This is a genomic window from Frigoribacterium sp. 9N (assembly GCF_902506305.1).
GTDB lineage: Bacteria > Actinomycetota > Actinomycetes > Actinomycetales > Microbacteriaceae > Frigoribacterium.
On record NZ_LR733392.1, the window covers coordinates 1296151 to 1351739 of the forward strand.

The following is a 55589-nucleotide window of genomic DNA, read 5'->3' on the forward strand; positions in this document are numbered from 1 at the left end:
ATGCTGCCGGTGTGGCTGAACAACGCCGGTGAAGCAGCCGACATGCCGTTGGCCGAGGCCGCCCGGCATCCCAAGGTCCGCGCCGAGGTCCAACGAGCAGTCGACGGTGCGAACGCCGCCGTGTCGCGCGCCGAGTCGATCCGCAAGTTCGAGATCCTGCCGGTCGAGTTCACCGAGGCCGGCGGGCATCTCACGCCCAAGATGAGCGTCAAGCGTGCCGTCGTCCTGAACGACTTCGCCCAGCAGATCGCCGACATCTACACCGCCCACCCCGACACCGAGTCGGTGCGCACGGTCACCGCACGGGGACGGTGATCAGGCGCGCCACCAGTCGGCGGCGCGGATCTCTCGCATGGCCTCGCGCTTCGTCTCGGGTTCGAGGGTGAGCACGTAGAGCGTGCCGTCGAGGTGGTCCGTCTCGTGCTGGAGGGCCTGGGCCATGAGTCCGGTGCCCTCGAGCACGACCTCCTGGCCGTCGAGGTCGACCCCTTCGACACGGGCGTACTCGTAGCGGGGGGTGGGGAACCAGAACCCCGGCACGGAGAGGCACCCCTCGTCGACGAGGGTCCTCTCTCCGGACACCTCGACGACGACGGGGTTGAGGACGTATCCGACCTCACCGTCGACGTTGTAGCTGAAGGCTCGGAGCGACACGCCGATCTGGGCGGCCGCGACCCCGGCTCGTCCCGGCTCGCGAACGGTGTCGAGGAGGTCCTCGACCAGGGACGCGAGCCGAGGATCGCCGACCGTCACGGGGTCGGACGCCGATCGAAGGACGGGATCGCCGAACAGGCGGATGGGTCTCACGCTCACGGCGCGCCTCCTGGGGTGGGTCGGGGTGTGGTGCGGACGACGGGTCGCGACACCGTGACGACGACGGGTGGGCTGGTGCTGTCGCTTCGCAGAAGTCGACGCACGCCGCATCGACGTGGCTGTTGGGTGATTCAACAGTAGTGAAGGTATCGTCTGTGTCGTGCATGTACTCAGCGTCAGCTCTCTCAAAGGGGGCGTCGGCAAGACGACGGTGACGCTCGGACTCACGTCGGCCGCCTTCGCCAAAGGTCTCAGGACCCTCGTCGTCGACCTCGATCCCCAGTCCGACGTCTCGACCGGCCTCGACATCACGGTCTCGGGCCACCTCAACGTCGCGGACGTCCTCGCGTCGCCCAAAGAGAAGACGGTCCGGGCGGCGATCGCCCCCAGCGGGTGGACCAAGGGCCGCCAGGGCAAGGTCGACGTCATGATCGGCAGCCCCTCGGCCATCAACTTCGACGGTCCGCACCCGTCGATCCGAGACATCTGGAAGCTCGAAGAGGCCCTCGCCAACGTCGAGGCCGACTACGACCTCGTCCTGATCGACTGCGCCCCGTCGCTCAACGCCCTCACGCGCACGGCCTGGGCCGCATCCGACCGCGTGACGGTCGTCACCGAACCGGGTCTGTTCAGCGTGGCCGCCGCCGACCGGGCCCTCCGGGCGATCGAGGAGATCCGTCGAGGCCTGTCACCGCGCCTCCAGCCCCTCGGCATCATCGTCAACCGGGCCCGGGTGCAGTCCCTCGAGCACCAGTTCCGCATCAAGGAGCTGCGTGACATGTTCGGCCCCCTCGTCCTGTCACCCCAGCTGCCCGAGCGTACGTCGCTGCAACAGGCACAGGGTGCCGCCAAGCCGCTGCACGCCTGGCCCGGTGAGAGCGCCCAGGAGATGGCCCGCAACTTCGACCAGCTCCTCGAACGCATCATGCGGACGGCCAAGATCGGCGACTACGCCGAGCCTGCCGCCCGCTGACCTCCGGTCCCAGCTGCACACGACGAAGGCCCCGCACGATCTCGTGCGGGGCCTTCGTCGTGCTCGACCGCCACTCGCGGTCGAGGTGTGGTCAGCTGGCTCGGGTGCCGCGTCGCGCCGCGAGCTCGTCGGAGGGATCCGCGGCGGGGGTGCTGTCGATCTCGACGAGACTCGACTCGACCTCGCGGAGGACCTTGCCCACGGCGATGCCGAACACGCCCTGACCGCGGCTGACGAGGTCGATGACCTCGTCGTCCGACGTGCACAGGTAGACGCTCGCACCGTCGCTCATCAGGGTCGTCTGGGCGAGGTCGTTCACCCCGGCCTCACGGAGCTGGTTGACGGCCGTGCGGATCTGCTGGAGCGAGATGCCCGTGTCGAGGAGGCGCTTGACGAGTTTGAGGACGAGGATGTCGCGGAAACCGTAGAGACGTTGCGAACCGGAGCCGGCCGCGCCGCGGATGGTCGGCTCGACGAGTTCGGTGCGGGCCCAGTAGTCGAGCTGGCGGTAGCTGATGCCGGCGGCCTTGGCCGCGACGGTACCGCGGTAGCCGCTGTCCGCGTCGTGTTCGGGCAGGCCGTCGGTGAAGAGCAGACCCAGCTCGTAGCGGGATTCCTCGGAGGAACCTGACTCACTCATGCTGTTGCCTTCCACGTTCTACTTCCGGAGCTCAACGTTCAACATCGGGTTGATGGTTGTACAGGACTCACGGTACCCACAACGGGGAGCTGCCTGGGCGACATTCGCATCGACGGGTCGGCGTGTCGAGGATATTCGCCCGGAGGGCAGACGTCTAGGCGTCGAGTCGCCCGAGAGCCGACCGGACGAGCCCCGACCGGACGACGTCGACCTGCGCCGCGAGCTCACGGGAGAGCTCGGCGACCCGCGCCCGGGAGGCCGCGTCGTGCTTCCGGGCGAGTGGCGCGAGGGCCGTCTCGATGAGGCCGAGTTCGCGGTCGACCGAGGCCCGGACCGTCCGGAGGTGACGAGGCTCGATGCCCGACCTGCCCAGCTCGACCAGGGCCGACAACACCGAGATCGACTCGTCGCCGTAGTGCCCCGCCGACGGGAGGAGAGACGCCGAGACGGCCTCGTCGAGCAGGGCGGGCGTGGCGCCGGTCTCGCGGAGCAACTCGTCGCGACCGAGTCGCCGACCGTGGGTCAGGATCGAGACGGGCGCCGCCCCGGACGGGAGGGACGCAGGCCGGCCCGCGTCGAGGTCGGCGAGGTGTTGCCTGATGACCTTGAGCGGCAGGTAGTGGTCGCGCTGCAGACCGAGGATGAAGCGGAGCCGCTCGACGTCCGCCGGGGAGAACTTGCGGTAGCCGGACGGGGTGCGCACCGGGGTGACCAACTCGCGCTCTTCGAGGAAGCGCAGCTTGCTGTTCGACAGGTCGGGGAACTCGGGCTTGAGCCGTGAGAGGACCTGCCCGATCGTCAGCAGGTCGGACGGCCCGGTCTGCGACGACCGGGCGGCGGCGGTGCGGGGCACGACTACTTGATCGCCAGGTTCGCGAGGTCGACCCGCGATGCGTAGAACGTGAGGCGGAACTTGCCGACCTGGACCTCGGCTCCGTCGGAGAGCCGGGCCTCGTCGATGCGGACGCCGTCGAAGTAGGTACCGTTCAGCGACCCGAGATCGCGCACGCTGAAGGTGCTGCCCTCGCGACGGAACTCGGCGTGCTTGCGGCTGACCGTGACGTCGTCGAGGAAGATGCCGGCCTCGGGGTGACGTCCGGCGACCGTGACGTCCGAGTCGAGGAGGAACCGGGCGCCGATGTTGGGACCACGACGGACCACGAGCAGCGCGGAGCCCGAAGGCAGTGCGGCGACGGCGTCACGCTCGTCGGTGGACACGCCGCTCTCGAGAGCGGCCAGTTGCGCCTGGAACTCTTCGTTGAAGCTGAGGGTCGTGTCGACCTCGCGAGGGGCGCCGGGAGCGCGGTCCTGCTCGCCGGGTGCCGGGTTGGCGGGCTCTGCCATCGTGGACCTCCTTTGGCGTCCCAGCGTATCGGAACTCCGACCCTCGTCGGGAACCGATTTCGGGGACCGACCCGCGCGGATCGCGGTGCACGCGATGGTGAGGCGATCTCGGCTCCGTTCACCGCGCCTCCTCATGGGACTCCCCACCGCCTCACGGTCCGGTCATAGGGATCTCTTGGGGTCACGCCGTTCCATGGACCCCACGTCACCACCACCGCCACAGGAGGCACACCATGAACGACCGAGACGGCGACAACACGACCGGCACCCCGGACGACGCCACGCCCGTGACGCCCTCCCCGTCGACCGCCCCGCCTGCCGGCGAGGGCGTCGAGCAGCCCGCCGAGGCCCACACGCTCCCCCACGTCACCGGCGCGTCGGACGCACGCTACGTGTCGGCGGCTCCCACCTGGATGGCCCGCGACGACGCCCACCAGGTCTACGACGCGGCGGCCGGCGCGTCGACGGTGCGGAGTGGCGACGGCGCGGACGGCACGGTGCCCCCGGCCTTCGGCGGCGCCCCGAGACCGCGCCGCTCGAAGAAGTGGCTCGCCCTCACCGGCGCGGCCGCCGCCGTCGTCATCGTCGCGGGTGCGGCGGGCGGCGGCGCCTACGCCGCCGGTCGCTCCGCCGGCACCGCGGCGGCCCAGGCCGCGAGCGAACGCCAGGCGCTCGAGCTGCTCCCCCAGCTCACGCGGCCGGGAGGTGGATCGAGCGACCCGGCATCGCCCTTCGGGGGTTCGAGCCCCCAGGACGGGTCGTCGCAGGACGGTTCGCCGCAGGGCACCTCGACCCAGACCAGCGCCACCGCGGCCACCGCCGAGGAGACGGCCGGCGTCGTGACCATCGTGTCGACGCTGAACTACGACGCCTCGTACAAATCCGCCGGCACGGGCATGATCCTGACCTCCGGAGGGCTCATCCTGACGAACAACCACGTCGTGCAGGGCGCGACCAGCATCCAGGTGACCGTCGAGTCGACCGGTACGACCTACACGGCCGACGTCGTCGGCACGGATGCCACGAACGACGTGGCCGTGCTGAAGCTGCAGGACGCGACGGGCCTCACCCCGGTGAGCTTCGACGCGTCCGGCGACGTCGCCACGGGGGATGTCGTCCACTCGACGGGCAACGCCGAGGGCACGGGCGACCTCGTCACCGCCCAGGGCACCGTCCTCGCCACGGACCAGTCGATCACGGTGCAGAGCGAGTCCGGATCGGGGACCGAGTCGCTGTCCGGTCTCATCGAGGTCGATGCGGACGTGGTGTCGGGCGACTCCGGCGGTCCCCTCCGCGACGGCGACGGCGACGTCGTCGGCATCGTGACGGCCGCCTCGCAGGGATCGTCGACGGTGACCGGCTACGCCATCCCGATCGACCACGCCCTGGCCATCGCCAAGCAGATCCAGTCGGGCACGGGGAGCTCGACCGTGCAGATCGGCCTGCCCGCCTTCCTCGGCGCGCAGATCTCGAGCACGGCGACCGGCACCGCGGGCGGCGTCACGATCGCCGGCACGATCGAGGGCAGCGCGGCGGCGTCGGCCGGCCTGGTCGCCGGGGACGTGATCACCGCGATCGACGGCACGGCCGTGGCGGACGCGTCCGCACTCACCGCCGCGATCCAGGCGCACGACTCGGGTGACCAGGTCCCGGTCACCTGGACCGACACGACGGGTGCGTCCCACACCGCGACCGTCACGTTGGGCGACGGCCCCGCCGCCTGACCCGGGACCGGACGCGAACGGCCCGCTCCACCGACCGGTGGAGCGGGCCGTTCGTCCGTGTCAGTCGAGGCCGACCGCGCGGCGGAGGGCGCCCGGACGCACGAGGGTGGCCCCGAGGGCTTGGACCCGGTCGGCGAGGCCCCGGTCGGCGGTGACGACGACGACGCGCGGCGGCACGCCGGACACGTCCCGCAGGTCGTGCACGCGGGCCACGATCGCCGAGTCGCCGTCGGCCTCGGCCTCGGCCCGGACGACGGTCAGGCCGGGGAACGATCCACCGACGGCACGGGCCTCGCCCTCGACGACGGCCGTCACGTCCGGCCACCGCCAGGTGGGCGCCCCGGGAGGCTCGCCGGTGGAGCCGTCCGCGAACGCCGCGGCGTCCGTCGGCGAGTCGTCGGCGTCCGGCCGACCCGTCGCCGCGGGGGTCCCGCCGCCACCGGGTGCGACGAGCGCCTCGGCCACTCCGTCCCGGGCACCCCGCGAGAGGGACTCCAGGAATCGGGTCGTGGCTCCGACCCGATCGCGCCACCACCCGTCGGGACGGGAGCCGAGGACGTTCGCGACGTCGACGACGACGTGCACCCGGCCCCCGAGTTCGGACCGGAGCCTCGGCCACGACGCGGCGAATCCGGGATGGAGCGGGAGGTCGGACACCTCGTCGACGGGCACCCAGCTCAGGGCGATGCTCTCGGCGTCCGAGACGACGGGCTCGAACGGGCGCACGGCCCGGGCCACGACGGTCGTGTACGACCAGAAGCCGAGGTCGAGCTCGGCGGCGAACAGCAGGCGCAGCGCGTCGGCCGGCACCGCCGCCTCTTCGCCGCTCTCGCGCAGAGCGCCCTGTACCGCGCTCTCGTCGTGGTGGCGGGCTCCGCCGGGGAGCCCCCAGGTGCCACCGAAGTGGCTCCAGTCGGCCCGGTGCTGCAACAGCACCCGGTCGTCCGGGTCGACGACGAGCAGGCCCGCGGCACCGGCACGGCCCCAGAACCGACGCCCGTCGGGGGCCTCGACCCAGCCGTCCGCGGGCTCGTGCGTGTTCACACGGTCGAGCTTGCCACAGGGACGAGGAGGCGGTGGCCGCGTCGTGCGCAGGACGTCACGTCGACCGGTCGACCCGGTGGCGGGCGACCAAACCGATGGGTGCGGCAGTTCCGAAGGCACACCTGGGGCTGGCCCGGAACCCGATGTCGGGCCAGCCCTCCCCCGGGTCCGGCACCGCGCCTCCCCGGCTCGCGCGTCGGACCGGGCGATCAGGGCTGCTGGACGGAGAAGACGTTGCCCGCCGGGTCGGTGAACCAGGCGATGTCGGGGCCCAGGTCGACGCTGCGCCCCCGCATGACGCCCCGCTCGTCGGAGTACCCGCCGAGGTGGAGCGGTTCGAGGCCCCGCTCGGCCAGCGCGTCGAGGGCGGCGTCGAGGTCGTCGACGACGAGGTTGAGGACGGTGTACGACGCGGGGGCGTGGTCGGGCTTGCCGTACACGAACACCCACGCCGCGCCTCCCGGGAGGCGGAGCCGGAACATCTGACCGTCGACGAGGACCTCGATCTCGAGGCCGAGGACGTCGCGGTAGAAGGACGTGGCGGCCGCCACGTCGTCGACGCTGAACCCGGAGTAGCCGGACCGAGGACGGAACACGGGTGGCCCCTCTCTGACGCGGGACGACCGACGGACGCCGGCGTCTCGCCCCCAGCGTGGACCCTGCCGGGCCCGGGCGCCAGCCCCGGTCAGACGAACCGGATGGCCTGCTGCAGCCGGGCCCGGACCTCGAAGACGTCCGAGATGCTCGTGCGGTCGCCGAGCTCGGGACCGTGACGCAGGACCTGCGGCAGCAACGAGCGACGCACGACCCAGGTGCCCCCGGCACGACGCCCGACCTTCTCGAGGGCGGGCCCGAAGTCGTCGTCGGGCACCACGATCAACTGGGCCGTGAACGACACGCGGGTCTCCCGTCGCACGGCGCGGGCCTGACGCGTGAGGTCGCGGACGGGCTCCTCGTCGGCAGGGATGCCCCGGCCGACGAGCTCGCCGCGCGACACCTGCACCTCGCTGCCCCAGTCGGAGGACTGGATGGCGAAGAGGCCCGACGGCCCCAGCACGACGTGGTCGAGCTTGCCCTCGACACCCGCGTCGACGTCGCTCCAGATGGTGAAGCCGATGCCGAGGTCGGTGACGGCCGCGACGGTGGCCTCTTCGGCCATCGCGTCGGCGAGCACGTGACGAATCTCGGGAGGCGCGCTCCGGACGAGGCGCTCGTCGTACGGATCGTCGAGCGGGACTCCCCGACCGACCCACTCGCGCATCAGGCCGAGGTACCGCTCGCGGTTCGCACCACCGGGGTGGCCGTGCACCCGGGCCTTGGGCTTCGAATCGGTGCGAGCCGGCTCCCGGGGCGGCGGTGACCAGCCGGGGGCACTCGACCCCGCGGACCGCGCGCTGCCCGAGGGGGCGGTGCTCCGGGACGCCGACCCCTGGTCGTAGGAGGCGCGGGCCTCGGGCGTGCCCACCTGCTGCCACGCGTGCTGCACGTCGCGGAACGCCTGCGCGGTGCCGCCGAGGTCGGGGTGGGTCTGGCGGGCCAGCCGTCGATAGGCGCGACGGAGGTCGTCGGTCGACGCCGTCGACGGCACGCCGAGCACCTCGTAGGGCGTGGCGGAGGCGGGGCTGGGCGTCACGACGGCGACTTTACCGAACGCGCGCTGGACGTCCGGTCGACGGCCGCCGGGACCGTGTGGGCCCTGTGCTTCACCGCGACGGGGCGGCCGAGGGCTTGACGCTCGACGCCCGCCGCGCCGACCGGGCGACCCGCCACGCCCGCCACCGGAGACGGGCGCGGCCGACGAGTCGACGCACCCACAGGGTGATGCGATGGGCGGCCGGGAACTCCGTGCCCAGCACGGCGACCCCGAGGAAGACGACGAGCCAACCGGGACCGGGCAGCGGGACCAGGATGAGGCCGACGACGACGATCAGGGCTCCGAGCACCCCGACGCCGATCTTGTAGAGCAACCGGAGCCGAGGGTGCGCGTCGAGCCTCAGGCGCATCCTCGCGTGACCGTCGCGCAGGGCACGGCGCCGAGCACCGCGGTGCGGACCGGCCCCGCGACGCTCGTCGAGGGGCACACCGTCCGGGCTCTCGGGCTGCTCGTCCATGACGGCGACGTTAGGGGGCGTTCCTGTGAGCAGCACGGCCCGGGAGGGGGTAGCCAGGGAACATGGATTACACACACCTCGGACGCACAGGGTTGTCCGTCTCCCGGGCCGTCCTCGGCACGATGAACTTCGGGCCCCAGACCACGGAAGACGACTCCCACGCGATCATGGACCGGGCCCACGAGCTCGGCGTCAACTTCTTCGACACGGCCAACGTCTACGGCTGGGAGAAGGGCGAAGGCATCACCGAGCAGATCATCGGTCGGTGGTTCGCCCGTGGGGGCGGGCGACGGGAGAAGACCGTCCTCGCCACGAAGCTGTACGGCGACATGGGCGACTGGCCCAACGACGGCAAGCTCAGCGCCCTCAACATCCGTCGGGCGCTCGACGCGAGCCTGACGCGTCTGCAGACCGACCACATCGACCTCTACCAGTTCCACCACGTCGATCGCGAGACGCCGTGGGACGAGATCTGGCAGGCGATGGAGGTCGCGGTCCAGCAGGGCAAGGTCCTCTACGCCGGCAGCAGCAACTTCGCCGGCTGGCACATCGCGCAGGCCCAGGAAGCCGCCAAGGCGCGTCACTTCAGCGGCCTCGTGAGCGAACAGTCGATCTACAACCTGATCGTGCGGGACGTCGAGCGCGAGACCCTGCCCGCCGCCCGTCACTACGGTCTCGGGGTGATCCCGTGGTCGCCGCTCAACGGCGGTCTGCTCGGCGGCGTCATCGAGAAGACCGAAGAGGGCTCACGACGACTCGAGGGGCGGAGCGCGGAGTACGTCGCCGAACACCGCGACCAGCTCGAGGCCTACGAGGCGTTCGCCCGCGAGTTGGGCCACGCGCCCGGCGAGGTCGCCCTCGCCTGGCTGCTGCACCAGCCGGGCGTCACCGGGCCGATCACGGGCCCACGGACCATGGCGCAACTGGAGTCGGCGGTCGCCGCCGTCGACGTCGAGCTGGACGAGGCCGCGCTGGCGCGGCTGGACGAGATCTTCCCCGGGCACGAGACGTCGCCCGAGGACTACGCGTGGTGAACCGGAGGACGACATGAAGACCAGGACAATCGGAGACGTGACAGTCAGTGCGATCGGCCTGGGCGGCATGCCCCTGTCGATCGAGGGCCGACCCGACGAGAAGCAGGGCATCGCGACCATCCACGCCGCACTCGAGCAGGGCATCACCCTGATCGACACGGCCGACGCCTACCACCAGGCGGGAAAGGACGAGGTCGGGCACAACGAGTTGCTCATCGCCAAGGCGCTGAAGAGCTACCACGCCGACACCGACCAGGTGCTCGTCGCCACGAAGGGTGGACACCTCCGCCCCGAGGCGGGGGCGTGGGCGCAGAACGGCGACCCGGCCTACCTCAAGGAGGCCGCCAAGGCCTCGGCGAAACGGCTGGGCGTCGAGACGATCGGGCTGTACCAGTTCCACCGACCGGACCCGGCGGTGCCCTATGCCGACTCGATCGGCGCCCTGGTGGAGCTGCTCGACGAGGGCGTCATCCGCATGGCGGGCATCTCGAACGCCACGCCCGACCAGATCCGCGAAGCGAACGAGGTGCTGGACGACCGACTCGTGTCGGTGCAGAACCAGTACTCGCCCGCGTTCCGGTCGAGTGAGGTGGAGCTCGCGCTGTGCGACGAGATGGGCATCGCGTTCCTGCCGTGGAGCCCCCTCGGCGGCATCACGAACGCCGGTGAGCTCGGAGCGAAGCACGCCGTGTTCGCCGAGATCGCCAACGCCCGACGGGTCACGCCGCAGGTGCTGACGCTCGCCTGGGAGCTCGCCAAGTCCGAACTCGTCATCCCGATCCCGGGGTCGACCCGACCGCAGACGATCATGAACTCGGCGACGGCGACGTCGATCAAGCTCTCGACCGACGAGATCCAGCGGCTCGACGCCGCCTGATCGCACACCCGGTGCGCCCGCCCCTCGGGGCGGGCGCACCGTCACGACCATCCCGACGAACAGGAGACAGCCATGGCCGACGCCAACCTGACCCGCCCCTACGACATCATCGGCATCGTGCCCGGGTTCGAGCTCTCGAGCACGGACCTCACCGACGGGGGTGAGCTGCAGCGCGCGCAGGTGAGCGGCATCATGGGCCCGGGCGGAGACGACGCCAGCCCCCAGCTGAGCTGGTCCGGCGCCCCCGAGGGCACCAAGAGCTACGCCGTGACGGTCTACGACCCCTACGCCCCGACGGGCTCGGGCTTCTGGCACTGGGCCGTGGCCGACCTCCCCGCCGACACGACGTCGTTGCCCTCCGGTGCGGGTGACGACCAGGGCTCGGGCCTGCCCGAGGGGGCCCTCCAGCTGAAGAACGACGGCGGGCTCGCCCGCTACGTCGGTGCGGCACCGCCCGAGGGCCACGGACCGCACACGTACTTCGTCGCGGTGCACGCCCTCGACGTCGAGAAGATCGGGGTGGACGAGACCGCCAGCCCGGCCTACCTCGGCTTCAACCTGCACTTCCACACGCTGGCCCGCGCGGTGATCTCCGCGACGTTCGAGGTCCCCGGGGCCTGAGCCCGGAGCCTGAGCGGTCGCACGCCGAGCCGACGCACGACGACACCCCGCCACGATCTCGTGGCGGGGCGTCGTCGCGTCGGGCGACGGCCGATCAGGCTTCGCGGCCGGCCGGCATCTGCGTCTTGCGCGGGTCCGTCTCGGCGAGGCCGTCGAAGATCGACTCGATGCGCGACAGGACGTCCGCCTCGAGGGTGACGCCCGACGCCTTCGCGTTCGACTCGACCTGTTCGGGACGCGACGCCCCGATGATCGCCGAGGCGACGTTCTCGTTCGACAGCACCCAAGCCAGCGACAGCTGCGCCTGGGTCAGCCCCAGGTCGGACGCGATCGGCTCGAGCTGGGCCACGGCGTCGAGGACGTCGTCGCGCATCCAGCGTTCGATCATGCCCGCTCCGCCCTTCTGGTCGGTGGCCCGGCTGCCCGCGGGCAGCTCGGCACCGACGGTGTACTTGCCGGTCAGGACGCCCTGGGCGACGGGAGACCAGACGATCTGCGAGATGCCGAGTTCGGCCGAGGCCGGGACGACCTCGTCCTCGATGACGCGCCAGAGCAGGGAGTACTCGGGCTGGTTCGAGACGAGCTGGATCTTCAGCTCGCGAGCCAGGGCGTGCGCCTCGCGCAGCTGCTCGGCGTTCCACTCCGAGACCCCGATGTAGAGCACCTTGCCCTGGCGGACCAGGTCGGCGAAGGTCTCCATCGTCTCCTCGAGGGGCGTCTCGACGTCGTACCGGTGGGCCTGGTAGAGGTCGACGTAGTCGGTCTGCAAGCGCTTCAGCGACCCGTTGATCGACTCGGTGACGTGCTTGCGGCTGAGGCCCGTGTCGTTGTGGCCCTTGGGCCCGGTGGGACCGTAGACCTTGGTGAAGATCTCGAGCGACTCGCGCCGCTCGCCGTTCAGCGCCTCACCGAGCACCGTCTCGGCCTGCGTGTTCGCGTAGACGTCGGCCGTGTCGAACGAGCTGATGCCGACGTCGAGAGCCGCTCGGACGCAGCGCGTCGCCGTGTCGTTCTCCACCTGGGACCCGTGGGTGAGCCAGTTGCCGTAGGTGAGCTCGCTGACCTTGAGCCCGCTGTTGCCGAGGTACCTGAACTTCATGGACGACCTTTCTCGGTGGTGCCGCCTCGATGCGGCACGCCGTCGACGCTACGCGCCGCCCCCGCGCCGTGACGCGTCGTCCGACCGCACCCACGCCTCCGGCACTCGGTACGCTCGCCCCGTGTCGGTGATCGGGGAGTTCTTCGGCGGGGTGGGCCTGCTCGGCCGGGGCCTGCGCCTCTGGGCGACGTCCCCGCGGCTCATGCTGCTGGGCGCGGTGCCCGCCCTCGTCGTGGGTGCGGTCTTCGCCGCGGCCCTCGTGGGCGTGGGGCTCGCCGCCGACGACCTGGCCCGCACCCTGACGCCGTTCGCCGACGGGTGGCCCGAGTGGTCCCGCACCCTCGTGCGTCTCGGCGGAGCTCTGGCCGTCGCGGCCCTGGCCGTGCTGCTCGCGGTCGTCGCGTTCACCGCCGTCACGCTCCTCGTCGGCGATCCCTTCTACGAGCGCATCTGGCGTCGCGTCGAGGAGCGAGAGGGCGACCCGCCGGCCGACGTCGACCGGGGCTTCTGGCGCGGGCTCGCCCGGAGTGCCGGCGACTCGCTCCGACTGCTGCTGGCCACGGCCGGCGTGGGCGTCCTCCTGTTCGTCGGCGGGTTCGTCCCGGTGCTCGGCCAGACGGTCGTCCCCGTGCTCGGCGCCCTGACCGGCGGGTGGTTCCTGGCGGTCGAGCTCACCGGGTACGCCTTCGACGCCCGGGGCCGCTCGCTCGCCGAGCGCCGCCGTGGACTCGCCGTCAACCGGGCGCGCACCCTGGGGCTGGGCACCGCCACCTACCTCCTGTTCTTCGTCCCTCTCGGGGCCGTGCTCGTGATGCCGGCCGCCGTCGCCGCGGCCACCCTGCTGGCCCGCGAGGTCACGACGGGCCCGACCACGGCGGGCCCGACCACGACGGGCCCGACCACGGCGGGCCCGACCACGACGGGACCGAGCACGGCGGGCCCGAGCACGGCGGGCCTGGTCACACCCTCCCCGCGCGACGACTACCATCCCCCGGCATGACCACCCCCGCGACTCCGACCAATCCCGCCGTCGCCCTGCCCGACGGGCGCGTCGTCCCGGCCCTCGGCCAGGGCACCTGGAACATCGGCGACGACCCACGGCGCCGCGCCGACGAGGTCGCCGCCCTGCGGGCCGGCCTCGACGCCGGCCTGACCATGATCGACACCGCCGAGATGTACGGCGGCGGGCGGTCCGAACAGCTGGTCGGCGAGGCGATCGCGGGCCGGCGCGACGAGGTGTTCCTGGTGAGCAAGGTGCTGCCGGGCAACGCCTCGCGCCGGGGCACGGTCGAGGCCTGCCACGCCAGCCTCGAACGTCTGGGCACCGATCGCCTCGACCTCTACCTGCTGCACTGGCGGGGGCGCCACCCGCTCGCCGAGACCGTCGAGGCCCTGGAGGCGCTGGTCACCGAGGGCGCGATCGGCGGCTGGGGCGTCAGCAACTTCGACGTCGACGACCTGCACGAGCTGCTCTCGGTGCCCGGTGGCGAGAACGTCCAGACGAACCAGGTCCTGTACAACCTGGCCCGTCGCGGACCCGAGTTCGACCTGCTGCCCTGGGCGCGCGAGCACGGCGTGCCGCTCACCTCGTACTCCCCCGTCGACGGCGGCGAGCTGCTCGGTCACCCCGTGCTCGAGCAGGTCGCGACCGATCTCGGCGTCTCGTCGGCGCAGCTCGCCCTCGCCTGGGTGCTGCGCCTCGTGCCCGACCTCATGGTCGCCGTCAAGGCGGGCACGGCCGGGCACACCCTCGAGAACGCGGCCGCACTGGCCGTCGACCTCGACGACCAGGCGTTCGTGCAGCTCGAGCGCGCGTTCCCCGCGCCGACGACCAGGGTGCCGCTCGAGATGCGCTGACCCGCGCCTCCCGGGCTCGCCCCGCGCCCGCGCATGCGCCCGACGGGCTCGCCTCGCGCTCGCGCATGCGCCAGAGTGGAGGGACCAGCCCGGGTGACATCGACGTCACCCGGACGCGAGCTCCAGAGGACACCGCATGATCATCGACAGAGCCGACGTGATCGTCACCAGCCCCGACCGCAACTTCGTGACGCTGAAGATCACGACCTCCGACGGCGTGACCGGCCTCGGCGACGCCACCCTGAACGGGCGCGAACTCGCCGTCGTCGCCTACCTGACCGAACACGTCGTGCCCCTGCTGATCGGGCGCGACCCGGCCCGCATCGAGGACACCTGGCAGTTCCTCTACCGCAGCGCGTACTGGCGGCGCGGGCCGGTCACGATGGCCGCCATCGCCGCGGTCGACGTCGCCCTCTGGGACATCAAGGCCAAGGTCGCCGGCCTGCCCCTCTACCAGCTGCTCGGCGGGGCCTCGCGCACGGGGTTGCTGACCTACGGCCACGCCTCGGGGAAGGACCTCGAGGAGCTCTTCGACAGCGTCCGCGACCACCAGGAACAGGGCTACAGGGCCATCCGCGTACAGACCGGGGTGCCCGGCCTGAAGTCGATCTACGGCATCGCCTCGAACGCCACCTTCGACGCCAACAGCGGCGTGCGCTACGACCACGAGCCCGCCCAACGCGGGGCCCTGCCGAACGAGGAGGACTGGGACACCCGCTCGTACCTGCGGCACGTGCCCACCGTGTTCGAGGCGGTGCGGAACGAGTTCGGCCCCGAGATCCCCCTGCTGCACGACGGTCACCACCGCATGACGCCGATCCAGGCGGCGAGGCTCGGCAAGAGCCTGGAGCCCTTCGACCTCTTCTGGCTCGAGGACGTCACCCCGGCCGAGAACCCCGAGGCCCTGCGACTCGTCCGGCAGCACACGACGACCCCGCTGGCCATCGGCGAGATCTTCAACACCGTGTGGGACTACCAGCAGATCATCCGCGAGCAGTTGATCGACTACGTCCGCAGCGCCGTCACGCACACGGGCGGCATCACCCACCTCAAGAAGGTGCTCGAGTACGCCTCGCAGTACCAGATCAAGTCCGGCATGCACGGTCCGACCGACATCTCACCGGTCGGCATGGCGGCCGCGATGCACCTCGGACTCGCGATCCACAACTTCGGCATCCAGGAGTACATGAAGCACGGCGCGAGGACGGACGAGGTCTTCGAGCAGAGCTTCACGTTCGAGGACGGCATGCTGCACCCGGGTGAGCAGCCCGGCATCGGGGTCGAGCTGGACGAGCGGGCCGCCGCGGCGTACCCCTACGCGCAGGCCTACCTGCCCTACAACCGCCTCGCGGACGGGACCGTCCACGACTGGTGACGAGGAGGCGCGGCGCGGGCGAGCGCGTCGGTCACCCCTCGTAGGCCGCCGCCAGCTCGGCGATGACCAACCGCGTCATGCCCATCATCGCGGTCATGGCCCGGGCGGCGCCCTCGGGGTCGGGCCCGCCGAGGTAGCGGTCCATCACCGACGGGACGACCTGCCAGGAGAAGCCCCAGCGGTCCGTCACCCAGCCGCACCGCCCCTCCTGTCCGCCGTCGGCCGCGAAGGCGTCCCAGTAGTGGTCGAGCTCGTCCTGGGTCTCGACCGAGATCGAGAACGACGTGGCCTCGGTCGGCCTCGGCCCTCCGTCGCCGCCGTTCAGCAGGCGGTAGGGCTGGCCGTCGAGCTCGAGGTCGACGACGAGGGCCTGACCGGCCGTGGCTGCGTCGGGGAAGTCGTCGGGATAGCGCGACACGTCGGTGACGCGCGACGACGGGAACAGGGTGACGTAGAAGTCCGCTGCGGTCTCGACGTCACGACCGAACCAGAGCGTGGGGGTGATGCGGGGCATGACGCGCCTCCTCGGGGTGGGCAGGCGGCTCCGTCGCCGCCTGCTGCCGGTCAGCGTACTGCGGAGCGGATCGCCGCACGAGACCTCACGTCGTGCCGCGCGGCCAGAACGCCGAGCGGCCCGTCGTGACGTCCCGGTGGACGCCTAGCCGATCAGCGCCTCGATCGGGCCGCGCACGAAGTAGACCAGGAACCCCGCCGCGACGGTCCAGAGCAGCGGGCTGATCGTGCGCGCCCTGCCCGCGAACGCCCGCACGACGACCCAGCTGACGAAGCCGACGCCGATGCCGTTCGCGATCGAGTAGGTCAGCGGCATGGTGATGATCGTCAGGAACACCGGCAGGGCGACCGAGAAGTCGGTCCAGTCGATCTGGCTGATCTGCGACACCATGAGCGCGCCGACGATCACGAGCGCCGAGGCGGCGACCTCGAGCGGGACGACCTGGGTCAGCGGCGTGAAGAACATGGCGAGCAGGAACAGCGCACCGGTGACGACCGAGGCGAAGCCCGTCCGGGCGCCCTCACCGATGCCCGAGGCCGACTCGACGAACACGGTGTTGGACGACGAACTCGTCGCACCGCCCGCGACCGCGCCGACGCCCTCGACGATCAGGGCCGAGCGGAGGCGGGGGAAGGTGCCGTCGGCGTCCGCGACGTCGCCGGCCTTGGCCAGGCCGGTCATCGTGCCCATGGCGTCGAAGAAGTTGGTGAAGACGAGCGTGAAGACCAGCATGACCGCCGACAGCACGCCGATGCGGGCGAAGGCCCCGAAGCTGAACTGGCCGACCAGCGAGAGGTCGGGCAGGGCCACGATCTGGGTGGGCAGCACGGGGGCGTTGAGGTTCCAGTCGTCGAGGTTCTGGCCGTTCGACGGCGGCACCTGGAAGATCGCCTGCAGGGCGATGGCGATGACGGTGGACGCGACGATGCCGATGAAGATCGCCCCCCGCACCTTGCGGGCCATCAGCACGCCGATGACGAGCAGGCCGATGACGAAGGTGATGGTCGGGAGGGTCGCCACCGAGCCGGAGTCACCGAGCTGCAGCGGCGGCGACGACGTCCCGCTGGTGCGCACGAAGCCCGAGTCGACCAGGCCGATGAACGCGATGAACAGGCCGATGCCGACCGTGATCGCGGTCTTGAGCGCTGCGGGCACCGCGGTGAAGATCATGCTGCGCAGACCGGTCACGGCGAGGATCGTGATGACGAGCCCGTTGATCACCACGAGACCCATGGCCTCGGGCCAGGTGACGTCCTGCACGACGTTGACGGCCAGGAACGAGTTGATGCCGAGTCCGGCGGCGAACGCGAACGGGAGGCGCGCGACGGTTCCGAAGAGGATCGTCATGACGCCCGCGGTGAGGGCCGTGACCGCGCCCACCTGACCGTTCTGCAGCCAGTTGCCGGCGACGTCCTTGGCGGCCTGGTCGGCGCTGAAGCCGCCGAGGATCAACGGGTTCAGGATGACGATGTACGCCATCGTGACGAAGGTGACGACGCCGCCCCGGATCTCGCGGGCCCAGGTCGAGCCGCGATGGGTGATCTCGAAGAACCGGTCGAGGGTGCCCCCGACTCCGGGTCTCGGCGGGGTGGTGACGGGGGCGTTCGTGGCCATGGCGATGCGTCTCCGGTGAGATCGGATGTCGAGGGGGAAGAGAACAGGATAGGGCGTGCCCAGGGTGCACCCAGCAACGGCCCCGCTCCGCGACCGCCGACGCGCCCGGACGCCTAGGAGGCGCGGTGCACGCCGAGCGCGCGCGTCACCAGCGGCACCTGCAACGGCAGCCGCACGAGGGTGACGGCCCGGCGAGCCGTCGTGGCCCGCTCGCTCGTCAGGGCGCGGAGGGCCATCGAGACGTTGGCCGGGAAGACGGCGACGAACAGCGCGGCGGCGGCGAGCCCGCCGACCGGACGCGTGCGCGGGGCGAGGAGGGCGGCGGCGATGCCGACCTCGGCGAGACCGGAGCCGATCGTCCAGAAGCGGGCCGGCCCCGGGACGCTCCTCGGGACGACCGCGTCGTAGACCGCGGGTCTGGCGAGGTGCAGGAGGCCGGAACCGCCCAGGATCGCGGCGAGGACGCGGGCGTCCCGACGGGCGGCGGACTTCTGACGGCGTGTGGGGCGGTGACTCATGCGACCATCTTGCGCGCGCCTCCCGGGGTCGGGCGGGGGCGGCGCGCCGGAGTGGCTGACCGGTGCGTCCCGTCGGACCGGGTCAGACGGCGCGGCTGACGCCCCGGCTGGTGATGGCCGACATGAGGGCGTCGACGGGCTCACGGGCGGCACCCGGGTTGGCGACGAGCACGTAGTCGACGTCGCCGAGGGTGGGCAGCGAGAACCGGTCGCTGACCTTGACGAGGTCGGTGGGGATCAGCGAGAACGGGAACACGGCGACCCCCATGCCGGCTCGCACGGCGGCGAGGACGCCGTTGACGTCACGAGTGTTGCAGGTGATCCGCCAGGTGCGGCCGGCGCGCTCGAGGGCGTCGATGGCCATCTGCCGGCTGAGGCTGGGCGCCTGGTACGCGATGAGCGGCACGGGCTGGCCGGGTTCGACGACGAGCTTCTCCTGGCCGATCCAGACCATGGCGTCGCCCGCGACCCGCGTGCCCTCGTCGGACTCGCCCGCGGTCTGCTTCACGAAGATCAGGTCGAGGTGCCCCGCGGCCAGACGACGGCGCAGCGGCGCGGACTGGTTGATGGTGAGCTCGAGGTTGATCTGCGGGTAGAGCTGGCGGAAGTGGCGCAGGATGCGCGGCAGCTGGGTGATGGCGAGGTCGTCGGCGGCCCCGAAGCGAAGGCGGCCCCGCATGGCCGAGCCGCTGAAGTAGCTCTCGGCGGCGGCGTGCGCGGCGAGGATCGTGCGCGCGAAGCCGGCCATGGCGTCGCCGTTGTCGGTCAGTCGGACGTCCCGGGTGTCGCGGGCGACGAGCGTGCGGCCCGCGGCCTTCTCGAGCCGGCCGACCTGCTGGCTGACCGTCGGCTGGCTGATGCCGAGGCGCTGCGCGGCCCGGGTGAAACTGCGCGTCTCGGCCACGACGAGGAACGTCGCGAGCAGCGTGGGGTCGTACACCGCGCCTCCTCCGTCGAAGGGTCTCGGGCCTCGTCATTCACGAAGCCAATGTGATTGATCATCCCCCACCGGGGTCCGAATGACCAGGCCGGCCCTACCGTTGGTGCAGACCGTGAACCGAACCACCAGCGCAGGAACGTGATGTCCGCCCCGCCCCGCACCNTTCAGCAGCGACGCGGCGTCGGGGCTGATGTGCACCGTGGTGCCCTCGAGGACGGCGTTCGAGCCCTCCATCTGGATCGGCTTCAGCGTGCCACCCCAGAGGTTGAAGAGGTAGGCGTCCTCGGCGGCGACGGTGCCGTTGGCGGTGACGGTGCCGTAGAGCTTGCTCTCACCCGGGTCGATGCGGAAGTCGGTCAGTTCGACGACGGTGCCATCGGCCGAGGTCAGCGACAGGCCGGAGCCGTCGTGGTCGATCTCGCCCTGGACGTAAGGTCGCACGTCGCTGTCGGGGCCGTAGTAGTCGACGTTTCCGCCCGTGATCGGGAAGGCGAACGTGCCGTCGGTGAAGGTCGCAGTGCCGACGACGCCGGGGGTCAGGCCGAGCGAGGTGATCGCGTCGACGAAGGACTGGTCGACGGCGACCTGGGTGTCGACGCCGTTGCTGAGGTCGGCGATCGACGCGGCGGGCGTCGACGCGGCCGAGGGCTCGGACGAGGAGGACGACGACGACGTCGAGGAGGTGTCGGTCGCGGTGCCCGAGTTGGACGAGCAGGCGGCGAGCGAGAAGATCAGGGCGCCGGAGGCGGCGATGCCGAAGGCGGCTTTCGTGATGCGCTTGCGAGTGAAGGCGTTCATGGTGAAGCTCCTTGTCAGTTGGTCCCGGTGGGGATGTACAGGGTTCGCCACCGAGGGCGAGAAGGTTTGGATCTCGGTCACTTCGTTACCCGCCCGTGACCTTCACCCCCGAACGAGGGGTGGTCGTGTCCGAGGGGTCGACGCCCGTGCGCAGGAGGCGCGGTGCCGGTCTCGAGGACCGGCGCCGCGCCTCCTGCGGTCGCGTCGAGTTCCGCTCTACTTCTTGAGGAACTCGAGCACGACGCGGTTGAACTCGTCGGCGTCGCTGACGTTCGCGCCGTGCGGTGCGCCGGCGATCACGTGCAGCTCGGACCCGGCGATCGCCGCGTGCGTCCGGGCGCCCGAGCCCTCGTACGGCACGGTCGCGTCGCCGTCACCGTGGATGACCAGCGTCGGCACGGTGACCTTGGTCAGGTCGTCACGGAAGTCGGTGTTCGCGAACGAGGCCATGGCCTCGAGCGCGGCGGCCTTGTCCGCCTGCTTCGCGAGGCGCAGGGCGTCCTGGCGGTCGGCCTCGGACACCTTGAGCACGCCGTCGACCGAGAAGAAGCCGGTCGTGAAGTCGTCGTAGAACGAGTCCTCGTCCTTGGTCAGGCCGGCCGTCATCTCGGCGGCGGCCTCCTTGGTGAGGGGGCCGTCGGGGTTGTCGTCGGTCTTGAGCAGGTACGGGGGCACGGCCGAGGCGAAGACGACGCTGTGCAGGCGCTCGGTGCCGTACTTGCTGAAGTAGCGCGCGACCTCGCCGCCACCCATCGAGAAGCCGACGAGCGTAACGTCGTCGAGGTCGAGCTCGGTGAGGACGGTGTGCAGGTCCTCGGTCAGGTGGTCGTAGTCGTAGCCCGTCTTGGGCTTGTCGCTGCGTCCGAAGCCGCGGCGGTCGTACGTGACGACGCGGTAGCCGGCCTCGACGAACGCGGGGACCTGCTTGCTCCAGGACTCACCCGACAGGGGCCAGCCGTGGATCAGGACGACGGTGCGACCCGTGCCGCCGGTGTCGTCGACGTGCAGGTTCGTGTCCTTGAAGAGGCCGTGGTGTGCGGTGATCTCGGTCATGGTCGGGTGCCTTCTCTCTCCCGCCGTCCTGGCGGGTACCCCTCCGTTAGTAGTCGGCCTCCCTGGGGGCCGGGCCGTCTCGGAGGCATCTCGGAGGTGGGGGACAACCGGCGGGCAGGCCTGGCAGGGATACCCCTAGGGGGTATAAGCTGAGGCCCGATCGAGAGGACAGCGCATGACCGACACCACCATCACCACCCTGCAGGTCGACGGCATGACCTGCGAGCACTGCGTCGCGAGCGTCACCGAAGAGCTCTCCGAGGTCGACGGCGTCGACTCGGTCGAGGTCGACCTCAACCCCGGAGGCGCGTCCACCGTCTCGGTCCAGGCCGACGCCACCGTCGAGCACGACCAGCTGCGCGCCGCCGTCGAAGAGGCCGGCTACCAGCTCTCCGCACGATGACCACCGCCGGAGGCGCGGGTCGGCCGGGCGAGGGCGTCACCGGGAGCACCCTGCCACCCGACGCGGTGCAGCTGGACATCACCGGCATGACCTGCGCCTCCTGCGCCAACCGCATCGAGCGCAAGCTCAACAAGCTCCCCGGCGTCGAGGCCTCGGTGAACTACGCGACCGAGAAGGCGCACGTGCGGGTCGTGGCCGGTGCGGTCGACGACGCACGCGAGGGCGACCCCGGGGTGCCCGACGTCGACGCGCTCATCGCCACGGTGGCCGCCGCGGGGTACGGGGCGACCGTGCCCGCGCCTCCTGCGTCCCCGACCGTGTCGGCCGACGGCTCGTCCGACGCCGCCCCGGACGCCCGGGCCACCGAGGTCGACGCCCTCCGCCGGCGCACCCTCGTCAGCGCCGCCCTCGCCCTGCCCGTCGTGGTGCTCTCGATGGTCCCGGCCCTGCAGTTCACCAACTGGCAGTGGCTCGCGCTGACCCTCGCGGCACCCGTCGCCGTGTGGGGTGCCTGGCCCTTCCACCGTGCCGCCGCCGTCAACCTCCGCCACGGTGCCGCGAGCATGGACACCCTCGTCAGCGTCGGCGTGGTCGCCGCCTTCGCCTGGTCGCTCTGGGCCCTGTTCTTCGGCGACGCCGGCCGGCCGGGCATGCACATGTCGTTCAGCCTGGTCGCCACCCACGGCGGTCCGACCGAGCTCTACCTCGAGGTCGCGTCGGCCGTGACCGTGTTCATCCTGCTCGGCCGCTGGCTCGAGGCCCGCGCCAAGCGCCGCTCGGGCGAGGCCCTGCGCGCCCTGCTCGAACTCGGCGCGAAAGAGGCCACCGTGCTGCGCGACGGTCAGGAGGCGCGGGTCGCCACCGCGGGTCTGGTGCCCGGCGACCTCGTGGTCGTCCGTCCGGGCGAGGCGATCGCCAGCGACGCCCTCGTGCGCGAGGGCACCTCGGCGGTCGACCTGAGCATGCTGACCGGCGAGTCGGTGCCGGTCGAGGTCGGCCCGGGCGACCGCGTCGTCGGAGCGACCCTCAACGTGGGCGGACGCCTGCTCGTCGAGATCACCCGCGTCGGGGCCGACACCGAGCTCGCCCGGCTCGGTCGCCTCGTCGAGGAGGCGCAGAGCGGCAAGGCCGAGGTCCAGCGACTGGCCGACCGGGTCTCGGCCGTGTTCGTGCCGGTCGTGATCGGGCTGGCCGTGCTGACCTTCGTCGGCTGGCTCGCGTTCGGCGGCTTCGTCGAGGGTGCCGGGGGCGGCGGCTTGTTCACGGGGTCGCTGCAGACCGCGTTCACCGCCGCCGTCGCCACCCTGATCATCGCCTGCCCGTGCGCGCTCGGGCTCGCGACGCCCACCGCGCTGCTGGTCGGCACGGGCCGCGGATCGCAGCTCGGCATCGTGATCCGGGGGCCGCAGGTGCTCGAGCGCACCCGCACGGTCGACACGATCGTCCTCGACAAGACCGGGACGGTCACGACCGGGCGGATGAGCGTGCGCGAGGTCGTCCTCGACAAGACCGGGACGGTCACGACCGGGCGGATGAGCGTGCGCGAGGTCGTCCTCGACGACGCCGCGGCCACCGGGGTCGACGACGTCCTGGCCCGGGCCGCCGCCGTGGAGTCCGGGTCGGAGCACCCGGTCGCCCGCGCGGTCGAGGCCGAGGCCGCCCGGCGCGGGGTCGTCGTCCCGGCTGCGGAGCAGTTCACCGCCCACGCCGGGGCCGGCGTGCAGGCCCTCGTCGACGGCACGCTCGTGCTGGTCGGCCGCCCCGGGTGGCTGGCCGACGAGTGGTCGGTCACCGCGCCTCCCGGGCTCGAGACGGCGTTCGCCGCCGCCGAGGCGACCGGTGCGACCCCCGTCGCCGTCGCCTGGGACGGTCGGGTGCGCGGTGTCGTCACGGTCGCGGACACCGTGAAGCCCGGTGCGCGCGAGGCCGTCGAGCGGTTCCGCGGCCTGGGCCTGACGCCCGTGCTGCTGACCGGCGACAACGCGGGCGCGGCACGGCACGTCGCGGCGCAGGTCGGCATCGCCGCGGCGGACGTCGTGGCGCAGGCGACCCCGCAGCAGAAGGTGGAGGCGGTGGCCCGGTTGCAGGCCGAGGGTCGCGTCGTCGCCATGGTCGGCGACGGCGTCAACGACGCGGCCGCCCTCGCCATGGCCGACCTGGGCATCGCCCTCGGGACCGGCACGGACGCGGCCATCGCGGCCGGCGACCTGACCGTCGTCAGTGGCGAGCTCGCCGGGGTGGCCGACGCCATCCGCCTGTCACGGGCCACGCTCGGCACCATCAAGGGCAACCTGTTCTGGGCCTTCGCCTACAACGTCGCGGCGATCCCGGTCGCGATGCTGGGGCTGCTCAACCCCGTGCTGGCCGGCGCGGCGATGGCGGCGTCGTCCGTGTTCGTCGTGACTAACAGCCTGCGCCTGCGGCGGTTCCGCGCCGGGTGAGGCGGGGCGGGCTCCGCGTGCCCGTGTGCCCGCTCGAGTCGCACCGCCGGAACGACCCCCGGGCATGGCGAAGCCCGAGACCGTCCAACCGATCTCGGGCTTCGATGTGCTCTCCGTGAAGAGAACCAGGGACCCAACAGAGATCCCGCTTCATCTGATCGGAAGTGTAATCCCATGACGATCGACGTGCAAACGTCGATCCCACGGGGTGGGTCCCTGGCTCTCTCGCGGTGTTCGCCGGCGCGAACACCGAGAGGAGGGAGCGGATGTCTGACGACGACCGCCGCCCGCCCAGGAAGACCGTGCCGTGGTGGCAGATCGCGACTCTCGTCGTGACCGTCGCCCGGTTCGCAGTCGACCTGGTGCGCAAGGGCTAGGAACAGGGCCCCGGGGTCATCAGGCCCCGGGGCCCGCTCCCGCCGGCTGCCCCGGTCCCGCCTAGGGTGAGCGCATGATCATCTTCGGCACCAAGGGCACGAGCGCCCTGCTCGGCGTCCTCTTCTTCGTCTGCCGGGTCTGCGGCAACGAGGCCGCGCAGCGACTGGTCAAGCACCGTCGGTGGTTCACGCTCTTCTTCATCCCGGTGATCCCGTACTCGACGAAGCACGTCTACACCTGCGCCTACTGCGGCGCGGGCACCGAGCTCGACGCCGAGGCAGCCGGCCGGTTCCAGGCCGACGCCGAGCACGCCGCGGCCTCCCGCGGCGGCCGGTCGCAGGGCTGACCGACCGCTCCCGCGGCGGCCGGTCGCAGGGCTGACCGACCGCTCCCGCGGCGGCCGGCCGCAGGGCTGACCGACCGCTCGGCGGCACGGGACGCCCAGGGAGGCGCGGCCGCGGCGTCAGGGCAGCGCGCGGTACCAGCCGGCCACGCGGGCACGCAGGCCGACGGGGCGGGACCGGCGCCGCGCCTCCTCGGGGGCGTCGGCGACGGCCGGGGCGAAGCCGACGGTCGCGCACGAGGTGCAGACGAGCACGTGGCGGTGCACCGAGAGGGCCGTGCCGTAGAACGGGTTGGGCTCGAGACGGGTCGGCGACGCGCACAGCGTGCAGAGGGGGAGTTCGCGCGTTTCGTCCATGAGGATCACCACGACTCATGTTCGGCCACGAGGGGCCCCGAGGTTGTCCCCCACTTCGGGTGGCGGGGTACGCAGCGACGGGCGTCGGGGGGACCCGACGCGGCGATGGCTCTGCCCGGACGGGGCCCGACGTCGGGACGAGGAGGCGCGGGTCGGCCACCTAGGATCGTCGCGTGACGGACTCCCACGCTCCCGGGCACGCCGCTCCCGCTCACGGTTCCCTCGGCCACGCCGACGGCGGCTGGTCCCCGCTGGCCGGCAGTGCGCAGGCCGTGGTGCTCGACATCCTCGTGCACGGCGCCCGCCCCCGGACCGAGCTCGCGGCCCGGCTCGGCCTGTCGGGCCCGAGCCTCACGCGCATCACCAGACCCCTGCTCGAGAGCGGGCTGCTGGTCGAACGCGCGTCCCTCGCGCCGTCCGGCTCGGGTCGACCGTCGGTTCCACTCGACCTCGACCCGGACGCCCACCACTTCGTCGGCGTCAAGCTGACCCGTGACCGCCTCTTCGTCGTCGTGGCCGACCAGCGGGGCAGGGTGCTGGGCGGGCACGACGACGACCTGCCCGACCCGTCGCCCGCCGCCGTCGTGGCCCAGGTCGCGGCGGTCGTGACCTCGGCCCGCCGCCGGGACGACCGCATCCGTGCGGTCGGCGTCACCGTCGGCGGACAGGTCGTCGACCGTGCCCACGTGCGGCACGCGCCGTTCCTCGGCTGGGACGACGTGCCCCTCGCCGAGCTGCTGACCGCCACGACCGGCCTGCCGACCTGGGTCGAGAACGACGTCCGTGCGCTGACCCAGGCCGAGCTCTGGTTCGGCGAGGGACGCGGGCTGCGCTCGTTCGCCCTCGTCACGATCGGCGCCGGCGTGGGGCTCGGCCTCGTCGCCGCGGGCGAGGTGCTCGGCGGGGCGCACTCCTCGGCGGGAAGCGTCGGACACCAGCGGATCGTGGTGCCCGAGGGCGTGCCCGTGCCCGTGCCGGTGCCGACGCCCGCGCCGGTGCCCGTGCCCGTGCCGGGGCCCGTGCCGTTGCCCGCGCCGGTGCAAGTGCCCGCGCCCGCGCCCGTGCCCGCGTCGGCCGCCGCTGCGGCCCGCGCCGACGTGCCGGCCCCCACCTGCGACCTCGGCCACCACGACTGCGCGAGCGCGTTCCTCACGGTCGCCGCGGTCGAGGCCGCCGCCGCCCGGGCCCTCGGCCGCCTGGTCGCCTACGACGACCTGCTCGTCCTCGCCGCCGACGGACACCAGGAGGCGCGGGTCGTCGTCGACACCGCCGCCGACGTCCTGGGCCAGCTGATCGCGGGCGTGCTGAACGTGCTCGACCCCGAGGTGGTCCTCATGTCGGGCGAGGGCGTGCGGCTCGCGACCGTCGGCGGGGCCGCGGTGGACGCGGCGATCGCACGCGACGCCCACCGGGCGGTCCCACCGCCCCGCCTGCTCGTCCAGGAGTTCCGGTTCGACGAGTGGGCCCGCGGCGCCGCCGCCGTCGCCATCCAGATGCACGCGCTCGGTCGCTGACGCCGCGCGTGCTCGGTCGCCGAGGCCGCGCGTGCTCGGTCGCTGAGGCCGCGAGCGCCCCTCGGGACGCGACCCGCGCCTCCTGCCCGACCCGCGCCTCCTACCCGACCGTTCGCCGATGAACCCCGCATGCGAAGACGAACCCCGATTCATCGGGGTTCATCGTCGTGAACGGGGTTCATCGGGCAGCCGCCCCCGCCTCACCCCGCGGCGGTGACCCGCAGCAGCACGACCCGCTCGGGGAACGACGACGGCGCCTGCAGCCCGGCGACCGCCAGGGCGCGCCCGTCGAGCACGACCCCGGGGTAGGCGCCGGCCTCGTCCACCGTGCCCCACCACGGCGGGGGCGTCAGGCCGTGGTCGGGCGAGCCGACGGTGACGGGGGCGACCCGGTACCGGCGCTCGGGGTCGAGCCCGGGCAGCAGCACGCGGCCGAGCGGTGCGACGTCCGACCGCCCCACGTAGGCGAGGAAGAACAGGGCCTCGCTCGCGTCGGCGGCGACCGAGCCGTAGACCAGCAGGGACGGGTCGGCCTCGTCGACCCGCACGAGGTCGCCCGTGTGCATCAGCTGGCGGTGCTCCTTGTAGAGGGCGATCCACCCGGCGAGGTCGCGGTTCTCGGCGTCGGTGGCCCGGGCGAGGTCCCACTCGATGCCGAGGTGGCCGAACAGGGCGGTGCCCGCCCGGAACGACAGCTCGTGCCAGCGGCCGGTCGAGTGGCTGACGCCCGAGGCGATGTGCGAGCCGAGCAGCTCGGGCGGCAGGAGCTGCATGGTCCAGCGGTTCATCTGCTGCCGGTCGAGCGGGTCGATGCAGTCGCTGACCCAGACGCGGTCGGTGCGCTCGAGCACGCCGAGGTCGACGCGGGCGCCGCCGGACGAGCACGACTCGATCTCGAGACCGGGGAACCTCGCCTTGAGCTCGTCCATCAGCCGGTACGCCGCGAGGGTCTGCTCGTGGACGCCCGCGGCGCCGGTCGGCCAGGTGCCGGCGTCGACGAGGTCGCGGTTGTGGTCCCACTTCAGGTAGGCGATGTCGTACTCGGTGAGGATCGCCGTCATCTGGCCGAGCACGTGCTCGAACGCCCCGGCGATGCCGAGGTTCAGCACCTGCTGGTCGCGCGACCGCGGGGGCAGGCGGTCGCCGGTCTGCAGGATCCACTCGGGGTGTTCGCGGGCGAGGTCGCTGTCCTCGTTGACCATCTCGGGCTCGAACCAGAGGCCGAACTCCATGCCGAGGCCCGTGACGTGGTCGATCAGCGGTGACAGGCCGTCGGGCCAGACGTCGCCGTCGACCACCCAGTCGCCGAGGCCGGCGTGGTCGTCGCGTCGCCCCCGGAACCATCCGTCGTCGAGCACGTACCGCTCGACGCCGAGGGCGGCGGCCCGGTCGGCCAGGTCGCGCAGGCGGGCGAGGTCGTGGTCGAAGTAGACGGCCTCCCAGACGTTGATCGTCATCGGGCGCGGGCGGGTCGGGTGCTGCTCGCGGGAGCGCAACCACCGGTGGAACCGCCGGGCCTGGTCGTCGAGGCCGTCGCCGTACGAGCCGAAGACCCACGGGCTGCGGTACGACTCGCCCACCTCGAGCCGCAGCTCGCCCGGCAGCAGCAACTCGCCGCCGCCCAGGACCTGCGCCCCGGTCGACAGGCGTTCGGCGTAGTGCCGGTGGCCGCCGCTGAACCCGACGTGCAGCCCCCAGACCTCTCCCGAGCCGGCGCCGAAGCCGAACCCGGGCACGCCGACGCTCAGCACGGTCGCGGCGTCCGGGCCGGTGCGGCCCTTGCGTCCCTCGCGTTCGTGCACGCCGACGACGAGCTCGCGGCGCTGGGGCGTGCGCTCCTTGCCCCAGCGGCCCGCGAAGTCGAGGATCTCGCGGGCTCGCGGTGGCACCGGCAGGGCCAGGTGCAGGTCGGTCAGCGTGTACACGTCCGCCGCCGTGCTCGCGGCGCCGGCCGCGGTGCTCGCCGTGTGGTCGTCACCGGGGGTCGACCGACCGCCTCGGCGTCGCCCGGCGCCGTTCGTCAGCTCGGCCCGGGTGCGGACGAGCCCGCTCGCCGTCAGCTCGATCTCGAGCACGACGGCGAGCCCGGCGACGTCGTCGTGCGCCTCGACCGTGACGACGGCGGCACCGGCGTCGACCAGCTCGGGACCCGAGGAGGCGCGGGTCGCCTCCGCCTCGCCCGTCACGTCGAGCGTGTCGACCGTGAACCGCGGCGACCAGTCGGCGCCGTCCGAGCGGTGGCCGCCGACCCCGGGCTTGCCCGACCAGCCCGCGTGGTGCTCCGGCAGGATCGCCAGGCGCACCGGCTCGTCCATCAGGTTGTTGACGTACGGCGGCACCGCCGCGACGGCGAGGGACCGCACGTCCTCGAGCGTCGGCCGGCCGAGGGCGGCGCCCCAGTGCAGGACCGCCGGCAGGCGCGCGTCGGTGACGTCGAGCAGCAGGCTGACGCCGGCGCTGCTCAGGTGGACGAACGCGTCGGGTGCTCGGGACGGCGCGACGACGATGGGCGACGGGGTGGGGTGCGACACGGGTGCTCCAGACGGCGGCAGATACTTTCGTCCGAAAAGTATCTCCGACGCCGAGCGGGGGTCACAACCCCGGCGGGGTCCGACCGCGGGTCAGGAGGCCCCGGTCAGCAGGCCCCGATCAGGAGGCGCGGGGCGAGAACAGCCCGTCGGTCACGTCGGTCGGCTGGTCACGGAACCAGCGCAGCAGGGTGCGGACCTTGTGCGACGACGACGGGGACAGGTTGCTGAAGTCGTCGCGGACGGCGGCACGCGCGACGGAGGCGGAGCCCGTACCGGAGCCGGTGCCGGTGCCGGTGCCGGTGCCGGAGTCGAAGACGTCGGCGTAGCCCGGGAGGACCGTCGCCAGGTCGTCCGTGACGGCCCGGTAGCCCATGGTCCAGGCGGGGAACAGCCGGTCCTCGACGAGTTCGTCGACGATGGTGTGCACGGCCGTGTGCCGGGGGTCGCGCGCGATCACGGCGAGGCGCTCGCGGACCGCCTCCTCGGGCCCCTCGAGCACCTGGATGAAGCGGCCCTCGCGGTGCAGCAGCATGCCGGTGATGCCCAGGCGGGCGTTGTTCGAGCGGCTGGTCATCAGCAGGTTGGCCAGGTCGTCGTCGGTGAAGGGGTACGACGATCGACTGACGTACACGGTGGACAGCACGGGTGGGCCTCCTCGGGCTCAGGGCTGGACCGATTCTGCACGGCGTCCGGCCCCGCCGCACTCCCCACTTCTGGGCGCTGACAGGTCCGACCCCGGCCCCTACGTCCCCGCCGCGTCCCGGCCCCCCGAGCGCCCCGCCGCATCCCCCGACGACAGCCCCGACGACCCGAGAGGACCGCCTTGGACGACGAGACCATGACCACCCGCCCTTCGCGCCTGCCGGTCGTCTTCGGCGTTACCGCGCTGATCTCCACCTACTTCGCCGTCGCCAGCATCGTCGGCGCGGGCACCTCGGTCGGCGTCGGTCTCACCGCGACGGTCGTGGCGACCGGGCTCTACGTGCTGTCGGCGGTCGTCTGGCTCGCGCTCGTCGTCGTGGCGGTCTCGTCGGTCCGCCGGACGCGACGGGGCGCTGCGCTCGACCGGACGAGCATGCGCTTCATCGGGTTGGCACCCCCGGCGGGCGGGGCCGTGCTGCTCGCGGCGGCCTACGTCGCCCGCATGAACGGACAGCCCTTCTTGGGCGGGTTCTCGGCCATGGTGATCACGACGGTCGCGCTGGTCGTCCTGTCGCAGGCGTTCCCGCTGCTCGGCTTCGGCCCGTCGACCCCGGGTCAGCGCCAGTCGTCGGGCGGCGGCGGGGCGTCGTCGTAGGGGTCGTAGGGAGCGTCGGCCGGCACGTCGTAGAGATCGTCGGCCGGCACCTCGGGCACCTCGTCGACGGCGGGCGGCGCGGCACGGCGGGCACCACGAGCGGGGGCGGTCGAGGTCGCCCGGGACGAGCGGGGCGTCGTGCCGGCCGGCGCCGACGCCGTCGTGGACGACCCGACGGCCGCCGCCTCGGCCGGTGCGGTGCCGCCCACGACGGCGAGCACCTGCTGACCGTAGGTGTCGAGTTTCTTCTGGCCGACACCGCTGATGCCCGCGAGCTGATCGAGCGAGGTGGGCCGTTCGGATGCGATGCCCCGCAGGGTGACGTCGCCGAACACCACGTAGGCCGGGACGCCCTGCGCCCGGGCCACGCCGGCACGCCACTCGCGCAGCGTCTCGAACAGGGCGGCGTCGTCACCCGTCAACTCGGCGGCGCCCCGTGAGGAGCCGCGGCCCGACGAACCCGACCCGCTCCGCGCTCGGGCCGAGCGCGCCGGACGTTCGGGCTCGCGCCGCAACCGGACGGTGCGGCCGCCCGAGAGCACCTCGCCCGCCGCGTCGGTGAGCAGCAGGGTGCCGTAGCCGTCGGGCGAGACCGCCAACACCCCCTGGGCGAGCAGCTGCCGGGCGACGCCCCGCCACTCGACGTCGCTCAGCTCGGTGCCGATGCCGAAGGTGGACAGCTGCTCGTGGCGGTTCTGGAGGACCTTGGGGGTCGACTTGCCGACGAGGATGTCGACGATCTGGCCCGCGCCGAACTGCTGGTTGCGCTCTCGCTTCAACCGGACGACCGTCGAGAGGAGCTTCTGGGCGGGCACCGTGCCGTCGAGCGACTCGGGCGGCGAGAGGCAGGTGTCGCAGTTGCCGCAGGCGGTGCTCGCCTGACCGAAGTAGCCGAGCAGCTGCACCCGTCGGCACTCGACCGTCTCGCACAGGGCGAGCATGGCGTCGAGGTGGGCGCCGAGCTTGCGGCGGTGCTCGGCGTCGCCCTCGGACTGGTCGATCATGCGTCGCTGCTGCACGACGTCTTGCAGGCCGTAGGCCAGCCACGCCGTCGAGGGCAGGCCGTCGCGGCCGGCCCGGCCGGTCTCTTGGTAGTAGCCCTCGACCGACTTGGGCAGGTCGAGGTGTGCGACGAAGCGCACGTCGGGCTTGTCGATGCCCATGCCGAAGGCGATGGTGGCGACCATGACGATGCCCTCGTCGCGCAGGAACCGCGCCTGGTTGCGCGCCCGGGTCTGTGCCTCGAGGCCCGCGTGGTAGGGCAGCGCCGGGATGCCCTGCTTGACCAGGAACTCGGCCGTGCTCTCGACCGACTTGCGGGACAGGCAGTACACGATGCCGGCGTCGCCGTCGTGCTCGGCGCGGATGAACCGCAGCAGCTGCTGCTGCGGGCCGTCTTTCGCCTCGATGCGGTACTGGATGTTGGGGCGGTCGAAGTCGGCGACGAAGTGCTTCGCGTCGTCGAGCTCGAGGCGGCGTGAGATCTCGCGGTGGGTGGTCTCGGTGGCCGTCGCCGTCAGGGCGATGCGCGGGACGTCGGGCCAGCGCTCGTGCAACACCGACAGCTCGAGGTAGTCGGGACGGAAGTCGTGCCCCCACTGCGCCACGCAGTGGGCCTCGTCGATGGCGAAGAGCGAGACGTGGCCCCGGTCGAGCAACGACTTCGTGGACTCGAGCTTGAGCCGCTCGGGCGCGAGGTAGAGCATGTCGAGCTCGCCTGCGACGAACGCCTGCTCGACCGCACGACGACGGTCGGGGTCTTGCGTCGAGTTGAGGAACGCCGCCCGGACGCCGACGGCCTCGAGGGCGTCGACCTGGTCTTGCATCAGCGCGATGAGCGGCGAGACGACGATGCCCGTGCCGTCGCGGACGAGGGCGGGCACCTGGTAGCAGAGCGACTTGCCGCCACCCGTGGGCATGAGCACGAGGGCGTCGCCGCCCTGGACCACCTGGTCGATGATCTGCGCCTGCTGGCCACGGAACTCGTCGTAGCCGAACACCCGGTGCAGCACGTCGAGGGCTGCGGTGGGAGCGTCGGGAGCCAGGGCGGGCGAGGCGGTGGTGGTCACGCGTCGAGTCTACGAGCGGCCGCCGACGCGGTCAGTCGACCCGCGCCTCCTGGGGACGGTCGTCGGTCGGACGGGGACCGGGGACGAGGGGTCCGCCGGGCGCGGGAGCGCCGGGCACGAGAGGAGCGCTGCGGACCGTCACGAGCCCGGTGCGTCGGGCCGCCCGCAGCACGAGCCACACGTAGAGCGGCGTCGAGACCAGCGTCACCGCCAGGGCGAGGGGGCTGCCGTCGCTCGACTCGACGCCCGCGAAGGGGGCCGACAACAGGAAGAGCACGGTGTTGTTGAGCACGTGCGCGACGATCGCCGCCTCGAGCCCGCCGGTGCGCCAGGTCAGGTAGGCCGCGGCCACGCCGAACACGGCGACGTCGAGCATGCCCCACGCGTTGTAGTCGTGGCCGAACGCGAACCCGACCGTGGGAAGGACGATCGCTGCGATCGGGTACCTCGACCACGAGCCGATCGTCTGCATGGCGAGCCCGCGGAACGCGTACTCTTCGGCCGTCGCCTGGAGCGGCGTGACCACGAGGATGACGACGACCGCCCAGACGAGGGTGTCGGCCGGCGTGGTGACCGGGCCGGTGCCGATCGGCTCGCCCGACAGCGGGGGCACCACGACGTAGCTGAGCCCCACCGTCAGGGCCATGAACGCGAGGGCGGGCACGAGGCATCGCACGAGCCACCGCCAGCGCAGCCGCCCGGCGACGCTCGAGAGGCTGCCGACCGCGCCGGGACCGACGATCAGCGTGCCCAGCATGATGGCCGGCAGCATGACCGCGATAGAGGCGAGCGTCGTGAAGAGCACGAGCGGGTCGGCGGCGGCCAGGGCGTCGCCCTCGATGCCGCGCTGCAGGCGTTCGGCGGCGGCGGTGCCGCCCACGGCCGTGGTCACCCCGAGGACTGCCACGTAGACCACGACCGACGCGAGCAGGTACGTGACGGCCGCCACGACGGCCGCCAGCAGCGGTTTCCACCACCGGTACGAGGGCAGGGAACGGAACAGGCGGTGGTACGCGAACGTCGTCACCCGACGAGCGTACGGGAGGCGCGGTGCCGGTCGCTCGTGCCGCCGTCGCCTTCGAACCGCCGCGCGATGGTCGCACCACGAAAGGAACGTCGCACCACGGAATTCCGTGGTGCGACGTTCAATCGGTGGTGCGGTGCCGGGGGCGTCAGCCCTCGGTGGGCGTCACCGTCGCGCGGAGGCGACGGCGGCGGGCGACGACCAGCGCCGAGCCGCCGGCCAGCATCAGGGCGAGCCCGGCGAGGGCCGCGAGACCCAGGCCGTCCTGGCCGGTGAAGGCCAGCGAGCCGTCGGCGTTGCGGACCGTGCCGGCGGGCGTGGTGCCTGGACCCGAACCGGGGGTGGTGCCGGGCACGGTGCCGCCGGGGGTCGTGACCGGAGGCGTGGTGCCGGGGTCGGTCGGCGGGACGACCACGGGAGCGGCCGACGCGGCGAAGACGACCGGGACGGACGCCGTCGTGCCGGTGCCGGCGACCGAGAGCACGACCTGACGCGTGACCGGTCCGGCAGCGGGAGCGGTGATGCCCTCGGGGACGACGAAGGTCACCGTGGCACGACCCTGTTCGTCCGAGTTGTCGAGGATGGTCTCGTCGATCGGGGCCGAGGCGAGCTGGACGCCGTCGAGCGTCGCGGTCACGGTGCCCGACGCGTCCGCGGCGGCCTGCTGCAGGACGAGCGACGACAGGGTCATCGACACGGTGTCACCGGCGGCGAACCCGCCGACGGGCGCGGCGGTCAGCCCCGAGACGCCGACCGAACGCGAGGCGAAGTCGGGGTCGGACGGGTCGCCGGCCTGGGCGTCGAAGTACTCGAGCTGGCTCTGCAGGTCGACCTTGCCGCTGTCGGCGTGGGCGCGACCGTTGGCGAAGGCGGTGAACCCGTCGCCACCCGAGGCGAGGAACGAGTTGACGGTCACCTTGTAGATCGTGGCGTCGTCGACGGCCACGCCGTCGAGCGAGACGGCCGCGATGCGCGAGCCCGCCGCCGCGGTGGGGTCGTAGGTGTAGGTCAGACCCTCGGACGTGCCGAGCTTCAGGGTGCTGGTACGGCCGGCGGTCGGCCACTGCTGCTCGAGCACCTGGCGGATCTCGGCACCGGTCATGTCGACCACGACGAGCGTGTTGGCGAAGGGCTGCACGGCCGCGGCGGCCTTGTACGTCACGTCGCCGTCCGGCGCCACGAAGGGCAGGTCGTCCCGCAGGCCGCCCGGGTTCATGAAGGCGAGCTGGGCACCGCTCGCCGTCGTCGACGACAGCTGGATGTCGGCGACGAAGTTGCCGAGCGTCGACTCACCGGCCCGGTTCGAGACGGGGAGGCCGTTGGCGTCCGGGTTGGCGTTGTAGGCCCGGTTGAAGGAGTCGCTGATCGAACCGATGACCTCGGCCCCCCGCTCGGCGGCGACGTCGACGGCCGAGGCGACGATGGCCTGGACGGTGGGGTCGGGCGTGAAGGCACCGTAGAGCGGCACCAGACGGTGCGAGGCGATGGTCACGCGGTCACGGAAGGCGGTGGCGGCGGGGTCGACCGTCATGGTCACCCGGGCGAGGTTCGTCCCGTAGCTGCCCGTCTGCACGACGGCACGCTGCGGGCCGCCGTCGGACGGCGAGACGAGGTAGTCGTAGCCCTGGTGGGTGTGTCCCGAGAAGATGGCCGACACGTCGCCCGAGACGCCGCGGGCGATCTCGCCGAACGCGTTGTCGCCGGTGACGGAGTCGAGGCTGCCGGTCTCGGCGCCCTCGTGCAGCAGCAGGACGATGGCGTCGGCCGCGTCGGCCGCGACGATGTCGTCCGCGACGGCGTTGACCGACTCGACGACGGGGGCGAAGGTCAGCCCCTCGATGCCGGCCGGGCTGACGAGCGTCGGCATGGTCTCGGTCAGCGCGCCGATGAACGCGACGCGGACGCCGCCGATCTCCTCGACGACGTAGGGGTCGTAGGCGGGCGTCCCGTCGCTCCGGAGGATGTTCGCGTTCACGTAGGGGAACTCGCTGTTCGCCCGGACACGGCCGTTGAAGTCGTCCTGGCCCTTGTCGAACTCGTGGTTGCCCGGCGTGCTGACGTCGAGGCCCATGGCGTTCAGGGCGTCGAGGGTCGGCTCGTCGTCCTGGATGAACGAGGTGAACGTCGAGGCGCCGATGTTGTCGCCCGCCGAGACGAAGAGCGTGTTGGGGTTCTGCGCCTCGACCGACTTGACGGCGCCGGCGAGGACGGCCGCGCCGGCGATGGAGGCGCGAGCACCGGGGGCGTCGGCCTCGAGTCGACCGTGGAAGTCGTTGATGCCGACGAGGTCGATCGTGACCGGGACGGCCTGGGCCGGTGCCGCGGCGACCAGGCCGAGCAGCAGGGTGCCGGTGGCGACGGACGCGAGGGCCGCACCGCGGACTCGCCGCCGGCCTCCCGTCGGGACGGACTCGGATGACGGGGGGCTGATGCGCATGGGCGTCGGTGCTCCTGGAGAAGACGGTTCGGGCGGGACGGCACCCCCCGACAGGGGGCACACCACACGACCCTAAGTTCTCGCTGGGTGCCCGACAATAGTCCGCCGAAGATCGTCACATGTTGTTCATCCGACGCCGCGAGGCCGAGCGACGGGCTCGCCGACGGGCGCCACCGGAGCCTCCGGACACCGCGCCTCAGTCGGCGATCAACCGCTTGCCCATGCCGAACGCGTCGTCGACCGAGTACCCCAGGTGCTCGTAGAACGCCCGTACCCGCTCGTTGCCGGTGCGCACCTGGAAATTGGCCTTCGGGCATCCCAGCGCCTCGAGCGACCGCTCGACCTCGGCCATGAGCTGCCGGCCGAACCCCTCCCCCTGGCGATCGGGCTCGACCGCGACGTAGTAGACCCAGCCCCGATGGCCGTCGTACCCGGCCATCGCGGTCGCGACCAGCGCCTCCTCGGCGTCGACGCCGACCAGGAACAGCTCGCGCTGGACGGTCAGCTTGCGTTCGATGTCGCGTCGCGGGTCGTTCCACGGGCGGGTCAGCCCGCAGCGCTCCCAGAGCGCCACGACGGTCTCGGTGTCGGCCTCGTCGAAGGGTCGGATCTGCATGCACCGACCCTGCCAGACCCGACGGGACGAGGAGGCGCGGTGCCGGTCGCCACCACCCCGCACCCCCTCAGGGCCCTCGCGTTAGGGTGGGTCGTCGTCCGAGCCGCGGGCGCAGGGAGGGGCCCACCCGTGACCGATGCTCGCCGACGTCTCGCCGTCCTGGGGTCGCCGATCGAGCACTCGCTGTCACCGGTGCTGCACCGCACGGCGTACGAGCACCTCGGCCTGCCCTTCGACTACGACCGGGTCGAGGTCGCCTCGGGCGGGCTCGCCGACTTCGTCGGGGGCCTCGACGCGAGCTGGCGCGGCCTGAGCCTGACGATGCCGCTCAAGCGCGAGGTGCTGCCCCTGCTCGACACCGTCTCGCCGCTCGCCCGACGTCTCGGGGTCGCCAACACCGTCGTCATCGACGACGACGGTCGCCGCCACGGGCACAACACCGACGTCGACGGCATCGTCCGCAGCGTCGAGGGCTTCCACGACGCCCGGCCCGCCGCGGCCACCATCCTCGGCGGGGGCGCGACCGCCCTGTCCGCGATGGCCGCCGCGTGGGATCTCGGCGCCCGGTCGTTCTCGATCCACCTGCGCAACCCCATGCGCGCCGGCGAGCTGACGTCCCTGGCCGCCGAGCTGGGCGCCGACGTCATGGTCGCCCCGCTCACCGAGCTGCCCTCGCTCGGCCCGTTGGACTTCGTCATCAGCACCTTGCCCGGAGGCGCGGCGGACGACCTCCACCTGCGTCCGGCCGGTGGCTCGTCGGTCCTCTTCGACGTCGCCTACGAGCCCTGGCCGACGCGCCTCGCATCGCGCTGGTCGGCCGACGGGGGCATCGTCTTCAACGGCCTCGACATGCTCGTCGAGCAGGCGCTCGGCCAGGTGAGGCTCTTCTCCGGGCGGGCACAGGACGAGCCGGTCCCCGACGAGGGCGTCCTGCGCGACGCGATGCGCGCCTCCGTGGGCTCGCCGATCCGCGACCGGTCGACCACCGACAGCGTGGCGCGCTGACGATGGCGACCCCACTGCCGGTCTCGATCGGTCGGGTCGCGCTCGGCACCGGGCGTCCCGCGGTCTGCGTCCCGCTCGTTGCCCGGACCCTCGACACGCTGGTCGACGCCGCCTCGGCGCTCGACACCGACACGGCCGAACTGGTCGAGCTGCGCATCGACTTCGTCGACGCCGCGTTCGCCGCGGCACCGGACCCCGACGGGCCCGTGCGCACGGGCACCGAGGCGACGGGAGCCGCCGACCTCGACCTCGTGGCTGACGTCGTCCGTCGGGTGCGTGGCGCGCTCGACGCCGAGCTGCCCCTGCTGTTCACCCTGCGGACCGAGCCCGAGGGAGGCGAGCACGACGTCGCCCCCGCGACCTACGACGCCGTGCTGCGCTCGGCGATGGCCACCGGGCTGCTCGACGCCGTGGACGTCGAGATGTACACCGACCCCGACCTGCTCGGCGGGCTCGTCGACGCGGCGCACGACGCCGGGCTCGTCGTGGTGATGTCGTCGCACGACTTCAGCGGCACCCCCACGCAGGGCGAGATCGTGTCACGCCTGCTCGAACAACAAGAGAACGGTGCCGACGTGGCGAAGTTCGCCGCCATGCCGTCCGGCACGGACGACGTGCTGACCCTGATGCGGGCCACGGCCGAGTTCCGGGCGGGTGCCGGCATCGTGCCCGCGATCACCATGTCGATGGGGCCGCTCGGCGTCGTGTCCCGGCTCTCGGGCGAGACGTTCGGCTCGTGCGTCACGTTCGGATCGGCGGGGGCGACGAGCGCGCCCGGACAGGTCCCGGCGGCGGGGCTGCGGGCGGCGCTCGAGCTGGTGCACGAGGCGCAGCAGGGCTGACGGCGTCGCCTCGGCGTCGGACCGGCTTCGTCCGGGGCCTCGGGCGTCAGGGCTCCGGAGGCCCGACGCACGCAGAGTCCACCACCGGGAAACGAGCGACGGACGTCGCTCAACGGGACCACCACGGCGGTCGGGCCCACCGGAGTGCGAACAGGTTAGCGGTCGGTGGTCCGACCCCGTAACCCCCTTGCGCCCACGAGTGCCACGTGGTCCACGACGAGGACCGGCAATGGACCGGGGCTCTCGACGACGCCGTCGCCGCCGTGTCCCGGCGGGACTCCGGCGCCGTCCGGCCGGGTCAGGCCGGGCCCGGGTACTGCCGCTCGCCACCCGAGTCGAACCGCTCGCCCGAGGCGCGCGAGGGCAGCAGCGACATGACGAGCAGGGTCAGCCACCCGAAGACCGGCAGCAGGTAGAAGAGCACGTACCAGGCGGTGAAGCCCCCGTCGTGCAGGCGTCGCGACTGCAGCGCCAGGGTCGGCAGGAAGCTGACGGCGGCCCAGAGGATCAGCACGACGCCCTGGTGGTCGATGTACCCCAAGTCGGTGCTGTCGCCTCCGGCCCAGATCGACGTGCCACCGGTCCCGGTCGCCCACGCCTGCAACGCCCCCTGGAACGCGAACGCGATGACGAACCACCACCAGTACTCGCTGCGGCTCGCCCTCCCGTGGAACGTGGCGTACTTGCGCCAGAACCGGACGACCGCGACCTTCGGCGAGGCGCGGTGGTACGGCTGGTCGAGCGGCACGGGGCCTGCGGGTCCGGTCATGGGATCTCCTGCGGTGGGGTGGCGGGCAGGACCATCCTCGCAGCGCCTCCGCCGCGTCGTGGCCGATCGGGGCGGCCCGTCGGTACTGTGGGGCCCGCCGACCCTCGCGTCGGCGCCGTCGCCCATCCGGGGCGGCGCCAGACGAAGGAGACCCCATGAGCATCGGCGGCGGAATCGCCTTGATCGTGATCGGCGCGGTCCTCGCGTTCGCTCTCGACTTCCAGGTCGCGGGCATCGACATCAAACTGATCGGCTACATCCTCATCGCGGCCGGCGTGGTCGTGACCATCATCGGCATCGCCTTCGCGTCGCGCCGCCGCTCGACGGTCTCCACGACCCGCAGCGCGGTCGACCCGGCCACGGGCGAGCGCGTCGAGCGTCGCTCGACCGACAGCGACCCGCTGGTCTGACCCGAGGGTCCGACGCGACCCGAGAACGCAGGAGGCGCGGTGCCGGCTGGCACCGCGCCTCCTGTGTGTCGGGGCGGGGAACGCCTAGAGCTGCACGCCGTCCTGCACGGACGCCGCGCGGTGGCGACGACGCAGCACGAGGGCGGCACCGGTACCGGCCAGCATCAGCGCGAGCAGCAGGGCGGGCAGGGCGTCGGAGCCGGTGAACGCGAGGGGGCCGCTTCCGTTGCCGGCCGTCCCCGCGCCTCCTGCGCTCGAGCCGTCACCGGGGACCGCCGCGGGCGGGGTCGTCGGAGCCGGGGTGACGGCGCCTTCGACGACGGCGACGGTCGTCGCCAGCGTCGTGCCGCTCTGCGTGCCGGTCAGCGTGATCGTGTAGCTGCCGGGCTCGGTGGGGGCGGTGACGGTGTAGGTCGCGACGCCGTCGATCACGTCGGCGATGCCGAGGTCGGTCACCGTGCCGTCGACGTCGAGCGTGCCCGTGACCTGGCGGTCGCCGGCGAGGCCGGCGGTGCTGACCGCGAACTCGGCGCCGGGGGCGACCTCGGTCGGAGCCGAGATCGTCGCGTCGGTGCTGAGGCCGTCGAGGTCGCGGTCGAGCTGCAGGGCGTTCACGATGGTGAAGAAGTTGTCGGTCTGGTCGATCAGGCCGACGACGTTCGCGGCACCGGGGCCGTAACCCGCGACGCGCAACTGCGTGCCGGTGTGCTGCTGCGACCCGCCCGCCGCGGCGGTGCCGTAGGCGATCTTCATCGTGGTGCCGTCGACCGTCGTCAGCGCGGTGCTGAGCGTGGCGGGCGGCGTCGAGTCGACGATCTGGCTGGTGTGCGCGTGGTCCGCCGTGACGATGACCATCGTGTTGCCGTCGGCCTTCGCGAAGGCGAGGGCGGACTGGACGGCCTCGTCGAGGTCGAGCACCTCACCGATCTGACCGCAGGCGTCGGCGCTGTGGTCGCGCTTGTCGATCGAGGCACCCTCGACCTGCAGGAAGAAGCCCTGGTCACCGGTGTCGAGCAGGTCGATCGACTTCTCGGTCAGCGACTGCAGCGAGAGGCCGGTGGACAGGCGGGCCGGGTTCGGCTGGCAGGTCTGCGGGGCCAGGTCGGCCCCGCCGACGGTCGCCGTGGTGGCGGCGTACCGGGTCGGGAAGTTGCCGTCGGTGAAGGTGCCGAGCACGGGCTGCGCCTGGTCGGCGGTCGTCAGGGCGTCGAGGCCGGCCGCATCGCGCACGACCTGGTAGCCACGGTCCTGCGCCTGGGCGAACAGGGTGTCGCCCTGCCACTGACCGGCACGGGCGGACTGGCCGAACGAGGTCGCGCCTCCGCCGAGGGTCAGGTCGGCACGGGTGCCGATGATCTGCTCGCTGATCGAGCCGAGGCCGCCCTGGTCGAGCGCGTCGGCGCCGCACTGGGTGACGCTGTCGGGGCCGTAGCAGCTGCGGGCGGCGACGTGCGCGGCCTGCACGGCCGGGGTGGCGTCCTGCAGCTCGGCGGTCGAGACGTTGCCGGTCTTCTTGCCGTTGGCCTTGGCGATCTCGAGCAGGGTGTCCTGCGGGACGCCGTCGACGTCGACCGAGATGGCGTTGTCGTAGGTCTTCGTGCCGGTGGCCCAGGCGGAGCCGGTCGCGGCGGAGTCCGGCACGTAGTCGGGCTTGCCCTTGTTCGCGCCGTCCCGGTAGACCGAGTACGTCGTGTACTGGCCGGTCAGGGGCAGGGCGTCGATGCCGGGCAGCGTTCCGCCCGCGCCGTAGGCGTAGTTGCGCGCCGACGTGATCTCGCTGTCGCCCATGCCGTCGCCGATCAGCAGGATGACGTTCTTGGCGGGGCCGGCCTCCACCGAGTCGAGCAGCAGCTGCGTGCTGTCGTCGATGCTGCGGGCGGCACCACCGTTCTGGGCGACGTTCGCGGGGGTGGCCGCGAAGGCGGCGACGGGGCTGAGGGCGAGGGCGGCGGCGGCGGCCGTCGCGACGACCCCCGTCGTCAGGGCCGCACGCCGGCGGTTCGGGGTGTTCTTCGACACGGTTCTGCTCCTGTGATCGTGATCGTGATCCGGTCGCCACGCGACGGAGTCGCCGCGGGGCGGGGACCAGCAGACTCCTGCCGGGTGGCCGCCACGTGAACGAGGCCGTGCGCGCGGGTGAACACCCTCGGACGGGGGTCGTCCGCTCGGCTGGCACGCCCCGCCGCCCCGGCCGGCCGGCCCGCCGCGCTGCCCCTCCCCGCTGCCCTGCTCAGCCGACCCGTCCCGCTGAGCCGACCCGCGCTGCCCTGCCTGCTCAGCCGGCCGTCGAGCGGAGCACCGACGACCCGTCGGGGCGGCGTCGCACCTCGACCCGGTCGGCGATGCGCTGCTTGAGCTCGTCGACGTGGCTGACGATGCCGATCACCCGCCCCGAGGCACTGAGCCGGCCGAGTTCGCTCATGACGGCGTCGAGGGTCTCGGGGTCGAGCGAGCCGAACCCCTCGTCGACGAACAGGGTGCCGAGCTCGAGCCCGCCGGCCTCGGCCTGCACGACGTCGGCGAGGCCGAGCGCGAGGCTGAGCGAGGCGTAGAAGGTCTCACCGCCCGAGAAGCTGCCGGGGTCGCGGGTGGTGTCGGTGGTCGCGTCCCGGATGACGAGCGAGAGCCCCGTCTTGCGCGAGCGCGACCCGACCTCGCGCTCGTCGGACGAGGCGAGCTCGTACCGCCCGCTCGACATGACCGACAGCCGGACGTTCGCCGCCGCCACGACCTCGTCGAACCGGCGCAGCAGCACGTAGGTGCCGAGCGTCACGCCCTTGACGTTCTCGCCGGTCGAGGCGCTGGCGAGGTTCGCCATGCGCACCACCGCCCGGGCGTGCTCGACGGCGGCGTCGGCCGCGGCGGTCACGGCCTCGAGGGCGGCCAGGGCCTGGCGCGACCGCTCGGCCCGGTCGCCGGTGCGCGTCGCGCGGTCGGTGACCTCGTCGAGCTCGGCCTCGACCCGGTCGAGGGCCTCGACGGCCGACGGGACGTCCGCCACCTCGTCGCCGGCCAGCACCGCGACCTCGGGCTCGACCAGCCCGGCCGCGACGATCGCCCGTTCGCGTTCGTGGGCCGAGACCCGCGCCTCGAGCGCGGCGAGGTCGCCTGCCTCGAGGGCGGCGTCGGCGACCTGGTCGACGTCGTCGAACCCGCTGCGCTCGAGGGCGGCCGCGAGCTCGGCACGTCGGACGGCCGCCGCGTCGGACGCCACGTCGGCGGCGTCAAGGAGGGTCAGGAGGCGCGTGTCGCGTTCGACCCCGTCACCGACCGCTGCGGTGAGCTCGGCGATGGTCGGGGCCCGACCGTCGAGCAGTCGCGCGATCTCGGCCTCGTCGTCGAGCAGGGCCCGCCGGTCGGCGGCCACGCGCTCCCGGCCGGTGGCGGCTCGCTCGCGGAGGTCGTCCCGCTCGGCCCGCAGCTCGTCGACCTCGCGGTCGTGGGCCACGAGCGCCGCCTCGGATGCCGCGAGGGCGGTACGGGCCCGGGTGGCCTCGGCCACGCGCAGGGCGAGCCGGGCCAGGTCGGACTCGACGTCGTCGCGGGTCAGGTCGCCCAGGGCGCGGCGGGCCTCCGCGGCCCGCCCCTCGGCGGTCGCGTGCCGTGCGGCGGACTCGCGCTGACGGGCCTCGGCCGCTCGGGACGTCCGCGACGCGGCCTCGACCTGGTCGTCGGTGGGGTGCTCGGTGCCGGGAGCCGCCGGGGCCGGATGCTCTCGCGAGCCGCACACGGGGCACGGGTCGCCGACGACCAGAGCCGCGGCCAGGTGACCCGCCATGCCCTCGATCTGCCGACGGCGGAGGCCCGCCTCGTCGTCGAGGGCCCGCAGTGCCGCCGCCGAGTCGTCGGCCAGTCGTGCGGACGCCGCGTCGACGGCCCGGCCGAGGGCGTCGAGGTCGTCGAGGTCACGCAGGCGGAGCCGCGCCTCGGCCGTCGCCTGCTCGGCGGCGACGAGGTCGGTCGAGGCGTCGGCCAGGGCGTCGCGCTCGACGACGAGCGACGCCCGCACGGCGGGGGCCGCGACGAGGTGCGCGTCGAGCTCCCGGCGCCGCTCGTCGGCATCCACCAGGGACTGCTCGGCCGCCTCGAGGGCGGTGCGGCGACCGGGCAGGGCCTTCTCGGTCCGGGCCGCCTCGGTCAGGAGGGCGAGTTCCGACAGTCGGGCGTCGCGACGGGCGGCGACGTCGGCTCGGAGCGGGGCCTCGCCGTTCGCCGCGGTCGTCTCGCCGTCCGCGACGACCCCGGCGGCCTCGGCCAGGCGTGACGCCGCATCACGCTCGGCCTCGGTCGCCCGCGTGACCGCGGCGAGGGCGTCGGTCACGGTCGCGGCCCGGGTCGCCGCGGCGACACGCGAGCGGACCGTGGCGATCTCGCCGTCGCCCTCGTCGAGGCGCGTCCGCCGGACGGTCAGGTCGGCTCGTCGGTCGAGTGCCGCCCCCAGCGCCCGCACGCGATCGAGGGACCGTCGTGCCGCGTCTCGGGCCTCGACCACCCGTGACCGCTGAGCCGACGCGGCGACGGCCTGGGCCTCGAGGTCACCGAGCAGGGCGACCCCGCCGTCGGCGGCCAGCCCCTCGTCGAGGGCCTCGGCCTCGAGGCCGCTCGCCTCGAGCAGTCTGGCTCGCGCCAGCTCGATGTCGCGGTCGGCGGCGGCGACGGCGGCGTTCGCGACCTTCCGCCGCTCGACGAGCTCGGCCGTGGTGCGCTCGTAGATCTCGGTGCCGAAGAGCGACTGCAGGACCTCTTTGCGCTTCTCGCCGGTCGAGCGGAGGAAGGCGGCGAACTCGCCCTGGGGCAGGACGACGGTCTGCACGAACTGCTGGCGCGTGAGCCCGAGGATGCGCGAGACCTCGGCGCCGGCCTCTTGCGTGCTGATCGAGACGATCTCGCCGTCGACGGCGTCGGGCGACGAGAGGCGCCACAGCTTGGCGGTCGCGTTCGCCGGCGTCGTGCCCGTGCCGCGTGCCTTCGGACGGCGGTACGCGGGCGTGCGTCGGATGCGGTGCACGCCCGCTCCGTTCTCGAAGACGAGCTCGACGAAGGGCTCGACGTCGGGGGCGGCGTGGTGGCTGCGCAGGCGGTCGGGCGTCGAGGCCGAACCGGCGAGCCCGCCGTAGAGGGCGAAGACGATCGCGTCGATGATGGTCGACTTGCCTGAACCCGTCGGGCCCTCGAGCAGGAAGGTGCCCGAGGCGCCGAGCGCGGCGAAGTCGATGCTGTGCTCGCCCGCGTAGGGCCCGATGGCCCTCAGGGTCAGCCGGTGGAGGTTCATTCGCCGACCTCGCTCGCGAGTGCGGCCTCGTAGGCGCCGCGCACCACGGCGAGCTCGGTCTCGCTCGCCGCCCCGCCCGAGGCGAAGGCGACGAACTCGGCCGCCACCTCGATCGGGTCGGACTCGGCCGTGACGGCGGCGAGCGCCGAGGCCTCGACCGCGCCGACGGGCGTGTGGTGGATCGCGAGGGCGTGCGGGAAGTGCTCGGCCACCCGCGTGTAGAGCCGTTCGGGGTGCACCGGATCGGTCACGAAGACCCGGAGCCAGGCGTCGCGCAGGTCGTCGTGGCGCCCGTCGAGCAGGGCGTCGAGGGAGTCCGTCACCTCGGCCAGTCGTCGCGGGACGGGAGCCGGGACGAGCTCGACCGAGACCGAGCCGTCGGCGGCCAGCTCGACGATCGTGGACGACTTGACCTGGTTCCGCTCGCCGAACGAGAAGGCCAGGGGCGAACCCGAGTAGCGCAGGCGACCGGACGGGCCGACGCGCTGGGCACCGTGCAGGTGGCCGAGGGCGACGTAGTCGACGCCGTCGAACGCGGCCGACGGCACGGAGTCGACGCCGCCCACCCGGATGTCGCGCTCGCTCTCGCTGCGCTCGGGCGTCGGGGCGCCGTCGGGCTCGCGGTCGGCTGCGGGCCCCGCCACGACGAACGCGTGCGCCACCACGACCGACCGGGTGCCGGGTCGCCCGGAGAGGTCGTCGCGCACCCGCTGCATCGCCGCACCCACGACGGCCGCGTGCGACCGGGGCAACGGCTCGTCGGCGCCCGCCGGTGCCAGGGACCTGCGGACGCTGTCGGGGTCGAGGTAGGGCAGCCCGTAGAAGGCGACCGGCCCGTCCGGGTCGTCGACGACGACGGGCTCGTCGAGCAGGTCGACCGACGCCAGCAGGTGCAGGCCCGGGCGCATCAGCTCGGCCGCGAACCCCAGACGCACCGCCGAGTCGTGGTTGCCCGGCGTGACGATCACGGTGGCGTGCTCGGTCAGGCCCGCGAGGGCCCGGCCGAGGAGGCGCACGCTGGGGACCGCGGGGACGGCCCGGTCGTACACGTCGCCCGCGACCACCACGACGTCGATCGACCGTTCGACCACGAGCCCCACCAGGTGGTCGACGAAGGCCTGCTGAGGCTCGTGCAGGTCGACCCCGTGCAGCGTGCGCCCCAGGTGCCAGTCGCTGGTGTGCAGGATGCGCACGGGGCCCCTCTCGTGGATGTCGCGGTCGGTGCGGCAACGGGTGCCGGAGTCGGTGCCCCCGACTGTATCGGGGGCCTCCGACAGAGCCGACCGCGCCTCCTCGGGTCCCGCGCCGCGCCTCCTCGGTCCGGCGCCGCGCCTCCTCGGGTCCCGCGCCGCGCCTCCCCACCGGTCGCCGCCCCGCCCACGGGAGTGAGATGGTCAGATGCCCGCACACCGTGGCGGGCCCGACGAGAGCGAGACCGTGAGCCACGACGCCCTGCAGCCCGACCAGGTCACCGCCCTCCGTCGCGAGGTCGAGGCCCGCCTCGACGCGATGGTGGCCGACCTGACGACCTACGCGAGCCTCGAGACGCCGTCCGACGACGTCGACCTGCTCGAGGCGGGGCTCCGCTGGATCGAGACCTGGCTCGGCGAGACCGTCGGCCCGCCGGCCGAGCGCCGGGTGCACGTCGTCGAGGGCTACGGCGACACGGTGACCCTCGACTACCCGTCGCCGTCGGGCTCGACCGAGTGGGTGTCGGCCCTGTGCCACTACGACACGGTCTGGTCCGAGGGGACGCTGGCCGGGTGGCCCGTCACGGTCGAGGGCGACCGCATGACCGGCCCGGGCGTCTTCGACATGAAGTCCGGGCTGATCCAGCTCGGCAACGCCCTCGCGATCGGCGACCGCCTGGGGCTGCCACGTCCGAACGTGCGCCTGCTGCTCAACGGCGACGAGGAGGTCGGCAGCATCGCCTCGCGTGAGGCGATCGAGCGCGAGGTCGGACGAGGAGGCGCGGTGTTCGTCTTCGAGTCGGCCGCCGACGGTGCCGTGAAGACCGCCCGCAAGGGCGTCGGCATCTTCGAGGTCGAGGCCTTCGGGGTCGAGGTGCACGCCGGCCTGCATCCGCGCTCCGGGGCGAGCGCCGTCGACGAGATCGCCCGCGTCGTCCTGGCCCTGCACGCCGCCGCCGACGTCGAGGCGGGCACCTCGCTGAACGTGGGAGTGCTTCAGGGCGGCACCCGCACCAACGTCAAGGCCGGCTACGCCCGCGCGATGGTCGACGTCCGCGTCACCTCGTCGACCGAGGCCGAGCGCATCGAGCGGGTCTTCGCCGGACTCGCGGCGCACGATCCCGCCGCGACGCTGAAGGTCACCGGCGGCTGGAACCGCCCGCCGATGGAGCGCTCGGTCGCGACCGGCGCGCTGTACGAACGCGCCGCCCGGGTCGCCACCTCGCTCGGCTTCGAGTTGCGCGAGGTGTCGGTCGGCGGCGCCAGCGACGGCAACTTCGCCGCCGCGCTGGGCCTGGCGGTGCTCGACGGGGTCGGCGGCGTCGGCGGCGGAGCGCACGCCCGACACGAGTGGATCAGCGTGCACGGCATGGTCGAGCGCACCGAGTTCGTCAGCGCCCTGTTCGCCGACCTCGCCTAGTCCGCCCCAACCAACCCCACCGCACCGCTTTGCCGTGCTTTGCACCGCTCTGCACCGCTCCGCACCGCCGAGTGGACACGACGCCGCCGCGCGACACGGCGCCTTGTCCACTCGGCGGTTCGCTGCCGCGGCGCCGACGACGCTGTGCGAATAGCGCACCCTCACGACCACGACGCCGAGGTGCGGCCCGACCGCAGCGGCACCCCGCCACGGCGCACGATCGCCGCCAGCCGTCGCGGATCGAGCGCGTCGTCGATGTCACATCTCTCGATGCGTCGGACCCGCCCCGTGCCCAGCAATCGAGCCTCGCGCTTCTTCTCACGGCGCACGACCTCGGCCGGGGACGAGCCCGCGAGCAAGCGAGGGTCCGAGTACTTGCCGAAACCGTCGAACTCGAGCACGAACCCGAACTCTTCGAAGAAGAAGTCGCATCGTCCGACGAATCCCCGGGCGTCGAAGAACTCTTCTTGCAGGATCGGCTGAGGCGCACCGAGCCGATGCAACGCGACTCGCACGAGCGACTCCCCGCCGTTCTCGGACAGGGGCGTGGCGAACGAGATCGCTCGCCCGAGTGCCAGCTCACCCCGCCGTCCGACCACGCCGTCGGCCATCGCCCCGAACCGGAGCCGGAACTCGTCACGCAGATCGTCGACTCGGGTGCGCATCTCGGCGGCCCTCGGAAGCCGACTCTCGACCAAGAGCCGACGACGCATCACGCCGTCGAGACAGAGGACGCCGTCGTCGAACCCGGATGACCTCGCGACGTCGAAGGCGGTGCGCAGCTCACTCGTGACCAGCAGGTCGCCCACCGACTCGATCTCGTCGTCCTCGAGACCGGCCCCGTGCTTGACGAGGACCGGCGTGCACTGGGTCGAGGCCCGACGTCGGTCGATCACGTGCACCCGGCGCGGGTCGCCCTGGACGCTCGGCAGCCCGTGCACGGCGACGGCCGAGCCGTGGGACACGACGCAGTCGGCGGGGAGCGCGGACACGGCGGCCCGCACCCGGACGACGTGGCGACGCCAGGGCCTCAGTCGGCCCCAGTCCTCCGTCGCCACGTAGACGCCCCGTTGGACGCGCACGAGACGTCCCGCGGCGGCGTCGCGTCGCAGGGCGCGCGCCTCGCGGGACTGCGCACCCGGCGTGGCGGAGAAGATCAGATCGGGGAGGTCGTCGTCCATCCCTCGATGCTCGCCCGTCGATCGGACCCGGCCGCGCCTCCAGAACTTCGCTGTGGACGACCGCCCACCCACCGCGTCATGTCGACGAGACGACCTATGCGCACCGAGAACCGCCGAGTGGACAGCGCGCCGCCGCATGACGCGGCGCGCTGTCCACTCGGCGGCGTCCAGCACCGGCGCCCGACCTCAGCCCTCCAGCGTGAAGTCGTAGACGCCGGCGTCGAAGCGGGCGTAGCCGGGGTAGTCGATCAGCTCGTAGAGCTCGGCACGGGTCTGCATCGTCGGCACCTGCGACTCGAGCGACCCGTCGGCCACGAGCGCGTCGAGCGCCCGGGACGCCGCGCCCATCGCGGCACGCATGAGCGACACCGGGTGGATGACCATGCTCACGCCCACGTCGTGCAGTTGCTGGTGCGTGAAGAGGGCGCTCTTGCCGAACTCGGTCATGTTGGCGAGCACGGGCACGTCGAGCGCGGAGCAGATCGCCTCGAACTCGCCGAGGTCGGCCATCGCCTCGGCGAAGATCGCGTCGGCCCCCGCGTCGACCAGGGCCCGGGCCCGGTCGACCGCGGCCTCGAGCCCGTCGAGCGCCCGGACGTCCGTGCGCGCCATGATCACGAGCGACGGGTCGCGGCGCGCGTCGACCGCGGCCCGGATGCGCCCTGCCGCCGTCGTCGCGTCCACGACCTGCTTGCCGTCGAGGTGGCCGCAGCGCTTGGGGTTGACCTGGTCCTCGACGTGCAGCCCGGCCACGCCGGCGGCCTCGAGCGCCTGGACGGTGCGGGCGACGTTCATCGGCTCGCCGAACCCGGTGTCGGCGTCGACGAGCACGGGCAGGTCGGTCATCGACGCGATCTGCCCGGCCCGTGTGGCGACCTCGGTGAGCGTGGTGAGGCCGATGTCGGGCAGCCCGAGCTCGTTGGCCATCACGGCGCCCGACACGTAGACGCCGTCGAAGCCCTTCTGCTCGATCAGGCGCGCGGTGAGCGGCGTGAACGCGCCGGGGAAGACCAGGGTGCGCTCGTCGGCCAGCCCGGCCCGGAACGCCGCACGCTTGTCGGCCGGCGACACCGTCGAGTACAGCATCAGAAGAGCCCGCCCGGCTGGGCGGTGGCACCCGCGAGGGCGTCGGGAGCGACGATGCCGAGCTGCCGCACCTCGGCCGCCGTCAACGAGGGGAGGCGCGTGGCCAGGTCGACGAACCGCTCGACCTCGGCGTCGGGCAGCACGCCCTCGGCCAGCGTGCGGAACTTGCGCACGTAGTCCTCGCGTCCGAAGGGCCGCGCCCCCAGGGGGTGGGCGTCGGCGACGGCGATCTCGTCGACGAGGGTCGTGCCGTCGACGAACTCGACCTCGATGCGGCCGCCGAACGCCTTCTCGGCGGGGTCGGTCGAGTGGTAGCGGGCCGTCCAGGCGGGGTCCTCCGCCGTGGTGATGCGCTGCCACAGCTCGACGGTGTCGGGACGCTGCGCCCGGGCCGGGGCGTAGCTGCGCTCGTGGTGCCATTCGCCGTCCTGCAGGGCGACGGCGACGATGTAGGGGATGGAATGGTCGAGCGTCTCGCGGCTGGCCGTGGGGTCGTACTTCTGCGGGTCGCCGGCGCCCGAGCCGATCACGACGTGCGTGTGGTGGCTGGTGTGCAGCACGATGCGGCGCACCTGCGCCGGGTCGCGGAGGGCGGGGTGCGCGCGGCCGAGCCGCCGGGCGAGGTCGATCCAGGCCTGGGCCTGGTACTCGGCCGAGTGCTCCTTCGTGTACGTGTCGAGGATGCCCCGCTTGGACGCACCCGGCGCCGCTAGGGGCACGTCGTACGACGCCCCGGGTCCGTCGAGCAGCCAGGCGATCACGCCGTCCTCACCCTCGTAGATCGGGGCGGGGCTGCCCTGGCCGCGCATCGCGCGGTCGACGGCCTCGACCGCGGCCTTGCCGGCGTAGGCCGGGGCGTAGGCCTTCCACGACGAGATCGCGCCCTTCCGCGACTGCCGCGTGGCCGTCGTCGTGTGCAGCGCCTGGCCGATCGCCTGGTGCACCACCTCGGTCGAGAGACCGAGCATCGTGCCGAGGCCGGCCGCGACCGACGGGCCGAGGTGGGCGACGTGGTCGATCTTGTGGGCGTGCAGGCTGATCGCCCGGACGAGGTCGACCTGCACCTCGTAGCCGGTCACGATGCCGCGCAGCAGGGCCGCACCGTCGAGTCCGCGGTGTTGTGCGACGGCGACCATCGCCGGGATGTTGTCGCCGGGGTGCGAGTACTCCGCCGCGAGGAACGTGTCGTGGAAGTCGAGTTCGCGCACGGCGACCCCGTTCGACCAGGCGGCCCACTCGGGCGAGACGGGGTGCTCGGGCGCGACGCCCGTGACCTGCGAGCCCGCGCCTCCGGTGGTCGGCGGATGCGCGAGCGCCTGGTCGCGCGCGACGGCGACCGGCGCGCGCAGCAGCGATGCGGCCGAGACGGCGGCGTTGTCGATCAGGCGGTTGATGACCATCTCGGTCACGTCGTCGTCGACGGGTGCGTCGTCGGTCGCGAGCGCGGCGAGGCGCCACGCGAGCTCGTCCTCGCGGGCCAACGGCTGGTCGCTGCGGTGCACCCGCACGGTGTGCACGACGAGGTCGGCGGTCGGGGCGGCCGGCCCGTCTCGACCGTCCGTGACCCCGGACGAGGAGGCGCGGGTCGCGTCCCCTCGGCCGCCCGCGTCGGTCGTCGCCCCGGCGTCGTGTGCGTGCTCGGACGCCTGCTCGTGCTGCGTGCCCATCGGCCACCCTCTCTGGTGGGGCGGGCGTCGTGCGGCCCGCCGTGCGCCGTCGTCGGTGACGGCCGTGTCGTTGACGACCAGTCTTGCACCCGGTCCGGGCGACGCGCCTGGCGTCCCCCGGCCCGGACGATGCGCCTGGCGTCCCCCGGCCCGCCGACGCGCCCCGTTCGGGGGTGAACCCGTCTGTCCGCCACCTGGCAGGCTGGGAGCATGACGACCGAGAGCCCGCTGGGGGGCGGCTCCGACGAGCGACGCCCCTCCGCCGACCAGCCGACCACCTCCTACCCCGCGACGGGGACGTCGACCCCGCCGCCGCGACCGGGCCGCCCGATCGGGCTCGCGATCGCCGCCCTCGTCGTGGGCGTCGTCGCGTTCCTGCTCGGCCTCGTGCCCGTGGTGGGCACGATCGTCGGACTCGCCGCCGTGGTGCTCGGCATCATCGCGCTGCTGCGGCACCAGTCGAAGGTCATGGCGTGGATCGGCCTCGGCCTGGGAGCCGTCGCCACCATCGTGTCCATCGTCGTCGCCGTCGGCCTCGGCGCGGCGATCGACAGCGTGCAGCAGGACGACCCGGCCGTGACCGCCACCTCCGAGCCCGCCCCCGTCCGCACCTCGTCGACGCCCGCGCCCACCGCGTCGGCCACGCCGACGTCGGCGGCCGCCGACGTGCCGGCCGACCACTCGGACGCCCTGGCGGACGCCGAGACCATCGCGAACGGCCTCGGCAGCAGCAAGCTCGAGACCTACGCGAAGCTCGTGGCCGGCGGCGCCTCCGAGGCCGCGGCGCAGTACGCGGTCGACACGGTCGACGCCGACTGGCAGGCCAACGCCGTCCGCAAGGCCAAGGCCTACGCGGCGGACGGCATGACGGGCGACGTGCTACGCAACCAGCTCGTCAGCGAGTACGGCGAACAGTTCACCGCCGAGGAGGCCGACTACGCCCTGGCGCACCTCGACGACTGACGCCTCGTGACGCGATCGTGATCCTGGCCGGCCCGACCTCATCCTCTGGGACGAGTGCTCGGGCCGGACCGGTCTGTAGCGTCGAGAACGACTGCCGGGGGGACGACCCGACGACCAGGAGGGCACGACCATGAAGAGCACGACGACGATGCGCGCCGCGATCGGCACGGGGGCCACGGCCTGCTTGATCCTGGTGCTGACCGCAGGCTGCGCGGGCGGGGCCGGCGACGCGACGCCGAGCCCGTCCGAGACGAGCTCGGCGACGCCGCCGTCGGCCACCGCCACGCCCACGCCCGCGCCCACCGAGACCGCCGGCCCGGTCGCCCTCCCGGTCGACTGCACCGACATCGTCGACCAGGCCACCTACGCCTCGACCTTCGGTGACATCCCGCTCAACCCGGTCGAGTTCGGCGGCTCGGGCACCAGCTCGGGCGTGGTCACCCCGACCACCCCGCCCGCCGGGGCCGGCGCTCGTGACGTCGTCGGGGCGGCGACCGAGCTGTCCTGCCTCTGGCGCGATCCGCGGGCCGACGTCTCGGGCATCTCGGTCGCGATGGGCCACCTCGAACCCGCCGCCGGCGCCGCGGCCCTCGACGGTCTCGCCTCGCAGGGCTACACCTGCACCTCGGTCCACGAGGGGCGCAGCTGCCAACTCGTGACGCCCGACCCGCTGTACCCGGTGGACCGCGCGCAGACCTACTGGCTGCGCGACGACGTCGTCGTCACCGTCGACCAGACGAACGTGCCGACGGACGACCTGATCGGCTCGATCGCGACGCGCCTCTTCGGCTGAATCCGCGCCTCCTGCACCTGTCGCACCGTGGACCGGACGTCGCACCGCCGAATTCGGCGGTGCGACGTCCGGTCGGCGGTGCGGCGCACGCGCGGCGCACGCGCGGCGCACGCGCAGCGCACGCGCAGCGCACGCGCAGCGCGCGCAGCGCAAGCGCGGCGGGCGCTACAGCACGTGCTTCGGGACGCGGTGCAGCGTGACCGCGCCGACGGCGTCGAACGGGTGCAGCGGATCGGGGGCGACCGAGCCGGTCGGGCCCCCGAGCCTCGAGTGCCCCACGGCGCTGAGCACGGCGTAGGCGTCTCCGCGCGACCAGCCGTGGTCGTCCACGAGGAACGAGAAGGCGTCCTCGTACCCGCGGCGGATGCTCTCCTGCACCGGGTCGCCGAGGCCGACGAAGATCCAGTCGTCGGCGGTCTCGATGCGCGGCGCCCGCAGGCCGAGACCGGGCACCAGGTCGATCGAGACGACCGCCGTGCCCTCGGCCTCGATGGCCACGAACGACGACTCGCCCTCGGCCATGATCGCGTGCACGTCGCCGATCGACAGGTACGCCCCCTCGACCATGACCGGGAGGTAGACCGTCGACCCGACCGTGTTCTCGGTGACGTCCATGTTGCCGCCCTGGGCGTACGCGGGCATGATCGTCGAGTTCTCGCCCTCGGCGGGCGCCGTGCCCATGCAGCCGATCATCGGGCGGGCCTCGAAGACGTGCCGGTCGGTGACGTGCACCCCGTCGGAGTCGATCGGCACGCGGCGGGTGAACATCTCGTCGCCCATGACGTGCTGCAGGGCCCCGGACCCGGGCAGGCTGACCGACCAGCCGTGCTCGATGAGTCGGATCTCGTGCACCGTGACGGCGAGCGCGTCGCCCGGCTTCGCGCCCTCGACGTAGACCGGCCCGGTGACCGGGTTGATCGGCACGGACAGCTCCGCGAGGTCGTGGTGTCGGTGCAGCTCGGCGTAGACCGCGTCGCTCGTCTCGAACCCGATGCGTTCGCCGGTACCCGGCTCGATGCGCAGGGCCGGCGGCACCGTGGCGGTGAAACCGGGACGACCGTGCTCCTTGCCGAGGAAGTGGTCGATCCCGTCGTGGGCGGCGTCCTCGGCGGTCATGCGTCGCGCCGTTCCGAGTCGGCCGCGGGCACCGACGTGACCGCCGGCTCGTCCGCACCCTGCCCGAGGGACGGCGCCGCGCCTCCTCGGCTGCGGTAGTAGAGGAACACGCCCGCGCCGAGCACCAGCCAGACGAGCCCGCCGATCTTGGCCTCGGGTGCCGCGTTCACCAGCACGTAGCCGATGATCAGGAACCCGACCACGGGCACGACGAGGTGCAGCAACCAGTTGCGCGACTTCTTCTTCACGACGTAGTGCACCACGACGGACACGTGCAGCAGCATGAAGCCGAACAGCGCCCCGAAGTTGACCAGCGACGAGATGACGTCGATCTGGCCGACGAAGAACAGCACGAGCACGGCCGAGAGCGCCGACACGACGAGGATCGCGGCCTGCGGCACCTGACGCGTGTTGATCTTCGACAGGAACGCCGGCAGCTGCCCGTCGCGGCTCATCGAGAACAGCAGACGCGACGTCGCGGCCTGGGCGGCCATGGCGTTCGCGATGCCGACGGCCAAGACGTTGACGACGAAGAACGCCGTCGCCCACCCGCTGTTCGACGCCTCGCGCACGAGGTCGAAGAAGGCGTTCCCGGCCTCGCCCTCGGGGAACGAGTCGCGGCCGCCGGCCAGCGCGCTGGCCAGCCAGGTCTGCAGGATGAAGCAGAACGCCACGATGAACAGCGCGATGATCATGGCCTTGCCGGCTCCGCCGCGCTTGCCGGTGCTCTCCTCGGCGAGGGTCGAGATGCCGTCGAAGCCGAGGAAGCTCAGCACGGCGATCGACAACGCCGAGGCGATCAGGGGGGCGGTGACCTTGCTGGAGTCCCAGATCGGGTCGGTCGTGAACTCGGCACCGGGGATCGTGCCGCCGTTGAGCGCCGTCACCGCGATGATGACGAAGATCACGATGAAGACGACCTCGATGGCGAGGAACACCCGGTTCATCAGCTTGATCGAGCTGATGCCGAGCAGGTTCACGGCGGTGTTGACGGCGACGAAGATCAGGGCCCACATCCAGCGTGCGGTGCCCGGGAAGATGCCGATCATCGACTCGGCGGCGAAGACGTAGAGCAGCGTCGGCACGAGCAGGTAGTCGAGCAGGATGGCCCAGCCGGCGAAGAACCCGGCCACGGGGTGGATGCCCCGCCCGACGTACGAGAAGACCGACCCGGCGAGCGGGATCGACTTGGCCATCTGCGCGTAGGCGAGCGCGGTGAAGATCATCGCGACGAGGCCCACCAGGTAGACCAGCGGCACCATGCCCGAGGAGGCGTTGTAGACGGTGCCGAAGATCGCCCAGGGCGCGATCGGCACCATGAAGATCAAGCCGTAGATGAGCAGGTCGACGGTCGAGACCGACCGCTTGAGTTCTTGCTTGTAGCCGTACTGCTCGAGCTGCTGCTGGTTGCTCAGCTCACCGCCGGAGGCGGCCTTCGTGGGCAGGGACATGGTGTGCTCTCTCGCTCGGGTGGGGATCGGGTCGGTGCGGGTGCGGTGCGGGTGCGGGTCGGGTC

Annotated in this window: 50 protein-coding genes (1 of these 50 running past the window's edge); 20 read left to right on the forward strand and 30 right to left on the reverse strand. The window is 72.8% G+C overall.

Annotation, left to right across the window (positions count from 1 at the left end):
* Nucleotides 1-315 carry the final stretch of a long-chain fatty acid--CoA ligase gene (locus ARTHRO9V_RS09110; RefSeq protein WP_159826731.1) on the forward strand. Its footprint begins 1524 nt before the window's first position, so the window shows 315 of its 1839 coding nt (coding positions 1525-1839); its start codon lies off the left edge, out of view; its stop codon occupies nucleotides 313-315.
* Here the strand turns inward: ARTHRO9V_RS09110 and def are convergent, their stop codons facing one another.
* Nucleotides 316-813 (reverse strand): peptide deformylase, encoded by a 498-nt coding sequence (gene def, locus ARTHRO9V_RS09115; RefSeq protein ID WP_159826733.1) that lies wholly within the window; start codon nucleotides 811-813, stop codon nucleotides 316-318.
* A gap of 160 nt (nucleotides 814-973) precedes the next feature.
* On the opposite strand from def, the gene ARTHRO9V_RS09120 reads away from it, so the two are divergent.
* Nucleotides 974-1786 (forward strand): ParA family protein, encoded by an 813-nt coding sequence (locus tag ARTHRO9V_RS09120; protein ID WP_054146774.1) that lies wholly within the window; start codon nucleotides 974-976, stop codon nucleotides 1784-1786.
* 91 nt (nucleotides 1787-1877) lie between these two features.
* Here ARTHRO9V_RS09120 and ARTHRO9V_RS09125 read toward each other — a convergent pair whose 3' ends face one another.
* The 3 genes from ARTHRO9V_RS09125 to ARTHRO9V_RS09135 all read right to left on the reverse strand — a co-directional run bounded on the left by ARTHRO9V_RS09125 (nucleotide 1878) and on the right by ARTHRO9V_RS09135 (nucleotide 3770).
* Nucleotides 1878-2426 (reverse strand): MerR family transcriptional regulator, encoded by a 549-nt coding sequence (locus tag ARTHRO9V_RS09125; RefSeq protein ID WP_056047373.1) that lies wholly within the window; start codon nucleotides 2424-2426, stop codon nucleotides 1878-1880.
* 154 nt (nucleotides 2427-2580) lie between these two features.
* The gene (locus ARTHRO9V_RS09130) at nucleotides 2581-3279 is read right to left on the reverse strand and encodes a MerR family transcriptional regulator (protein WP_159826735.1); all 699 of its coding nucleotides are present in this window, start codon (nucleotides 3277-3279) and stop codon (nucleotides 2581-2583) included.
* A gap of 2 nt (nucleotides 3280-3281) precedes the next feature.
* Nucleotides 3282-3770: an FHA domain-containing protein gene (locus ARTHRO9V_RS09135; protein ID WP_056045006.1), complete on the reverse strand. Its 489-nt coding sequence runs from the start codon at nucleotides 3768-3770 to the stop codon at nucleotides 3282-3284.
* A 233-nt stretch (nucleotides 3771-4003) separates the two neighbouring features.
* Between ARTHRO9V_RS09135 and ARTHRO9V_RS09140 the strand changes: the two genes are divergently transcribed.
* Entirely contained in the window at nucleotides 4004-5494 is a 1491-nt protein-coding gene (locus ARTHRO9V_RS09140) for a S1C family serine protease (protein WP_159826737.1), read from the forward strand.
* Nucleotides 5495-5554: 60 nt separating this feature from the next.
* On the opposite strand, the gene ARTHRO9V_RS09145 is transcribed toward ARTHRO9V_RS09140, so the two are convergent.
* From ARTHRO9V_RS09145 to ARTHRO9V_RS09160, 4 genes are all read right to left on the reverse strand, one after another.
* Nucleotides 5555-6538, reverse strand: coding sequence for an NUDIX hydrolase (locus ARTHRO9V_RS09145; protein ID WP_159826739.1), 984 nt, complete (start codon nucleotides 6536-6538; stop codon nucleotides 5555-5557).
* A gap of 209 nt (nucleotides 6539-6747) precedes the next feature.
* The gene (locus tag ARTHRO9V_RS09150; protein WP_123570005.1) at nucleotides 6748-7134 is read right to left on the reverse strand and encodes a VOC family protein; all 387 of its coding nucleotides are present in this window, start codon (nucleotides 7132-7134) and stop codon (nucleotides 6748-6750) included.
* A gap of 89 nt (nucleotides 7135-7223) precedes the next feature.
* Nucleotides 7224-8171 (reverse strand): J domain-containing protein, encoded by a 948-nt coding sequence (locus ARTHRO9V_RS09155; RefSeq protein ID WP_123570004.1) that lies wholly within the window; start codon nucleotides 8169-8171, stop codon nucleotides 7224-7226.
* A 70-nt stretch (nucleotides 8172-8241) separates the two neighbouring features.
* Entirely contained in the window at nucleotides 8242-8649 is a 408-nt protein-coding gene (locus ARTHRO9V_RS09160; RefSeq protein ID WP_159826741.1) for a TIGR02611 family protein, read from the reverse strand.
* A gap of 62 nt (nucleotides 8650-8711) precedes the next feature.
* Here ARTHRO9V_RS09160 and ARTHRO9V_RS09165 point away from each other — a divergent pair, with 62 nt between their 5' ends.
* The 3 genes from ARTHRO9V_RS09165 to ARTHRO9V_RS09175 all read left to right on the forward strand — a co-directional run bounded on the left by ARTHRO9V_RS09165 (nucleotide 8712) and on the right by ARTHRO9V_RS09175 (nucleotide 11181).
* Nucleotides 8712-9683: an aldo/keto reductase gene (locus ARTHRO9V_RS09165; RefSeq protein ID WP_159826743.1), complete on the forward strand. Its 972-nt coding sequence runs from the start codon at nucleotides 8712-8714 to the stop codon at nucleotides 9681-9683.
* A 13-nt stretch (nucleotides 9684-9696) separates the two neighbouring features.
* Nucleotides 9697-10560, forward strand: coding sequence for an aldo/keto reductase (locus tag ARTHRO9V_RS09170; RefSeq protein ID WP_056044995.1), 864 nt, complete (start codon nucleotides 9697-9699; stop codon nucleotides 10558-10560).
* A gap of 72 nt (nucleotides 10561-10632) precedes the next feature.
* A complete protein-coding gene (locus ARTHRO9V_RS09175) occupies nucleotides 10633-11181 on the forward strand; it encodes a YbhB/YbcL family Raf kinase inhibitor-like protein (RefSeq protein ID WP_056044992.1) in 549 nt (182 codons plus the stop codon).
* Nucleotides 11182-11275: 94 nt separating this feature from the next.
* On the opposite strand, the gene ARTHRO9V_RS09180 is transcribed toward ARTHRO9V_RS09175, so the two are convergent.
* A complete protein-coding gene (locus ARTHRO9V_RS09180) occupies nucleotides 11276-12280 on the reverse strand; it encodes an aldo/keto reductase family protein (RefSeq protein WP_159826745.1) in 1005 nt (334 codons plus the stop codon).
* A gap of 121 nt (nucleotides 12281-12401) precedes the next feature.
* On the opposite strand from ARTHRO9V_RS09180, the gene ARTHRO9V_RS09185 reads away from it, so the two are divergent.
* From ARTHRO9V_RS09185 to manD, 3 genes are all read left to right on the forward strand, one after another.
* The gene (locus tag ARTHRO9V_RS09185) at nucleotides 12402-13280 is read left to right on the forward strand and encodes an EI24 domain-containing protein (protein ID WP_201298927.1); all 879 of its coding nucleotides are present in this window, start codon (nucleotides 12402-12404) and stop codon (nucleotides 13278-13280) included.
* Complete coding sequence (locus ARTHRO9V_RS09190; RefSeq protein ID WP_159826749.1) at nucleotides 13277-14137, forward strand: aldo/keto reductase; 861 nt, start codon at nucleotides 13277-13279, stop codon at nucleotides 14135-14137. The genes ARTHRO9V_RS09185 and ARTHRO9V_RS09190 overlap by 4 nt, the downstream gene beginning before the upstream one ends.
* 136 nt (nucleotides 14138-14273) lie before the next feature.
* Entirely contained in the window at nucleotides 14274-15512 is a 1239-nt protein-coding gene (gene manD / locus ARTHRO9V_RS09195; protein WP_159826751.1) for a D-mannonate dehydratase ManD, read from the forward strand.
* A 31-nt stretch (nucleotides 15513-15543) separates the two neighbouring features.
* Here the strand turns inward: manD and ARTHRO9V_RS09200 are convergent, their stop codons facing one another.
* The 5 genes from ARTHRO9V_RS09200 to ARTHRO9V_RS09225 form a co-directional block, all read right to left on the reverse strand.
* Nucleotides 15544-16026, reverse strand: a complete 483-nt coding sequence (locus ARTHRO9V_RS09200) for a VOC family protein (protein WP_159826753.1) — start codon at nucleotides 16024-16026, stop codon at nucleotides 15544-15546.
* A gap of 144 nt (nucleotides 16027-16170) precedes the next feature.
* On the reverse strand, nucleotides 16171-17640 hold the full coding sequence (locus tag ARTHRO9V_RS09205) for an NCS2 family permease (protein ID WP_201298928.1): 1470 nt from the start codon (nucleotides 17638-17640) through the stop codon (nucleotides 16171-16173).
* A gap of 113 nt (nucleotides 17641-17753) precedes the next feature.
* Entirely contained in the window at nucleotides 17754-18158 is a 405-nt protein-coding gene (locus ARTHRO9V_RS09210; protein ID WP_159826755.1) for a hypothetical protein, read from the reverse strand.
* A gap of 82 nt (nucleotides 18159-18240) precedes the next feature.
* Nucleotides 18241-19098 (reverse strand): LysR substrate-binding domain-containing protein, encoded by an 858-nt coding sequence (locus ARTHRO9V_RS09215; protein WP_159826756.1) that lies wholly within the window; start codon nucleotides 19096-19098, stop codon nucleotides 18241-18243.
* A gap of 1014 nt (nucleotides 19099-20112) precedes the next feature.
* Nucleotides 20113-20949, reverse strand: coding sequence for an alpha/beta fold hydrolase (locus tag ARTHRO9V_RS09225; RefSeq protein ID WP_159826758.1), 837 nt, complete (start codon nucleotides 20947-20949; stop codon nucleotides 20113-20115).
* Between the two features lie 175 nt (nucleotides 20950-21124).
* On the opposite strand from ARTHRO9V_RS09225, the gene ARTHRO9V_RS09230 reads away from it, so the two are divergent.
* The 3 genes from ARTHRO9V_RS09230 (at nucleotide 21125) to ARTHRO9V_RS09240 (ending at nucleotide 24517) form a co-directional block, all read left to right on the forward strand.
* Complete coding sequence (locus tag ARTHRO9V_RS09230; protein WP_054145925.1) at nucleotides 21125-21352, forward strand: heavy-metal-associated domain-containing protein; 228 nt, start codon at nucleotides 21125-21127, stop codon at nucleotides 21350-21352.
* Nucleotides 21349-23793: a cation-translocating P-type ATPase gene (locus ARTHRO9V_RS09235; protein ID WP_159826759.1), complete on the forward strand. Its 2445-nt coding sequence runs from the start codon at nucleotides 21349-21351 to the stop codon at nucleotides 23791-23793. The genes ARTHRO9V_RS09230 and ARTHRO9V_RS09235 overlap by 4 nt, the downstream gene beginning before the upstream one ends.
* 451 nt (nucleotides 23794-24244) lie before the next feature.
* Nucleotides 24245-24517 (forward strand): zinc-ribbon domain-containing protein, encoded by a 273-nt coding sequence (locus ARTHRO9V_RS09240; protein ID WP_043596621.1) that lies wholly within the window; start codon nucleotides 24245-24247, stop codon nucleotides 24515-24517.
* Nucleotides 24518-24634: 117 nt separating this feature from the next.
* On the opposite strand, the gene ARTHRO9V_RS09245 is transcribed toward ARTHRO9V_RS09240, so the two are convergent.
* Nucleotides 24635-24871, reverse strand: a complete 237-nt coding sequence (locus ARTHRO9V_RS09245) for a hypothetical protein (protein WP_156155609.1) — start codon at nucleotides 24869-24871, stop codon at nucleotides 24635-24637.
* 173 nt (nucleotides 24872-25044) lie between these two features.
* Between ARTHRO9V_RS09245 and ARTHRO9V_RS09250 the strand changes: the two genes are divergently transcribed.
* Nucleotides 25045-26385, forward strand: a complete 1341-nt coding sequence (locus ARTHRO9V_RS09250; RefSeq protein WP_159826760.1) for an ROK family transcriptional regulator — start codon at nucleotides 25045-25047, stop codon at nucleotides 26383-26385.
* Between the two features lie 200 nt (nucleotides 26386-26585).
* Here ARTHRO9V_RS09250 and ARTHRO9V_RS09255 read toward each other — a convergent pair whose 3' ends face one another.
* Nucleotides 26586-28916, reverse strand: coding sequence for an alpha-galactosidase (locus ARTHRO9V_RS09255; protein ID WP_236556996.1), 2331 nt, complete (start codon nucleotides 28914-28916; stop codon nucleotides 26586-26588).
* A 118-nt stretch (nucleotides 28917-29034) separates the two neighbouring features.
* Nucleotides 29035-29559, reverse strand: coding sequence for a BLUF domain-containing protein (locus ARTHRO9V_RS09260; protein ID WP_159826761.1), 525 nt, complete (start codon nucleotides 29557-29559; stop codon nucleotides 29035-29037).
* 195 nt (nucleotides 29560-29754) lie between these two features.
* On the opposite strand from ARTHRO9V_RS09260, the gene ARTHRO9V_RS09265 reads away from it, so the two are divergent.
* The gene (locus ARTHRO9V_RS09265) at nucleotides 29755-30213 is read left to right on the forward strand and encodes a hypothetical protein (protein WP_159826762.1); all 459 of its coding nucleotides are present in this window, start codon (nucleotides 29755-29757) and stop codon (nucleotides 30211-30213) included.
* Here ARTHRO9V_RS09265 and recQ read toward each other — a convergent pair.
* From recQ to ARTHRO9V_RS09285, 4 genes are all read right to left on the reverse strand, one after another.
* Nucleotides 30174-32282: a DNA helicase RecQ gene (gene recQ, locus ARTHRO9V_RS09270; protein WP_201298929.1), complete on the reverse strand. Its 2109-nt coding sequence runs from the start codon at nucleotides 32280-32282 to the stop codon at nucleotides 30174-30176. The genes ARTHRO9V_RS09265 and recQ overlap by 40 nt on opposite strands.
* Nucleotides 32283-32313: 31 nt before the next feature.
* Nucleotides 32314-33309 carry a type II CAAX endopeptidase family protein gene (locus tag ARTHRO9V_RS09275; RefSeq protein WP_159826763.1) on the reverse strand — a complete coding sequence of 332 codons (996 nt, stop codon included), beginning with the start codon at nucleotides 33307-33309 and terminating at the stop codon, nucleotides 32314-32316.
* A 145-nt stretch (nucleotides 33310-33454) separates the two neighbouring features.
* Nucleotides 33455-35743, reverse strand: a complete 2289-nt coding sequence (locus ARTHRO9V_RS09280; RefSeq protein WP_159826764.1) for a bifunctional UDP-sugar hydrolase/5'-nucleotidase — start codon at nucleotides 35741-35743, stop codon at nucleotides 33455-33457.
* A gap of 196 nt (nucleotides 35744-35939) precedes the next feature.
* Entirely contained in the window at nucleotides 35940-36359 is a 420-nt protein-coding gene (locus ARTHRO9V_RS09285; protein WP_159826766.1) for a GNAT family acetyltransferase, read from the reverse strand.
* 129 nt (nucleotides 36360-36488) lie between these two features.
* Between ARTHRO9V_RS09285 and ARTHRO9V_RS09290 the strand changes: the two genes are divergently transcribed.
* On the forward strand, nucleotides 36489-37364 hold the full coding sequence (locus tag ARTHRO9V_RS09290; RefSeq protein ID WP_159826768.1) for a shikimate dehydrogenase: 876 nt from the start codon (nucleotides 36489-36491) through the stop codon (nucleotides 37362-37364).
* Between the two features lie 2 nt (nucleotides 37365-37366).
* Nucleotides 37367-38206 carry a type I 3-dehydroquinate dehydratase gene (gene aroD, locus ARTHRO9V_RS09295; RefSeq protein WP_159826770.1) on the forward strand — a complete coding sequence of 280 codons (840 nt, stop codon included), beginning with the start codon at nucleotides 37367-37369 and terminating at the stop codon, nucleotides 38204-38206.
* Nucleotides 38207-38504: 298 nt separating this feature from the next.
* Here aroD and ARTHRO9V_RS09300 read toward each other — a convergent pair whose 3' ends face one another.
* Nucleotides 38505-38975 (reverse strand): DUF805 domain-containing protein, encoded by a 471-nt coding sequence (locus ARTHRO9V_RS09300; RefSeq protein ID WP_159826772.1) that lies wholly within the window; start codon nucleotides 38973-38975, stop codon nucleotides 38505-38507.
* A 155-nt stretch (nucleotides 38976-39130) separates the two neighbouring features.
* On the opposite strand from ARTHRO9V_RS09300, the gene ARTHRO9V_RS09305 reads away from it, so the two are divergent.
* Entirely contained in the window at nucleotides 39131-39385 is a 255-nt protein-coding gene (locus ARTHRO9V_RS09305) for a DUF6458 family protein (RefSeq protein WP_043593189.1), read from the forward strand.
* A gap of 84 nt (nucleotides 39386-39469) precedes the next feature.
* Here the strand turns inward: ARTHRO9V_RS09305 and phoA are convergent, their stop codons facing one another.
* The 3 genes from phoA to ARTHRO9V_RS09320 all read right to left on the reverse strand — a co-directional run bounded on the left by phoA (nucleotide 39470) and on the right by ARTHRO9V_RS09320 (nucleotide 45850).
* Nucleotides 39470-41404: an alkaline phosphatase gene (phoA, locus tag ARTHRO9V_RS09310; RefSeq protein WP_236556999.1), complete on the reverse strand. Its 1935-nt coding sequence runs from the start codon at nucleotides 41402-41404 to the stop codon at nucleotides 39470-39472.
* Nucleotides 41405-41660: 256 nt separating this feature from the next.
* The gene (locus ARTHRO9V_RS09315) at nucleotides 41661-44657 is read right to left on the reverse strand and encodes an AAA family ATPase (protein ID WP_159826774.1); all 2997 of its coding nucleotides are present in this window, start codon (nucleotides 44655-44657) and stop codon (nucleotides 41661-41663) included.
* The gene (locus ARTHRO9V_RS09320; protein ID WP_159826776.1) at nucleotides 44654-45850 is read right to left on the reverse strand and encodes an exonuclease SbcCD subunit D; all 1197 of its coding nucleotides are present in this window, start codon (nucleotides 45848-45850) and stop codon (nucleotides 44654-44656) included. Before ARTHRO9V_RS09320 ends, ARTHRO9V_RS09315 begins: the two co-directional genes overlap by 4 nt.
* Before the next feature lie 205 nt (nucleotides 45851-46055).
* On the opposite strand from ARTHRO9V_RS09320, the gene ARTHRO9V_RS09325 reads away from it, so the two are divergent.
* Nucleotides 46056-47267, forward strand: a complete 1212-nt coding sequence (locus tag ARTHRO9V_RS09325; protein WP_082460627.1) for a M20/M25/M40 family metallo-hydrolase — start codon at nucleotides 46056-46058, stop codon at nucleotides 47265-47267.
* A gap of 161 nt (nucleotides 47268-47428) precedes the next feature.
* On the opposite strand, the gene ARTHRO9V_RS09330 is transcribed toward ARTHRO9V_RS09325, so the two are convergent.
* The 3 genes from ARTHRO9V_RS09330 to ARTHRO9V_RS09340 all read right to left on the reverse strand — a co-directional run bounded on the left by ARTHRO9V_RS09330 (nucleotide 47429) and on the right by ARTHRO9V_RS09340 (nucleotide 51201).
* The gene (locus ARTHRO9V_RS09330) at nucleotides 47429-48448 is read right to left on the reverse strand and encodes a hypothetical protein (protein ID WP_056049415.1); all 1020 of its coding nucleotides are present in this window, start codon (nucleotides 48446-48448) and stop codon (nucleotides 47429-47431) included.
* A 186-nt stretch (nucleotides 48449-48634) separates the two neighbouring features.
* The gene (gene prpB, locus ARTHRO9V_RS09335) at nucleotides 48635-49534 is read right to left on the reverse strand and encodes a methylisocitrate lyase (protein ID WP_159826778.1); all 900 of its coding nucleotides are present in this window, start codon (nucleotides 49532-49534) and stop codon (nucleotides 48635-48637) included.
* On the reverse strand, nucleotides 49534-51201 hold the full coding sequence (locus ARTHRO9V_RS09340; RefSeq protein WP_159826780.1) for an MmgE/PrpD family protein: 1668 nt from the start codon (nucleotides 51199-51201) through the stop codon (nucleotides 49534-49536). The genes prpB and ARTHRO9V_RS09340 overlap by 1 nt, the downstream gene beginning before the upstream one ends.
* 210 nt (nucleotides 51202-51411) lie before the next feature.
* On the opposite strand from ARTHRO9V_RS09340, the gene ARTHRO9V_RS09345 reads away from it, so the two are divergent.
* Entirely contained in the window at nucleotides 51412-52164 is a 753-nt protein-coding gene (locus tag ARTHRO9V_RS09345) for an Ltp family lipoprotein (RefSeq protein ID WP_159826782.1), read from the forward strand.
* A 130-nt stretch (nucleotides 52165-52294) separates the two neighbouring features.
* Nucleotides 52295-52957 carry a hypothetical protein gene (locus tag ARTHRO9V_RS09350; protein ID WP_159826784.1) on the forward strand — a complete coding sequence of 221 codons (663 nt, stop codon included), beginning with the start codon at nucleotides 52295-52297 and terminating at the stop codon, nucleotides 52955-52957.
* A 165-nt stretch (nucleotides 52958-53122) separates the two neighbouring features.
* On the opposite strand, the gene ARTHRO9V_RS09355 is transcribed toward ARTHRO9V_RS09350, so the two are convergent.
* Nucleotides 53123-54073 (reverse strand): acetamidase/formamidase family protein, encoded by a 951-nt coding sequence (locus tag ARTHRO9V_RS09355; RefSeq protein ID WP_159826786.1) that lies wholly within the window; start codon nucleotides 54071-54073, stop codon nucleotides 53123-53125.
* A complete protein-coding gene (locus ARTHRO9V_RS09360) occupies nucleotides 54070-55524 on the reverse strand; it encodes an APC family permease (protein WP_056049559.1) in 1455 nt (484 codons plus the stop codon). Before ARTHRO9V_RS09360 ends, ARTHRO9V_RS09355 begins: the two co-directional genes overlap by 4 nt.
* Between the last annotated feature and the right edge of the window lie 65 nt (nucleotides 55525-55589).

Coding starts and splice junctions, on each gene's coding strand:
- ARTHRO9V_RS09125 (WP_056047373.1), bottom strand. CDS start 2,426: ATGAGTGAGTCAGGTTCCTCCGAGGAATCCCGCTACGAGCTGGGTCTG.
- ARTHRO9V_RS09135 (WP_056045006.1), bottom strand. CDS start 3,770: ATGGCAGAGCCCGCCAACCCGGCACCCGGCGAGCAGGACCGCGCTCCC.
- ARTHRO9V_RS09140 (WP_159826737.1), top strand. CDS start 4,004: ATGAACGACCGAGACGGCGACAACACGACCGGCACCCCGGACGACGCC.
- ARTHRO9V_RS09160 (WP_159826741.1), bottom strand. CDS start 8,649: ATGGACGAGCAGCCCGAGAGCCCGGACGGTGTGCCCCTCGACGAGCGT.
- ARTHRO9V_RS09165 (WP_159826743.1), top strand. CDS start 8,712: ATGGATTACACACACCTCGGACGCACAGGGTTGTCCGTCTCCCGGGCC.
- ARTHRO9V_RS09170 (WP_056044995.1), top strand. CDS start 9,697: ATGAAGACCAGGACAATCGGAGACGTGACAGTCAGTGCGATCGGCCTG.
- ARTHRO9V_RS09175 (WP_056044992.1), top strand. CDS start 10,633: ATGGCCGACGCCAACCTGACCCGCCCCTACGACATCATCGGCATCGTG.
- ARTHRO9V_RS09180 (WP_159826745.1), bottom strand. CDS start 12,280: ATGAAGTTCAGGTACCTCGGCAACAGCGGGCTCAAGGTCAGCGAGCTC.
- ARTHRO9V_RS09190 (WP_159826749.1), top strand. CDS start 13,277: ATGACCACCCCCGCGACTCCGACCAATCCCGCCGTCGCCCTGCCCGAC.
- manD (WP_159826751.1), top strand. CDS start 14,274: ATGATCATCGACAGAGCCGACGTGATCGTCACCAGCCCCGACCGCAAC.
- ARTHRO9V_RS09200 (WP_159826753.1), bottom strand. CDS start 16,026: ATGCCCCGCATCACCCCCACGCTCTGGTTCGGTCGTGACGTCGAGACC.
- ARTHRO9V_RS09205 (WP_201298928.1), bottom strand. CDS start 17,640: ATGGCCACGAACGCCCCCGTCACCACCCCGCCGAGACCCGGAGTCGGG.
- ARTHRO9V_RS09210 (WP_159826755.1), bottom strand. CDS start 18,158: ATGAGTCACCGCCCCACACGCCGTCAGAAGTCCGCCGCCCGTCGGGAC.
- ARTHRO9V_RS09225 (WP_159826758.1), bottom strand. CDS start 20,949: ATGACCGAGATCACCGCACACCACGGCCTCTTCAAGGACACGAACCTG.
- ARTHRO9V_RS09230 (WP_054145925.1), top strand. CDS start 21,125: ATGACCGACACCACCATCACCACCCTGCAGGTCGACGGCATGACCTGC.
- ARTHRO9V_RS09235 (WP_159826759.1), top strand. CDS start 21,349: ATGACCACCGCCGGAGGCGCGGGTCGGCCGGGCGAGGGCGTCACCGGG.
- ARTHRO9V_RS09240 (WP_043596621.1), top strand. CDS start 24,245: ATGATCATCTTCGGCACCAAGGGCACGAGCGCCCTGCTCGGCGTCCTC.
- ARTHRO9V_RS09245 (WP_156155609.1), bottom strand. CDS start 24,871: ATGGACGAAACGCGCGAACTCCCCCTCTGCACGCTGTGCGCGTCGCCG.
- ARTHRO9V_RS09265 (WP_159826762.1), top strand. CDS start 29,755: ATGACCACCCGCCCTTCGCGCCTGCCGGTCGTCTTCGGCGTTACCGCG.
- ARTHRO9V_RS09280 (WP_159826764.1), bottom strand. CDS start 35,743: ATGCGCATCAGCCCCCCGTCATCCGAGTCCGTCCCGACGGGAGGCCGG.
- ARTHRO9V_RS09285 (WP_159826766.1), bottom strand. CDS start 36,359: ATGCAGATCCGACCCTTCGACGAGGCCGACACCGAGACCGTCGTGGCG.
- aroD (WP_159826770.1), top strand. CDS start 37,367: ATGGCGACCCCACTGCCGGTCTCGATCGGTCGGGTCGCGCTCGGCACC.
- ARTHRO9V_RS09300 (WP_159826772.1), bottom strand. CDS start 38,975: ATGACCGGACCCGCAGGCCCCGTGCCGCTCGACCAGCCGTACCACCGC.
- ARTHRO9V_RS09305 (WP_043593189.1), top strand. CDS start 39,131: ATGAGCATCGGCGGCGGAATCGCCTTGATCGTGATCGGCGCGGTCCTC.
- ARTHRO9V_RS09315 (WP_159826774.1), bottom strand. CDS start 44,657: ATGAACCTCCACCGGCTGACCCTGAGGGCCATCGGGCCCTACGCGGGC.
- ARTHRO9V_RS09325 (WP_082460627.1), top strand. CDS start 46,056: ATGCCCGCACACCGTGGCGGGCCCGACGAGAGCGAGACCGTGAGCCAC.
- ARTHRO9V_RS09330 (WP_056049415.1), bottom strand. CDS start 48,448: ATGGACGACGACCTCCCCGATCTGATCTTCTCCGCCACGCCGGGTGCG.
- prpB (WP_159826778.1), bottom strand. CDS start 49,534: ATGCTGTACTCGACGGTGTCGCCGGCCGACAAGCGTGCGGCGTTCCGG.
- ARTHRO9V_RS09340 (WP_159826780.1), bottom strand. CDS start 51,201: ATGGGCACGCAGCACGAGCAGGCGTCCGAGCACGCACACGACGCCGGG.
- ARTHRO9V_RS09345 (WP_159826782.1), top strand. CDS start 51,412: ATGACGACCGAGAGCCCGCTGGGGGGCGGCTCCGACGAGCGACGCCCC.
- ARTHRO9V_RS09350 (WP_159826784.1), top strand. CDS start 52,295: ATGAAGAGCACGACGACGATGCGCGCCGCGATCGGCACGGGGGCCACG.
- ARTHRO9V_RS09355 (WP_159826786.1), bottom strand. CDS start 54,073: ATGACCGCCGAGGACGCCGCCCACGACGGGATCGACCACTTCCTCGGC.
- ARTHRO9V_RS09360 (WP_056049559.1), bottom strand. CDS start 55,524: ATGTCCCTGCCCACGAAGGCCGCCTCCGGCGGTGAGCTGAGCAACCAG.